At 42.5% G+C, this 57,671-nt stretch carries 51 protein-coding genes (1 of these 51 running past the window's edge); 30 read left to right on the top strand and 21 right to left on the bottom strand.

Annotated features, from left to right (window positions below):
* Window positions 1-77 precede the first annotated feature (77 nt).
* The 8 genes from rlmN (at window position 78) to hfq (ending at window position 7,982) form a co-directional block, all read left to right on the top strand.
* Complete coding sequence (gene rlmN / locus J3U75_RS03085; protein ID WP_267390448.1) at window positions 78-1,160, top strand: 23S rRNA (adenine(2503)-C(2))-methyltransferase RlmN; 1,083 nt, start codon at window positions 78-80, stop codon at window positions 1,158-1,160.
* 4 nt (window positions 1,161-1,164) lie between these two features.
* The gene (pilW, locus tag J3U75_RS03080; RefSeq protein ID WP_267390447.1) at window positions 1,165-1,932 is read left to right on the top strand and encodes a type IV pilus biogenesis/stability protein PilW; all 768 of its coding nucleotides are present in this window, start codon (window positions 1,165-1,167) and stop codon (window positions 1,930-1,932) included.
* Window positions 1,932-2,816 (top strand): RodZ domain-containing protein, encoded by an 885-nt coding sequence (locus J3U75_RS03075; protein WP_267390446.1) that lies wholly within the window; start codon window positions 1,932-1,934, stop codon window positions 2,814-2,816. Before pilW ends, J3U75_RS03075 begins: the two co-directional genes overlap by 1 nt.
* A gap of 1 nt (window position 2,817) precedes the next feature.
* On the top strand, window positions 2,818-4,089 hold the full coding sequence (ispG, locus tag J3U75_RS03070; RefSeq protein ID WP_267390445.1) for a flavodoxin-dependent (E)-4-hydroxy-3-methylbut-2-enyl-diphosphate synthase: 1,272 nt from the start codon (window positions 2,818-2,820) through the stop codon (window positions 4,087-4,089).
* Between the two features lie 57 nt (window positions 4,090-4,146).
* Complete coding sequence (hisS, locus tag J3U75_RS03065; protein WP_267390444.1) at window positions 4,147-5,439, top strand: histidine--tRNA ligase; 1,293 nt, start codon at window positions 4,147-4,149, stop codon at window positions 5,437-5,439.
* Entirely contained in the window at window positions 5,439-6,065 is a 627-nt protein-coding gene (locus J3U75_RS03060) for a YfgM family protein (protein ID WP_267390443.1), read from the top strand. Before hisS ends, J3U75_RS03060 begins: the two co-directional genes overlap by 1 nt.
* A gap of 132 nt (window positions 6,066-6,197) precedes the next feature.
* Window positions 6,198-7,649, top strand: coding sequence for a ribosome biogenesis GTPase Der (gene der / locus J3U75_RS03055; protein ID WP_267390442.1), 1,452 nt, complete (start codon window positions 6,198-6,200; stop codon window positions 7,647-7,649).
* An 84-nt stretch (window positions 7,650-7,733) separates the two neighbouring features.
* Window positions 7,734-7,982 carry an RNA chaperone Hfq gene (gene hfq / locus J3U75_RS03050; protein WP_100140945.1) on the top strand — a complete coding sequence of 83 codons (249 nt, stop codon included), beginning with the start codon at window positions 7,734-7,736 and terminating at the stop codon, window positions 7,980-7,982.
* Window positions 7,983-8,030: 48 nt separating this feature from the next.
* On the opposite strand, the gene J3U75_RS03045 is transcribed toward hfq, so the two are convergent.
* From J3U75_RS03045 to J3U75_RS03015, 7 genes are all read right to left on the bottom strand, one after another.
* Entirely contained in the window at window positions 8,031-8,363 is a 333-nt protein-coding gene (locus J3U75_RS03045; protein WP_267390441.1) for an SMR family transporter, read from the bottom strand.
* A 301-nt stretch (window positions 8,364-8,664) separates the two neighbouring features.
* Entirely contained in the window at window positions 8,665-9,342 is a 678-nt protein-coding gene (locus tag J3U75_RS03040; protein WP_267390440.1) for an epoxyqueuosine reductase QueH, read from the bottom strand.
* Between the two features lie 124 nt (window positions 9,343-9,466).
* On the bottom strand, window positions 9,467-9,964 hold the full coding sequence (tpx, locus tag J3U75_RS03035; protein WP_267390439.1) for a thiol peroxidase: 498 nt from the start codon (window positions 9,962-9,964) through the stop codon (window positions 9,467-9,469).
* A 335-nt stretch (window positions 9,965-10,299) separates the two neighbouring features.
* Window positions 10,300-10,809 carry a dihydrofolate reductase gene (locus tag J3U75_RS03030; RefSeq protein ID WP_267390438.1) on the bottom strand — a complete coding sequence of 170 codons (510 nt, stop codon included), beginning with the start codon at window positions 10,807-10,809 and terminating at the stop codon, window positions 10,300-10,302.
* Window positions 10,806-11,600 (bottom strand): thymidylate synthase, encoded by a 795-nt coding sequence (locus tag J3U75_RS03025; protein WP_267390437.1) that lies wholly within the window; start codon window positions 11,598-11,600, stop codon window positions 10,806-10,808. The genes J3U75_RS03030 and J3U75_RS03025 overlap by 4 nt, the downstream gene beginning before the upstream one ends.
* Window positions 11,601-11,635: 35 nt before the next feature.
* Entirely contained in the window at window positions 11,636-12,739 is a 1,104-nt protein-coding gene (dusA, locus tag J3U75_RS03020) for a tRNA dihydrouridine(20/20a) synthase DusA (RefSeq protein WP_267390436.1), read from the bottom strand.
* Between the two features lie 135 nt (window positions 12,740-12,874).
* Window positions 12,875-15,241 (bottom strand): DUF2971 domain-containing protein, encoded by a 2,367-nt coding sequence (locus J3U75_RS03015; protein ID WP_267390435.1) that lies wholly within the window; start codon window positions 15,239-15,241, stop codon window positions 12,875-12,877.
* Window positions 15,242-15,654: 413 nt separating this feature from the next.
* Between J3U75_RS03015 and J3U75_RS03010 the strand changes: the two genes are divergently transcribed.
* Both J3U75_RS03010 and J3U75_RS03005 read left to right on the top strand, forming a co-directional pair.
* The gene (locus J3U75_RS03010) at window positions 15,655-15,855 is read left to right on the top strand and encodes a CsbD family protein (RefSeq protein ID WP_218965425.1); all 201 of its coding nucleotides are present in this window, start codon (window positions 15,655-15,657) and stop codon (window positions 15,853-15,855) included.
* A 223-nt stretch (window positions 15,856-16,078) separates the two neighbouring features.
* A complete protein-coding gene (locus J3U75_RS03005; protein WP_267390491.1) occupies window positions 16,079-16,960 on the top strand; it encodes a LysR family transcriptional regulator in 882 nt (293 codons plus the stop codon).
* A 117-nt stretch (window positions 16,961-17,077) separates the two neighbouring features.
* Here J3U75_RS03005 and J3U75_RS03000 read toward each other — a convergent pair whose 3' ends face one another.
* The 10 genes from J3U75_RS03000 to J3U75_RS02955 form a co-directional block, all read right to left on the bottom strand.
* Window positions 17,078-18,046, bottom strand: a complete 969-nt coding sequence (locus J3U75_RS03000) for an alpha/beta hydrolase (protein ID WP_267390434.1) — start codon at window positions 18,044-18,046, stop codon at window positions 17,078-17,080.
* Window positions 18,047-18,170: 124 nt separating this feature from the next.
* The gene (locus J3U75_RS02995) at window positions 18,171-19,367 is read right to left on the bottom strand and encodes an MFS transporter (RefSeq protein ID WP_267390433.1); all 1,197 of its coding nucleotides are present in this window, start codon (window positions 19,365-19,367) and stop codon (window positions 18,171-18,173) included.
* 444 nt (window positions 19,368-19,811) lie between these two features.
* Window positions 19,812-21,377, bottom strand: coding sequence for a glutamine-hydrolyzing GMP synthase (guaA, locus tag J3U75_RS02990; protein WP_267390432.1), 1,566 nt, complete (start codon window positions 21,375-21,377; stop codon window positions 19,812-19,814).
* Window positions 21,378-21,565: 188 nt separating this feature from the next.
* Window positions 21,566-22,099, bottom strand: coding sequence for a hypothetical protein (locus tag J3U75_RS02985; RefSeq protein WP_267390431.1), 534 nt, complete (start codon window positions 22,097-22,099; stop codon window positions 21,566-21,568).
* A gap of 647 nt (window positions 22,100-22,746) precedes the next feature.
* Window positions 22,747-23,193, bottom strand: coding sequence for an SsrA-binding protein SmpB (gene smpB / locus J3U75_RS02980; protein ID WP_037405662.1), 447 nt, complete (start codon window positions 23,191-23,193; stop codon window positions 22,747-22,749).
* A gap of 131 nt (window positions 23,194-23,324) precedes the next feature.
* Window positions 23,325-24,665, bottom strand: a complete 1,341-nt coding sequence (locus J3U75_RS02975) for an MFS transporter (protein ID WP_267390429.1) — start codon at window positions 24,663-24,665, stop codon at window positions 23,325-23,327.
* Between the two features lie 93 nt (window positions 24,666-24,758).
* Window positions 24,759-25,775 carry a ketol-acid reductoisomerase gene (gene ilvC / locus J3U75_RS02970; RefSeq protein ID WP_267390428.1) on the bottom strand — a complete coding sequence of 339 codons (1,017 nt, stop codon included), beginning with the start codon at window positions 25,773-25,775 and terminating at the stop codon, window positions 24,759-24,761.
* Window positions 25,776-25,857: 82 nt separating this feature from the next.
* Window positions 25,858-26,349 carry an acetolactate synthase small subunit gene (ilvN, locus tag J3U75_RS02965; protein WP_100140561.1) on the bottom strand — a complete coding sequence of 164 codons (492 nt, stop codon included), beginning with the start codon at window positions 26,347-26,349 and terminating at the stop codon, window positions 25,858-25,860.
* Complete coding sequence (ilvB, locus tag J3U75_RS02960) at window positions 26,346-28,118, bottom strand: biosynthetic-type acetolactate synthase large subunit (RefSeq protein ID WP_267390426.1); 1,773 nt, start codon at window positions 28,116-28,118, stop codon at window positions 26,346-26,348. The genes ilvN and ilvB overlap by 4 nt, the downstream gene beginning before the upstream one ends.
* A 391-nt stretch (window positions 28,119-28,509) precedes the next feature.
* The gene (locus J3U75_RS02955) at window positions 28,510-29,367 is read right to left on the bottom strand and encodes a chorismate mutase (protein ID WP_267390425.1); all 858 of its coding nucleotides are present in this window, start codon (window positions 29,365-29,367) and stop codon (window positions 28,510-28,512) included.
* A gap of 254 nt (window positions 29,368-29,621) precedes the next feature.
* On the opposite strand from J3U75_RS02955, the gene J3U75_RS02950 reads away from it, so the two are divergent.
* The 8 genes from J3U75_RS02950 (at window position 29,622) to J3U75_RS02915 (ending at window position 42,897) form a co-directional block, all read left to right on the top strand.
* A complete protein-coding gene (locus tag J3U75_RS02950; protein ID WP_267390424.1) occupies window positions 29,622-30,620 on the top strand; it encodes an HlyD family secretion protein in 999 nt (332 codons plus the stop codon).
* 1 nt (window position 30,621) lies between these two features.
* Window positions 30,622-33,417, top strand: a complete 2,796-nt coding sequence (rbbA, locus tag J3U75_RS02945; RefSeq protein WP_267390422.1) for a ribosome-associated ATPase/putative transporter RbbA — start codon at window positions 30,622-30,624, stop codon at window positions 33,415-33,417.
* Entirely contained in the window at window positions 33,418-34,545 is a 1,128-nt protein-coding gene (locus J3U75_RS02940) for an ABC transporter permease (protein ID WP_100152656.1), read from the top strand.
* A 31-nt stretch (window positions 34,546-34,576) separates the two neighbouring features.
* Window positions 34,577-36,055 carry an efflux transporter outer membrane subunit gene (locus J3U75_RS02935; RefSeq protein WP_267390419.1) on the top strand — a complete coding sequence of 493 codons (1,479 nt, stop codon included), beginning with the start codon at window positions 34,577-34,579 and terminating at the stop codon, window positions 36,053-36,055.
* Between the two features lie 140 nt (window positions 36,056-36,195).
* Window positions 36,196-37,770: a patatin-like phospholipase family protein gene (locus J3U75_RS02930; RefSeq protein WP_267390418.1), complete on the top strand. Its 1,575-nt coding sequence runs from the start codon at window positions 36,196-36,198 to the stop codon at window positions 37,768-37,770.
* Between the two features lie 927 nt (window positions 37,771-38,697).
* The gene (gene aspT / locus J3U75_RS02925; RefSeq protein ID WP_267390417.1) at window positions 38,698-40,398 is read left to right on the top strand and encodes an aspartate-alanine antiporter; all 1,701 of its coding nucleotides are present in this window, start codon (window positions 38,698-38,700) and stop codon (window positions 40,396-40,398) included.
* A gap of 31 nt (window positions 40,399-40,429) precedes the next feature.
* Window positions 40,430-42,022 carry a bifunctional aspartate transaminase/aspartate 4-decarboxylase gene (locus J3U75_RS02920; RefSeq protein ID WP_100140570.1) on the top strand — a complete coding sequence of 531 codons (1,593 nt, stop codon included), beginning with the start codon at window positions 40,430-40,432 and terminating at the stop codon, window positions 42,020-42,022.
* Window positions 42,023-42,171: 149 nt separating this feature from the next.
* Window positions 42,172-42,897 (top strand): glutamine amidotransferase-related protein, encoded by a 726-nt coding sequence (locus tag J3U75_RS02915; protein ID WP_267390416.1) that lies wholly within the window; start codon window positions 42,172-42,174, stop codon window positions 42,895-42,897.
* Window positions 42,898-42,923: 26 nt separating this feature from the next.
* Here J3U75_RS02915 and J3U75_RS02910 read toward each other — a convergent pair whose 3' ends face one another.
* Both J3U75_RS02910 and J3U75_RS02905 read right to left on the bottom strand, forming a co-directional pair.
* Window positions 42,924-43,286 carry a YkvA family protein gene (locus J3U75_RS02910; protein ID WP_267390415.1) on the bottom strand — a complete coding sequence of 121 codons (363 nt, stop codon included), beginning with the start codon at window positions 43,284-43,286 and terminating at the stop codon, window positions 42,924-42,926.
* Window positions 43,287-43,312: 26 nt separating this feature from the next.
* The gene (locus J3U75_RS02905) at window positions 43,313-43,777 is read right to left on the bottom strand and encodes a SixA phosphatase family protein (protein ID WP_267390414.1); all 465 of its coding nucleotides are present in this window, start codon (window positions 43,775-43,777) and stop codon (window positions 43,313-43,315) included.
* A 252-nt stretch (window positions 43,778-44,029) separates the two neighbouring features.
* Between J3U75_RS02905 and ubiA the strand changes: the two genes are divergently transcribed.
* The 12 genes from ubiA (at window position 44,030) to J3U75_RS02845 (ending at window position 55,089) form a co-directional block, all read left to right on the top strand.
* Window positions 44,030-44,869: a 4-hydroxybenzoate octaprenyltransferase gene (ubiA, locus tag J3U75_RS02900; RefSeq protein ID WP_267390490.1), complete on the top strand. Its 840-nt coding sequence runs from the start codon at window positions 44,030-44,032 to the stop codon at window positions 44,867-44,869.
* A gap of 136 nt (window positions 44,870-45,005) precedes the next feature.
* On the top strand, window positions 45,006-45,461 hold the full coding sequence (ptsN, locus tag J3U75_RS02895) for a PTS IIA-like nitrogen regulatory protein PtsN (RefSeq protein ID WP_267390489.1): 456 nt from the start codon (window positions 45,006-45,008) through the stop codon (window positions 45,459-45,461).
* 12 nt (window positions 45,462-45,473) lie between these two features.
* Window positions 45,474-46,436: an HPr(Ser) kinase/phosphatase gene (gene hprK, locus J3U75_RS02890; protein ID WP_267390412.1), complete on the top strand. Its 963-nt coding sequence runs from the start codon at window positions 45,474-45,476 to the stop codon at window positions 46,434-46,436.
* Window positions 46,417-47,277, top strand: coding sequence for an RNase adapter RapZ (gene rapZ, locus J3U75_RS02885; protein ID WP_267390411.1), 861 nt, complete (start codon window positions 46,417-46,419; stop codon window positions 47,275-47,277). Before hprK ends, rapZ begins: the two co-directional genes overlap by 20 nt.
* A gap of 85 nt (window positions 47,278-47,362) precedes the next feature.
* On the top strand, window positions 47,363-48,286 hold the full coding sequence (gene ylqF / locus J3U75_RS02880) for a ribosome biogenesis GTPase YlqF (protein WP_267390410.1): 924 nt from the start codon (window positions 47,363-47,365) through the stop codon (window positions 48,284-48,286).
* 53 nt (window positions 48,287-48,339) lie between these two features.
* A complete protein-coding gene (gene scpB / locus J3U75_RS02875; RefSeq protein WP_267390409.1) occupies window positions 48,340-48,939 on the top strand; it encodes an SMC-Scp complex subunit ScpB in 600 nt (199 codons plus the stop codon).
* A gap of 2 nt (window positions 48,940-48,941) precedes the next feature.
* Window positions 48,942-49,982: a pseudouridine synthase gene (locus J3U75_RS02870; RefSeq protein WP_267390408.1), complete on the top strand. Its 1,041-nt coding sequence runs from the start codon at window positions 48,942-48,944 to the stop codon at window positions 49,980-49,982.
* A 239-nt stretch (window positions 49,983-50,221) separates the two neighbouring features.
* Window positions 50,222-50,713, top strand: coding sequence for a PAS domain-containing protein (locus J3U75_RS02865; RefSeq protein WP_257378004.1), 492 nt, complete (start codon window positions 50,222-50,224; stop codon window positions 50,711-50,713).
* The gene (locus J3U75_RS02860) at window positions 50,710-51,459 is read left to right on the top strand and encodes a PhnD/SsuA/transferrin family substrate-binding protein (RefSeq protein ID WP_267390407.1); all 750 of its coding nucleotides are present in this window, start codon (window positions 50,710-50,712) and stop codon (window positions 51,457-51,459) included. Before J3U75_RS02865 ends, J3U75_RS02860 begins: the two co-directional genes overlap by 4 nt.
* A gap of 79 nt (window positions 51,460-51,538) precedes the next feature.
* Entirely contained in the window at window positions 51,539-52,561 is a 1,023-nt protein-coding gene (locus J3U75_RS02855; RefSeq protein WP_267390406.1) for a tRNA dihydrouridine synthase, read from the top strand.
* Window positions 52,558-53,361, top strand: coding sequence for a TrmH family RNA methyltransferase (locus J3U75_RS02850; RefSeq protein ID WP_267390405.1), 804 nt, complete (start codon window positions 52,558-52,560; stop codon window positions 53,359-53,361). Before J3U75_RS02855 ends, J3U75_RS02850 begins: the two co-directional genes overlap by 4 nt.
* 144 nt (window positions 53,362-53,505) lie before the next feature.
* Window positions 53,506-55,089, top strand: a complete 1,584-nt coding sequence (locus J3U75_RS02845) for a YdgA family protein (protein WP_100140581.1) — start codon at window positions 53,506-53,508, stop codon at window positions 55,087-55,089.
* 118 nt (window positions 55,090-55,207) lie between these two features.
* On the opposite strand, the gene mutL is transcribed toward J3U75_RS02845, so the two are convergent.
* The gene (gene mutL, locus J3U75_RS02840; protein WP_267390404.1) at window positions 55,208-57,139 is read right to left on the bottom strand and encodes a DNA mismatch repair endonuclease MutL; all 1,932 of its coding nucleotides are present in this window, start codon (window positions 57,137-57,139) and stop codon (window positions 55,208-55,210) included.
* Between the two features lie 39 nt (window positions 57,140-57,178).
* Window positions 57,179-57,671: the 3' portion of a DedA family protein gene (locus J3U75_RS02835; protein ID WP_100157092.1), read on the bottom strand. It continues 152 nt past the right edge of the window; 493 of the gene's 645 nt are visible here — the last part of the coding sequence; its start codon lies off the right edge, out of view; the stop codon is at window positions 57,179-57,181.

Below are 57,671 nucleotides of genomic sequence, written 5' to 3'. Positions count from 1 at the left end.
AATTTGTATTATCAGCATAATGTTTTAGATTAGTTTGTTTTGTAGCATTTGTTACGTAATTTTTGTGTATATTCCAGATGAAAACCAATTTGCTAAATTTTGACTTACCCGGCTTAACTGCCCACTTTGCTCAGATGGGGGAGAAGCCATTTCGTGCCAAGCAGGTTATGCGCTGGATGCACCCAGGGGGTGTAGCAGATTTTACAGATATGACTGATCTGGCCAAATCATTACGCCATAAATTATTGGATAAGGCTGAAATTAAAGTGCCTGATCTTTTGGCAGAGCAAAAATCTGCAGATGGTACTTGTAAATGGTTGTTAGACGTAGGTACAGGCAATGGTGTGGAAACAGTTTTTATTCCTGAAGATAGTAGGGGAACTTTATGTATTTCTTCACAGGTTGGTTGTGCTTTAGAATGCTTATTTTGCTCAACAGGCCGACAGGGTTTTAATCGTAACCTCACTACTGCAGAAATTATCGGTCAGCTTTGGTGGGCAAATAAAGCGCTTGGTGTGACACCTAAGGATGAAAGAGTGATTTCCAATGTGGTAATGATGGGGATGGGCGAACCTTTAGCAAACTTTGAAAATGTAGTTACAGCGCTGAGTATAATGCTTGATGACCATGGGTATGGTTTGTCCCGTCGCCGCGTGACAGTGTCTACTTCGGGCATGGTGCCACAAATGGATCGATTGAAGGATGTGATGCCTGTAGCTCTTGCTATTTCATTGCATGCTTCAAATGATGAGGTTCGGGATCACTTGATACCATTGAATAAAAAATATCCGCTTAGCCAATTAATGGCTGCATGTCAGCGTTATTTGGCTAAAGCTCCACGTGATTTTATTACTTTTGAATATATCATGTTAAAGGGTGTCAATGATGAACCTCAACACGCACGCGAACTGATTGAGCTGGTTAAAGATGTACCTTGTAAATTCAATCTGATTCCGTTTAATCCATTCATTAATTCTGGTTTTGAACGATCCACTAACGAGCGCATCCGTGTATTTAGAGAAATATTACTGGAAGCAGGTTTTGTTGTTACAGTCAGAAAAACTCGTGGTGATGATATTGATGCAGCATGTGGTCAGCTTGCTGGCAAAGTAAAAGATAAAACTCGGCGTCAACAAAAATGGCAGCTTGTACAGGGGTAATTTGATGAAAAAAAAACTTGGATCAATTTTACTGATGACTGTAATTTTATCAGCTTGTGCTACTCAAACTCTGGATAAAAAGCCAACTGCTGCTCAGCGAGCACGCGAGGTAGCTCAAATTAAAACCCAGCTGGCAGTAGAATATCTAAGAAATAAAAATTATAGACAGGCTGTAGAATCTATTGATGAAGCTATAAAAAATAATAGTAGCTCACTTGATGCTTGGTTAATTCGTGCGCAAATCTGGCAGTATTTGAAAGAACCGGCTAAGGCAGAAGAAAGTTTTCAGCGAGCGCTTTCTTTGGCTCCAGACAGTGCTGAAGTTAATAATAATTTCGGCTGGTTTGTTTGTGATGTTCTTAAGAAGCCAAATGCATCCATTTCATATTTTGATAAGGCTTTATCAGATCCGACTTATCCTACACCGGAAGTTGCTCAGTTTAATAAAGGAATCTGTAGTAGTCGGATGGGACAGTATCAGCTGGCAAACAGTTATTTTGAGCGAGCTTTGGCAGCTAATCCTAATTTTATTGCTGCTAAGAAAGAAATGGCTCGTAATGATTTGCAATCAGGTAGTGTTTCAGAAGCCAATTATCTGTTTAAACAATATCAAAGTCAGGTAAATAGTTTATCTGCTGATGATTTGTTACTTGGATGGAGAATTGAAAAATCTCTTGGTAATATGCAAGCGGCTTATGAATATGAAGCACAATTGCGTAATAATTTCCCTTATTCTGCTGAATTAGAGCAGGTTTCTACAGGAAAATTCTAATGAATGAGCAAACCAAAAATCTCGATTCCAGCCCGAATGCCGCTGTCACTTTGGGAGCATTATTATCTCAGGCAAGAAAGCAAAAAGGCTTATCTGTTGGTGAGGTTGCAGAGCGTTTAAAATTACCAGCCAGACAGATTGAGGCAATGGAAAGTGGCAGTTATAAAGGTTTGCCGGAAGCGGTATTCATTAAAGGTTTTTTGAGTTCCTATGCACGCTTGCTGGAGCTGGATGAGTCAGAATTTAAGCAATATCTGCAGCAGATTTTTCCATCCGGACAACGCTATTCCACATCAGACAGTAGCAAAGTGTTATCTTCAGAATTAGATTTTCAGGATAAACCACAACGTCGCCATTTTCCACGTTGGCTTATTGCATTGCTGGTGCTGATTATCATTGGTGCGGTGGTATATGCTTGGCAAAGTAAATCAACATCTGAAAATGCCAAACAGGCTGCTACAGCCAGTCAGGAAGTTTCTGCGCAAACTGCGTCCATTAGTGATATTGCAGCTAGTAATATTCGTGTGGTACCGATGCCTGCAAGTGAACAAGTCAGCAGTACTGCATCGACTACAGTGATCAGCGCCAGTCAGCCCCAGGAAGCTAATACCAATACTAATGCATCACAGCCTGTTGCTGCTGATTCAGAGGCGTTGCTGATCAAGCTTGAAAATAAATCATGGTTACAAGTGAGTGACAAAAATGGCAAAGTATTAATCAGCCAGGTTGTCGATGCCGGAAGCACTCAACAATTTAGCGGCAGTGCACCATATAAAGTTATCATTGGTTATACACCCGGGGCCAGCATTAAGTTTGCGGGCAAAGATGTTATTATTCCTCAAAATAAGAAAAGAACTGCTGTAGTTATGGTAGGTGGTAATTGAAATGACGTTGTCCGGAGTACGCAGGAAAACTTATCAGGTAAAAATTGAACAAGTTGTAATTGGTTCTGACGCACCGGTGAGAGTGCAGTCTATGACCAATACTGATACGGCTGATGCTGAACTGACGGCTAATCAGGTGAAAGCGCTGGCTGATACTGGTTCTGAGCTGGTTAGAATTACGGTAAATACCCCCCAAGCTGCTGCTAAAGTGGCTGAAATTCGTCAGCGACTAAATGATATGGGCTGTAATGTACCGTTAGTAGGGGATTTTCATTTTAATGGTGATCGCTTACTCAAAGATTATCCAGATTGTGCTCGGGCACTAGCAAAATACCGCATTAACCCGGGAAATGTAGGCAAAGGGGTTAAAGGCGATGAAAAATTTGCCTTTATGATTCACACTGCAGCTGAAAATGATAAGGCGGTTCGTATCGGAGTGAACTGGGGGTCATTAGATCAGGCTTTGGCCAAACGGATGATGGATGCCAATTTGGCTTTACCTGCTCCTCAGCCTGCTGAAGCTGTAATGAAAGAAGCTTTAATTGTTTCAGCTCTTGATTCAGCACAAAAGGCTGAAAGTCTGGGATTGCCTTCAGACCGAATTATTTTATCTTGTAAAGTATCAAATGTGCAGGATTTGATTGAGGTTTATCATAATCTAGCTGCCCGCTGTCTATATCCATTACATTTGGGTCTTACTGAAGCGGGAATGGGCAGTAAAGGTATCGTTGCTTCCACTGCTGCATTATCTATTCTTTTGCAACAGGGCATTGGTGATACGATTCGAGTTTCATTAACGCCCGAACCTGGAAGTGCTAGGACGCAGGAAGTCGTTGTGGCTCAGGAAATTTTACAGACTATGGGTATCCGTTCGTTTACACCATTGGTAACAGCTTGCCCAGGTTGTGGAAGAACCACTAGTACTGTTTTTCAGGAGCTGGCACGTGATATTCAGCAATATTTGCGTGAAAAAATGCCGGTGTGGCGTTTGCAATATCCTGGTGTAGAAAACTTGAATGTGGCAGTAATGGGATGTGTTGTGAATGGACCAGGTGAAAGTAAGCTGGCTGATATCGGTATTTCATTACCCGGTACTGGTGAAACGCCTGTGGCTCCTGTATATATAGACGGTGAACGGAAAACCACTCTAAAAGGTGAGCATATGGCTGAAGAGTTTCTGGCATTAGTCGAAGAATACATCCATACTAATTATGGCAGTCAGGGTAAAAAAAGAGAGCCAGCTAAAGTTATTCCGATTGCCGCTTTACAATGAACAGACCTTCAAGCTGTGACAGGCTGTATTGTTTCATAGGGATAAAAATAAAATATTATGGGTAAGAAAATCCAGGCCGTTAAAGGCATGAATGATTTGTTACCAGTGGTGCAGAAAGATTTCAAGCTAACAGCAGCACTCTGGCAGGCATTTGAAGATGTAGTGGCATTATGGACACGCAGTTTTGGCTATAGCCAGATTCGGACGCCGATGGTGGAACAAACCGGTTTATTTGTGCGTTCTATCGGTGAAGAGACTGATGTAGTTGGCAAGGAAATGTACACTTTTGCCGATTCAAACGATAAATTAAGTTTGAGCCTGAGGCCTGAAGGTACAGCCTCCTGTTTACGCGCCGTAGTAGAGCACAATTTACTTTATAATAACCCGCAAAAGTTATGGTATATGGGACCGATGTTTAGACGTGAACGGCCGCAGAAAGGGCGTTATCGTCAGTTTCATCAGGTTGGAGTTGAAGCACTTGGATTTGACGGACCTGATGTGGATGCTGAGCTAATCGCTATGAGTGCCAATTTGTGGGAACGCCTGGGCATTCGAGAGCATCTGACTTTAGAGCTCAATACTTTGGGTAATCAGCAGGAGCGGGCGGCACATCGCACAGCTTTAATTGCATATCTGCAACAGCATGAAGCTATTCTAGATGAAGATAGCCGGCGGCGAATGCATACTAATCCCCTACGGGTACTGGATACTAAAAATCCTGACTTACAGGCAATGGCCAATGCCGCCCCACGCTTGACTGATTACTTGGGCGATGAGTCATTGGCACATTATAATACTCTGAAAAGTATGTTAGATGGTCTGGGTATCCATTATGTTGAAAACCCACGTCTGGTGAGGGGGTTGGATTACTATAATCTGACAGTGTTTGAATGGACAACGGATAAGCTCGGATCACAGGCTACGGTGTGTGGTGGTGGCCGATATAATGGCCTTATTGAAGAGCTAGGAGGTAAACCGGCACCGGCAATTGGTTTTGCACTGGGAATTGAGCGTTTATTATTACTTGTGCAGGAATTCGGAAAATTGAAGGTTAATGCTGCTCCTGATATATATGTTATGCATCAGGGTGAAGGTAGTAGTTTGACAGCAATGCAGAATGCAACAATATTACGCGCGGCTGGATTGAGTGTTTACCTGCATTGTGGTGATCAAAGTTTAAAAGCGCAGCTGAAAAAAGCCGATGCCAGTGGGGCAGCTTTTGCTGTAATTGTGGCGCAGGAAGAAATGGTAAACAATACGCTGACAGTAAAAAATCTGCGTACTCATGAACAACAGACTGTTGCTGCAAATGCAGTTTTACAGTTAATCCAACAATGGAAGAATGCATAATGGTTGTACATATTCAGGATGAACAGGAAGTTGCGAATTTTAAGTACTTTTGGCAGCGTTGGGGTCGATGGATTTTTGCAGTTTTGATTTTGCTTGCACTGGCCTATCTGGGTTATGTGCTTTATCAGGGGCATATTCGCAATAATAATGAAAAAGCAGCTGCTGTATTTGAAACTTTTGTGACTCAGGCCAATGCAAATAATATGGCTGAAAGTAAAAAAGCTCTGATGCAGCTACAGGAAAAATATCCGGATACCATGAATGCCACTCAGGCCACACTGATGATGGCCGGATCTGCTTTTGATGAACATAAATATGATGAAGCAATCCGTCATTTGCAATGGGTGAAGGACAGACAGAAAGATGACTTATTGCAGACAATCGTTGCTCAGAGGCTGGCTACCGTTTATTTGCAGCAGGGTAAATATAACGAAGCATTACAGGCTCTGGATGTAAAAGTAGTGGCTCAGTTTAAGCCTATTCTTTTGGAAACTAAGGGCGATGTGCTGCAGGCACAAAAGAAAAATACCGAAGCTATGGCAGCTTATCAGCAGGCATTGAATCTTCTGGACAAGGATTCAGTACAGCGTGACGTGCTTCAAATGAAAATCAGCAGTCTGAGCTAATTGATATATTTCAACCTGAGATTACGAGCAAGTAATCATGCCTTAATCTCAGGATTGTAGTTTTTTAAAAAGCTTGCCTATGGCAGGCTGTTGCTGTTTTACAGCGAAGTAAAATTATTAGAAAGAATTTATATGAAACCAACAATCGTTTTGGTTGGTCGACCGAATGTAGGCAAATCAACTCTGTTTAATCGCCTGACCCGAACCAAAGATGCGCTGGTTGCTGATTTACCGGGTCTGACTCGAGATCGTCACTATGGCCATGGACGGGTGGGGAGCAAACCTTATCTGGTGGTAGATACTGGCGGTTTTGAGCCAGTTGTAGATAGTGGCATTCTCTATGAGATGGCACGGCATACTTTACAGGCTATTGATGAAGCAGATGCAGTTATCTTTTTGGTGGACGGGCGGACGGGTTTAACGCCGCAAGATCAAATTATCGCCAATCGCCTACGTCAAAGTACCCGTCCGGTGTATCTGGCAGTGAATAAAGGTGAGGGTGGTAATCGGCCGGTTTTAGCGGCTGAATTTTATGAGCTCAGTCTTGGTGAACCTGTAGTCATTTCTGGTGCACATGGTGATGGTGTTTATGAGTTGATTGAAACTGTGCTGGAATCGTTTCCTGAAGGGCAAGAAGAAACTGAAAGCAAGCATCCGGTTTTTGCAGTCATCGGTCGTCCTAATGTAGGCAAATCAACGCTAGTAAATGCCATTCTCGGCGAAGAACGAGTCATTGCTTTTGATATGGCCGGAACAACGCGTGATTCGATACATATTGATTTTGAACGGGGTGATAAGCCGTTTACGATTATTGATACAGCAGGGGTGCGCCGGCGTGGAAAAGTAGATGATGCAATTGAAAAATTTTCTGTAATCAAGGCGATGCAAGCTATTGATGAAGCAAATGTAGCTGTGCTGGTATTGGATGCACAGCAGGATATAGCTGATCAGGATGCTACAATTGCAGGTTTTGCTCTTGAAGCCGGACGCGCTCTGGTGGTGGCTGTCAATAAATGGGACGGACTGAGCGAAGAACGCAAACAGCAAGTAAAACGTGATATTGCCCGTAAACTATATTTTCTGGATTTTGCAAAATTTCATTTTATTTCTGCATTAAAAGAAAAGGGCATAGACGGGCTGTTTAGCTCAATTCAAGAAGCATATGATGCAGCAATGATTAAGTTGCCTACACCAAAAATTACTCGCGTACTACAAAGTGCGCTTGAGCGACAGCAGCCACCACGTGCCGGACTAATTCGTCCTAAATTGCGCTATGCCCATCAGGGGGGCATGAATCCGCCAGTCATAGTGATTCATGGGAATGCTTTGCAACATATTAGTGATGCTTATACCAGATATCTGACACAAACGTTTCGCAAAGCCTTTCATTTACAGGGCACACCTTTACGTATTCAATATAATGTTAACTACAATCCATATGAAGAAAAAGACAGCAAGCCTGCACAGCCATTGCGTCGAGTTAAAATGAGTAACCGGATTGCCAAACGTGAGCAGATTAAACAATCGAAAAAGCAGGTAAAACGTAAAAATAAAGTCAGTACAAAGAAAACAAATGCCCATTAATGTGGTAGCATTGACTACGCTTTTCTAATCGCTGTACGCGGGTGCAGCTTAGCGACAACATAATCAAAAAAACGGAGTATCCAAATGAGCGCCAAAGGACAAATGTTACAAGATCCTTTCTTGAATGCACTGCGAAAAGAGTATGTACCGGTTTCCATTTATTTGGTCAACGGTATTAAACTGCAAGGTCAGGTAGAGTCATTTGACCAGTATGTTGTGTTATTGCGTAATACCTCTGTAACACAAATGGTATATAAGCATGCGATTTCTACCATTGTTCCTGCACGGGCTGTAAGCCTGCAGCATGAACCAAAATCATCATCTCCAGAATAATCATTTATTCTGTTTGATAAAAACCGTGGGTTAGCCACGGTTTTTTTGTTAGTGAGTCATTGACTTGGAAAAAAGATTAATGACTACAACTCCTACCAGTATCAGACCTATACCGATAATTGCCGGCATATCCAGCTTCTGACCAAATTTTATCCATGCAATTAGTGATACGCAAACAATGCCAACTCCAGACCACACAGCATAAGCGATACCTACCGGCATGGTTTTAAGTGTCTGCGCCAGACAATAAAAGGAAATGATGTAGCCTATAATGGAGCAGAAGCTAGGTATGAGTCTGGTAAATCCATTACTTACTTTGAGCATACTGGTTGCAAAAATTTCTGCTAGTATGGCGATGGATAGAAAAATCCATTGATTCATATTTATCCTTTAATAAGCTTTGTTTCTGTTTGCAAGGATGGCAGAAAATGGCCAGAAAAGCTACATATGAGTCATTTGAAAGAAGTGTAAATTGCATCTTTTATCGTTATTTTTAGATGCCAGACATTTACAAATGGTATTTGAGATAAATAAAAAAGTAAGTTTACTAGCCTGCTGGTCCAAACCCTAGCGAAATATTAATGAAACAGCGGATATACTTGATGAATCCGCTGTTTCATTACTTTAAGCTAATTTAGATTGGTTGCTATGATTGATTTCTTATTGCACTGGATCTTGTGATTTAAGCTTTATCTTCAGTACCATAGTATTTAGTGCCGATTTTAATGCTTTCTCGGCCATGTTCGCGACGCCATGCATTGCTGTCACGCAAAGAGTAAGCGCAGCCGCAATATTCCTGCTGATAAAACTGCTCTCGTTTGCTGATTTCTATCATACGCTGACTGCCACCGCCTTTGCGCCAGTTGTAATCCCAATATGTGAGACCAGGATATTTTTCTGCCGCACGTTTGCCGCAATCATTGATCTGCTGCATATTTTTCCAGCGAGAAATGCCTAGAGAGCTGGTGATGACAGGAAAACCGTTTTCATAGGCATATAAAGCTGTACGTTCGAAACGCATATCAAAACACATGGTACACCGAATACCACGCTCTGGTTCAAACTCCATACCTTTGGCGCGGGCAAACCAATTATCCATATCATAATCGGCGTCGATAAACGGAATATTGAATTTTTCTGCAAAGGCTTTGTTTTCATCTTTGCGAATTTCATATTCTTTTTTCGGATGAATATTCGGATTATAAAAATAGATGGTGTAATCAATGCCTGCGGCCAGCATGGCTTCCATTACTTCACCGGAGCAAGGTGCACAGCATGAATGCAACAATACTTTGCCGGCACCCTTGGGCGGAATTAGTTTAGGGCGTTGTACATCTGTAACGATTACTTGTGAGTTCATTGATATGGTTTCCTGCTATTTTAATTTTCTTCTGATGAGATTTTAACAAAGCTGCCTTTGCAACGACATAGTGCAAAAGCAAAAAAGCGTTCAGATTTCTGAACGCTTATCTGGACATTATATTTTACAATACTGCTAATGCTTCTTCATAGCTTGGTTCGGTAGTGATTTCAGCTACCAGCTGGCTGTGTAAAACCTGATTGTTTTCATCTAAAACAATCACAGCGCGGGCACACAGCCCAGCTAAAGGGCCTGTGCTCAGTTTTACACCATATTCTTCTCGAAATTCGGGATGGCGGAATGTAGATAAGGTAATTACCTGATCGAGTCCTTCAGCTCCACAGAAGCGAGCTTGTGCGAAAGGTAAATCGGCTGAAATACATAAAACAACTGTATTGCTCAATTTAGATGCATCAGCATTGAAATGGCGTACTGAAGCCGCACAAACGCCAGTATCTACACTTGGAAATATATTTAGAACTTTGCGTTTGCCAGCAAAGCTAGCCAATGAAACTTCATTTAAATTCGCGTCGGTAAGGGTGAATTCAGGGGCTGTAGCGCCTTTTTGGGGGAAATGGCCATTTACTTCAACAGGTGAACCTTTTAGGGTAACAGTACTCATAACTATATCCTTTGATGTTTAATCTCGTTAATGACGTGTAGGCTTATTGTGGGCGAAGGATGGATAACTGTCAAAGTATATCTATGCTGATTACACTTAAGCTTATTTTACGCATAAATAGAGAAAATTTATTTCTAAATGAATCTATTTTTATTAGGTCTGAACATAGCAGAGGATAGAAGATTGGCTACGACATTAAATTTCAGACATCATAGTTATCATGCAGGCAAAGCAACAATTAAATTCAATATTTCAAAAAAGCCTGCTCATTTAACCTCATCCTCTATTGCTAAATTCACTTTAAATGCGAATTAACTACTGGATAATTATTGGAATTAATCGGCAGTGGGCAAGCGCACAAAATGCTGTAAGTCATAAACAATATTATCTTGTTTACTCGTATGATTACTGCTTTCTGCTAATTGCCATTCACGGGGGCTAATTTCTGGAAAAAATGTATCTCCGGCAACATCTAAATGAATTCTGGTGATGCGTAGATCAGTAGCTAAGGGCATCGCTTGAGCATAGATTTGTGCGCCGCCCATAATAATGACTTCATCAGTGTCTGCTAACTGGAAAAGAGCCTCTTCGATATTCCGGCAGGATGTAGCACTGCAAAACTCTTGCTCCGGATTTCGACTGATTACGTAATTTGGCCGTCCCGGTAAGGGTTTTTTGGGCAGCGAATCCCATGTTTTGCGCCCCATTATCACAGGTTTGCCCATGGTGTAATGTTTAAAAAATTGAAAATCTTCGGGTACATACCATGGAATCTGATTTTTTTTGCCAATACAATTATTATCAGAAAGCGCTGCAATTAAGGTGATTTTACGGAATTTGTTCATACGGCTACTGGGGCTTTGATATGAGCATCCGGATGATAATCCGTTAGAGTGAAATCTTCAAACTGAAATGCAAATAGGTCTTTTACATCTGGGTTTAAATGCATTTGTGGCAGCTTTTTCGGTGTACGGGATAATTGCAATTTTGCCTGCTCGAAGTGATTGCTGTATAGGTGAGCATCACCTAAGGTATGAACAAATTCACCTAATTGTAAATCACAAACTTGAGCAATCATCATGGTCAACAGGGCATAGCTGGCGATGTTGAACGGTACACCAAGAAATATATCGGCACTGCGCTGATAAAGCTGGCAGGACAATTTACCGTTTGCCACATAAAACTGAAACAAAGCATGGCAAGGGGGTAAGGCCATTTCATCTACCAATGCCGGATTCCATGCAGAAACAATCAGGCGCCGACTGTCTGGATTGTTTTTAATCTGCTGCAGCAAATTGCTGATTTGGTCGATATGGCGGCCATCCGGTGCTGGCCAGCTGCGCCATTGATAGCCGTAAACCGGCCCTAGATTGCCATCGGCATCTGCCCATTCATCCCAAATGGTAACATTGTGTTCATGCAGATAGTGGATATTGGTATCGCCGCGTAAAAACCACAGCAATTCATAAATAATGGAACGCAAATGCAGTTTTTTAGTGGTGAGCACAGGAAAGCCATCGGCGAGATTAAAGCGCATTTGATAACCGAAAACAGAACGAGTACCGGTACCGGTACGGTCTGATTTGTCCACGCCATGATCAAGTACGTGTTGCATTAAGTCTAGATACTGTTGCATACAGATTATCCAATACAAAATAGGGTAATTGTAGCTTAAATTGATGCAGGCTGGCTGACGCTGCTATTTTTCACTGCCTGCCATGCAGCAGCAATTAAACTGGCATTGTTATTTTTTAACAAAGAAGCATCGGATAGCATACGCCGCCACTGGCGTGCTCCTTGCAGACCATGCATCAGCCCTAGGTAGTGACGTGCCATATGGCGCAAAGAATTATCGGGTTTTGCCAACTGCTGCTGTGTATATTCAATCAATTGCTCGACTAAGGCTTCATATTCCACTGCAGGAAGTGTACTGCCATAAAATTCAGCATCCCAACTACGCATCAGCATCGGATTATGATAAGCCTCACGCCCGACCATTACGCCATCGACATATTGTAGATGCTGGCTAATTTGCTCATTGCTGGTCACGCCACCGTTGAGAATGATTTGTAAATCAGGGAATTCCTGTTTAAGGCGATAAACATAGTCATAGCGTAGTGGTGGAATATCACGGTTATCTTTTGGTGATAGACCCTCGAGCCATGCATTACGCGCATGTACAATAAAAATGCGGCAGGCGGTACGTTCACGCAATGTGCCAACAAAATCAGCTAATGGCTCATAAGCAGTTTCTTTGTCCAAACCGATGCGATGCTTAATGGTAACCGGAATATCTACGGCTTCCTGTATAGCATTCAGACAGTGGGCTACCAGCGCAACCTCACGCATTAAGCAAGCACCAAAAGCACCATGCTGTACGCGCGGGCTAGGACAACCACAGTTTAAGTTGATTTCGTTGTAACCATAGCTGGCAGCAATTTTTGCTGCCTGCGCCAATACATCGGGTTCGCTGCCCCCAAGCTGCAAAGCAACGGGCTGCTCTTGCGGATGATATGCCAGTAATTTATCTCGATTGCCATGAATAATGGCATTAGCGTTAATCATTTCCGTATACAGCCATGTATTTTGGCTAATTAGTCTGGCCATATAGCGGTAGTGCCGGTCTGTCCAGTCTAACATTGGCGCCACAGACAAGGTTCTTGGCGGCAGAGGTTGATTAACCTGCTGATTTGTATTGGCCGTTGCAGTACCATTGATAGCGCTTAAACGTTTGTATTCCTGCATTGTTTGCACTTCTAAAAACCGTTGATTCAAGGCCGTACCACTGTGTGAGTACAGTGAAGCACCTAGTTAAATTCTACATAAATGCAGATTATACATGGGTTAAATATATTGCATGGTAGGCTAAATGCAAAAATACACTTTTGCTATCATTATTCAGTATAAAAATTAACGCAAAGGCATTTCGGATTTAATCAATCTGATTTCTTTTCCATTGTGTTTTTTCTTGAAATGATTATCTAGCCATAATTTATGCTGCATTTTACATTGCGGACCCAGATAAATTTTGTCTATATAATCTTCAACTTCTTTATATTCAATGTACAAATTATTAGCGGCTTGATAATCTGTTGGTTCAACAATATTTTTATCTGCGATGTGAGTAATATAAATCATGCGGCATTCGTCCTCATCTTCGAAAGCAGCGTGTTTTATCAGGCAGGATATAGGTAAGACAGCTAAGCTAAGTAATTGTTGCAAATTGGGTATTTTTTGTAACTCACGGTTTTTTAAAAGTTTACTCATTAGAACATTTATTTTTTTTAAATGTATGCGAATATCTTGTATTTTTTTCTGTTCGTTTAATGTATCTATATAATTTTTCCACTCGCTTTCAATATTCTGAGTTTCTTTTTCGTTACTCATTTCCAGATAGAAAGATTGTTTGTTACGCTTAGCCAAAGAAACATATTCAGTTTTAGGGTCAAAGTACAGGCAACGATATATAGGTAAAGGATAAAGATTTGTATTTGGTTTATCTTCGGTTTTATTAAGACTTAAAATTTGGTTTTCATTTTCAGAAGTTGAAGTAGAAAATTGTTTTGTTATATTAAAATTTTCCATATTTATACTTCGTTCAGCATTCTGGCCGAAAAAATTGTGATTAAAAGCTATGCTAACACCTGAACCAAATATATTGTCCTCATTTCCATATAATCGAAATTGATTTAAAGAGTTATGATTAAAGGAAAAGCTAGCTAAGAATGTTTTAATTTCATTATCTGGATTAGTTGTAATATTCAGCCATTGTGTTAATACCTGATTCTCACTGGGATCATTCATGAAATCGACGATATTCAATCTGAATTTACTTGGATTTTTGCCTTTAAGTAAATTGAATAAAACACCCGGTCTAGTGTAATGCGCTACACGCCGTTCAGGATTTTTGGTTACTATTTCTTCGTTAGATGATAAATTTTTTTCGAATGAAACCATTAATAAATCTTTTATTTCTTTAACTAATTGACAAATTTTCTCAATACTATTAATTATTATTTTTTTCCATTTAATATTACCAATATTATTCGATTTTAAATCAATTAATCCTAATATTAATTGAGCAGATATAAAATTACACGCTGATAAATTGCGATATTTGATTTGCTTATAAAACTTAAGGGATTCTTCGGGTAGTTGTTTTTTAAACAAGTAAATATTACCTAACTCAAACTGTGCAAGATAATAATATTCTGAGTCATGCTCATGACTGATATTTGAAAAAAATTTTATAGCCTCATTGTCATCATTTTTTTTCTTTTTATAGATAAGAGCTAAATTATATTGAGCAACCGCATAAAATTTAGGGTCATCCTCTCTGGTTATATTAGAGTAAAAAAGTTCAACCTTATCATAATCCTGTTTTATCTTTTCATAGATAAGAGCTAATTTGTATTGAGCAACCGCATAAGTTTTAGGGTCATCCTCTCTGGTTATATTAGAGTAAAAGAGTTCAGCCTTATTATAATCCTGTTTTTTTTCTTGATAAATAATAGCTAAATTAAATTGAGCTTTAGCATAAATATAAGGGTCATCCTCTCTGGTTATACTAGAGAAAAAAAGTTCAGCCTTATCATAATCCTGTTTTTTCTTTTTATAGATAATAGCTAAATTAAATTGAGCTTTAGCATAAATATAAGGGTCATCCTCTCTGGTTATACTAGAGAAAAAGAGTTCAGCCTTATCATAATCCTGTTTTTTCTCTTGATAAATAATAGCTGAATTAAATTGAGCAATCGCATAAATTTTAGGTTCATCCTCTTTGGTTATATTAGAGAAAAAGAGTTCAGCCTTATCATAATCCTGTTTTTTCTCTTGATAAATAATAGCTAAATTAAATTGAGCAATCGCATAAATTTTAGGTTCATCCTCTTTGGTTATATTAGAGTAAAATCGAATGGCTTGTTCATAATCATGTTTTATCTCATCATAAATACAACCTAAATAAAATTGAGCAATAGCATAGACTTCAGGCGGATCTTCTTCGGCGACATTAGAGTAAAATCGAATAGATCTTTCATAATCCTGTTTTATTTCATAATAAATACAACCTAAATTCAATTGAGCTCTAGCATAAAATTTAGTTGCGTCTTCTCTGAAAATATTTAAGTAATGCTCTTCAGCCTTATCATAATCATGTTTTTTATCTTGATAAATAAGACCTAATTCAAACTGAGCTTTTGCATATTCTTCTTTTCCATCATCACGGCTTATTTTGCTTAATTCTTCAATTTGTTTGTTAACTTTGTCATCTGCCATTTTGATCTCTACTTTCTAAATTTTTTAAAACATTCAGAATAGCTTTTAGCTGACTTTGCTATGTAATTTGTATTGTTAGATAACCAATTTAAGTCATTGTGTTTATAATAATTTTAACAAAATACAATAAAAAAAAACAAAGTTAAAATTTGCATGGCAATTCTTGAATTGGATTAATTATTTTAATGAGTTTCTGAAACGGATTTTTAAATTCGGCTGTTACTGTATTTATTGTTTGTATTTAAGTTAACTATTTCTAGGTTTTACTAGTTTTTTTGTGATGTTTGTAATTAGCTGCAAATTCTGACTATAGCTATTGCGGGCTTTTGGTTGTCTCTCTAAGATAAATTACTGAAGGATAAGTGTTTTATATAAAAAATTTTAAGCAATGATTAAACAGAACGGAGATGGTTATGAATATGAACGATAATGGATTTGTAGATAAAGCCAAAGGTGAAGTAAAAGAAAATGTGGGTAAGGTAGTTGGAGATACTAAGACTCAGTCTGAAGGTATTGTTGATAAAGCCGTTGGCAGTGTAAAAGATGCTGTGCATGATGCAGCTAATGCTATCGATAATGCTGTGGATTCTATTAAGAAAAAATTTCAGGATTAATTCTGAATCATGTTTTTCAGGCCGCTTTTTAGCGGCCTTTTGTTTTTCACTTAAATATATATTAATTTGATTTATATATTGAATAAGATTTAATTCAATGGCTATGATATTTAATTGTTTTCTTGTAAATAAAATAGTAATCTGGTTTTAGGATGATAATAAAATTTTTGCTTAGTTAGAAGATGCTAGTCTGTGCACTGGAAGGATAAAGGAGAGTTGCTTGGTGGATCTTAAAGTATTGCGTTATTTTCTGGCATTGACTAGAGAAGAAAGTATAACAGCCGCAGCTGATTACCTGCATCTTACTCAGCCTACGCTGTCGCGCCAGCTTATTGAGCTGGAAGAAGAATTAGGATGTACTTTGTTTATACGTGGCCGCCGACGAATTACGCTGACGGAAGAAGGCATACACTTGCGTCAACGTGCTGAGCAGATACTGGAGCTGGTACACAAAACGGAGTCTGAGTTTCATCATTTAGATAAAAGTCTGCACGGAGATATTTATATTGGCTGTGGTGAAACGGATGCGTTAAGACCGGTTGTAGGGGTAATCAAGATGATGCAGAAAGATTATCCTCGTATTCGCTTTCATATTTTCAGTGGTAATGCCAATGATGTAACTGAGCGGTTAGATAAAGGGTTACTTGATTTTGGTGTATTAATTGATCCAGCGCGTGTGGATAAATATGATTCGATCTGTTTGCCGCAGAAAGACAGATGGGGTGTGCTGATGCGTAAAAATAATGCATTAGCTGAACGCGATTTTATTCAACCGCAAGATTTATGGGGACTGCCTCTAATTATGTCGCGCCAAAAGTATATGAGTAACAGTATAGCTAGTTGGATAAAAAAAGATTATGACCAGCTTAATGTGGTTGCAACTTATAACTTGATTTTTAATGCGGCGCTGTTGGTTGAGCAGAATGTGGGCTATGCTTTGTGTTTGGATAAATTGATTAATACTAGTGGAGACAGTGTTTTCTGTTTTCGGCCGCTGCATCCGCTATTGGAAGTGGATGTCAACATAGTTTGGAAAAGATTTCAATTGTTTTCAAAAGTTTCTATGCTGTTTTTACAGCGTTTGAAGGAAGTTTTTTCTATTTAAGCTCTGTTATATGGCTTTTATTGTCAGTCTTTGCCTACATCTGTAGTTTAAATAAAAGATGCAGGCAAAATAAATATATTCAAACTATTTTGTATTAGCTGTTTTTACTTTGCCTGATTAAAGGTTGGTTTTGAAAAATGAGGTTAGTTTGGCGAAGGGGATAAGGTTAACACGGTCGTATAAATCTACATGGCCGGCATTTTTTACGTAATACAGCTCTTTGGGTTCGGCTGCGCGGCGGTATGCATCTTCGCTGAATTCTTTAGAATGGGCTTTATCTCCTGTAATGAACAATAATGGACGTGGTGAGATGGTTTCTATGTCATTAAAGGGGTAAAAATTCATGAATTTGGGGTTGCTGCTTAGGGTGGGGTGGGTAGTTAAATCTGGTTGTGAACCGGATGGTGTAAACTCACCACGAGCAGTACGGTAAAAATCATAAAATTCATGAGCTATTGGGCTGTCAGAAGCAGTGATTTTTCCTTTATTAATGGTGCCTCCGGTATACTCGATTTTTCCGCCAGTAAATTCAATGTAGCGTTGTTCTGCAGCTTGCTGGATGATTTGTTTTCGTTTTTGCAGGGTAAGTGTATGGTGCAAACCGTTGCGGGTTGCTGCACCCATGTCGTACATGCTGACAGTGGCAATGGCTTTGAGGCGAGGATCAATTTTAGCGGCGCTGATGGCAAAGCTACCGCTGCCACATATGCCGATGACGCCTATTTTATTGCGATCTACAAATGGCTGAGTGCCTAAGAAATCTACTGCGGCACTGAAATCTTCGCTGTACATATCAGGTAATACGGCATTGCGAGGATGTCCATCACTTTCACCCCAGAATGATAAATCGATAGAAAGCGTAATAAAGCCTTGTTCGGCCATTTTAGTGGCATATAAATTAGCACTTTGTTCTTTGACTGCACCCATTGGGTGACCGACAATTATTGCGGGGTATTTTTGATTGGTAATAATACTTTTGGGAATAAACAGATTTCCGGCAACTTTCATTTGGTACTGATTAAGAAAATTTACTGGTTGCCTTGTTACAAGATTACTTTGATAGAAATTATCTGTCTGATTGTACATATCAGCTCCATTAGATAGTGAAGATAATATTGAGAAAAATATTAGATTCAGTAAAGGTAGAAAATTTTTTCTAAAATATAAATAAACGTTTCTCATGAGTGTATATCTTTGCAGGTGAATAGAATTAGGGTAGTTGTTTTGTGGTGGTATGCGTTAATAATGTCAAACTGGTCTGAATAAGAAACAATGCCACGATGAATATCGATGCCGATATCAAAAATATGCCATTGATACCATGATGGTCATAAATACTTCCACCGATTGCGGCGGCTAAACCGATGGCAAACTGAATAGCTGCAACTGAGAGGCCGCCCATCATTTCGGATTTATTGGCCAGTGTGATGGCTATCCAGGTGGACCAGCCAACAGGTAGAAAACCAAACATAAATCCCCAAGCAACGACTAATGCTGAATCGGTTGCCGGATTATTGCTGCTGGTAAATAAACTGATGGCCAGGATAAAAAATATTATGTGGCTGATTATCATGGCCGATTTAAAATAGTTATGCATTATCCAGCCTGCAATCATTGTCCCAATAAAGTTTCCTATAGCAAATAGTAGTAATAACATTGATAAGGTATTGGCAGGCAGAGAAAGAGTATGCTGTAGAAAAGGTCTTAGATATGTAAAGAAAATGTGATATCCACCATAACTAAATATGGTGGCTAGCATGCCGGTGGTTACCCATGGCTGTTTCAGCAGCAATATCATATTTTTAAAGTTGCTATCAGTTTGGGGAGCTAACTGTGGCAATGAGAAGAACTGCCAAATAAATGCAATCGCAGCTAAAAGTGCTGAATACAGAAAAATACTTCTCCAACCGATTAGATTGCCCAGATAACTGGCCAATGGCAGGGAAATGATGGTTGCTACAGATACACCGGCATAAACGACGCTAAGAGCACGTGAAACATTCTGTTTAGGAACCAGCTGCATGGTTACAGCGGAAGATAGAGACCAGAAACTGCCAACACATAGTCCTAGTATGCTACGTCCAATTAATAATAGGATGTAGTTTGGTGCAAAGGCAATCAATATATTGGCTATGATTAGCATTAGAGAAAGCATTAGTAATACTTTGCGTCTATTTATATTTCCGGTAATGCTAGATAGAAACAAACTGGACAATACGGCAAAAATACCTACTGCGGTGACGGTTTGTCCGGCCATGCCTTCAGTAATATGTAGGGATTTTGCTATAGGGGTGAGTAGGCTTATGGGAATGAATTCTTCACTTATAAGACTGGTGACGCCTAGAAATAGAGAAAATACGGCAGACCATTGGGCTTTTAATGGTGATAAATTGATTGGTGACTGCATTATTTTAATTCTCCTTTTCGTTGCTAATTGTTGTAGATAGGTATGTATTTCATTTGCATAATTAATATCTATAGCAGTTTTAAACTTATTGGTATAACTTTGTTTTAAAAATTTTTTTTATCAATCATTGGTTTTTTATGATTTGAGAAAGTATAGGTATCTTAAATTTATATGTAAAATACTTATACTTTATGGTGATTCATGCTTTTTAGGCATAGATAATGGTATTTTTGAATGGAGTGAGCTTAACTGTGTTTGGTAAGTGATTTATATAGAAAAGCTAGCTACAGTAGTGAAATCTATAAAATAATATTTTATTCTGTAGTTTGTGTATTTAGATTAGTTTTTTATTATAGGTTTTGTTTTATTCCAGTTTACTATTTTAATTAAAAATAAAAGCCTTGTAGAACAAGGCTTTTGAGTTAAATTAATTGTAATTTGTGATTATTCCCATTCGATAGTAGCAGGTGGTTTACCGCTCACATCATAAACTACGCGGTTGATGCCGCGCACTTCGTTGATGATGCGATTGGATACGCGACCCAGTAAATCGTAGGGCAAATGTGCCCAGTGGGCGGTCATAAAATCGCTGGTAATCACAGCTCGTAGTGCAACTACGTATTCATAGGTGCGGCCATCGCCCATGACGCCTACGGATTTTACTGGCAGGAATACGGCAAAGGCTTGGCTGGTTTTGTCGTACCATGATACGCCGTCTTCATCACAGGTGTTGCGTAATTCTTCGATGAAGATATGGTCGGCACGGCGCAGTAAATCGGCATATTCACGTTTTACTTCTCCCAATATTCGCACGCCTAAGCCAGGACCAGGGAAGGGATGACGGTATACCATGTCGCGTGGTAAACCTAAAGCTACGCCCAATTCACGTACTTCGTCTTTGAAAAGGTCTCGCAGTGGCTCGAGTAGTTGCAGGTTGAGGGTTTCAGGTAGTCCACCCACGTTGTGATGGCTTTTAATGGCATGTGCTTTTTTTGTTTTGGCTCCGGCACTTTCAATTACATCTGGATAAATCGTGCCTTGAGCCAGCCATTTGGCATTCTGACGTTTGCCGGCTTCGCGCTGGAAGACTTCGACAAATTCGGCACCGATGATTTTACGTTTGCGTTCTGGGTCGGTTTCACCTGATAATTTGGATAGAAAATCGGCAGAAGCGTCTACGTGAATAACGTTTACGCCAAGATTTTTTCCAAACATATCCATGACCATCTGAGCTTCTTTATAGCGCAGTAAGCCATGATCTACAAATACGCAGGTTAGCTGGTCTCCGATGGCGCGGTGAATCAGTGCTGCGGCTACAGATGAATCAACCCCACCAGAAAGCCCCAGAATGACTTCATCGGTACTTACTTGTTCACGAATCTTGCTGACTGCTTCTTCAATGTAGTTTGGCATTGTCCAGCTTGGTTTGGCCTGACAAATATCCAGTACAAAGCGATTGATTAATTCACGCCCTTGTTTGGTGTGGGTTACTTCTGGGTGAAACTGTACGCCGTAAAAGTGTTTTTGCGGGTTTTCAATAATGGCATAGGGGCAGCTCGGGGTGTGGCCAATGCTTTTAAAGCCTACCGGCAGTTTGCTGACTTTGTCACCATGGCTCATCCACACATCCAGTGTGTTGGGCTGGTTGTCAAAAATGCCATTGGTGAATTGGCTGTCTTCTGTGTGCACCTGAGCATAGCCGAATTCGCGCTGGTCGCCACCGCTCACTTCTCCGCCCATGGTATGCGCCAGCCATTGCATGCCGTAGCAAATGCCGAGAATGGGAATGCCGAGATTCAGAATTTCCGGATTGGCCTGATAGTCTGATTCGTAGACTGAATTGGGGCCACCGGACAGGATAATGCCTTTAGGGGCAAATGCCTTGATATCGGCAATGGGCATATCAAATGAATGTAATTCACAATAAACATGAGCTTCACGTACGCGCCGGGCGATGAGCTGGGTTACTTGTGAACCAAAATCGAGAATTAAGATTTTATCCTGATTCATGCTAGGCTCTTGACGGGTGTTTGGGTATAAAGCGCGTTATTTTAACACTTTTCGGTTTTTATTTCTGCTTCTGCCTGACATGGGGAGGAGGCATGTTTTGAAAATATGCAATATTTCCTGATAAGATTGATTAATATGTTTATTTTAATGCTGATGCGTTTTGGGTAGGGATGTTTTGCTGTTTGAATCTAATTTTGATGTTTTTTCAATTGTTCTCGTCTGTCTTTTGCAAGTACCTTCAGTACATTGATGAATCGTCTCTGGTAGTCGTATTTCTCGCTGGTACCAAATAATATTTTTCCGAATTCCATATAAAAATGTACGTTATCTTTAACTAGCGTATTGGGAAAAAATGTCATGCTGAATTCGATAGAGATGATTGAGTTATCGCTGTTTTTAAGTGTTCTGATGTATTCAACAGATTTAAGGTAGCTGATATCTAATTTTAGTTTTTCTATGTAAACTGCCTTAGTGGTGAAGCGAACTTGTTTAATGTTGTGCCGTTTGTTTTTATATCGTCTGAAGAGAAAAAAGGTACATATGAGTGCTGATGTAAAAAACAATAAACTGCCCGTTTCATTGTGTCTGGTTAATACATCCAGCCCGCACACCAGTGATATAAATGCACATACGCAGCAGGCAAACAGATAAATTTTGGCATAAGCTTTGGAATTGCAGCGCCATTCCTTCATTACTTTTAAAATTGCTTGATGATCATTCATGCTTGTACCTGAAGTTGTTTATGCGGTGAAAGGTATTGTTAATCGATAAAAAAATCCAGAATTTTTTTCAAGGATGTTTATCATTTCAGTGACACGTGCACTTTTTTTAGTTTTAAGCTCGTTATGAAAAGAGCGTTGTAAATATGTACTGCTGTTTCAAGAGAAGAGGTATGTGAAGTTTTCAACGTTATTTTAACTCGCGAGATTATTCAGAAGTGATCAGCATTGGTGATTGCCTACGTTGTTTTATTTGATTTTCTGAGGACTGCTTTTTATTATCTGAAAACGGCTGATAGATGGCCACAGTTGATATTCTGATAAAGGAGATTATTTATGTGTGGATTGATGTATTAGCTTTACTTTACCAATAACATTTTCATAATTTCTCGCTTCATCGCTTAAAATATATATTAAATAGATTGGATTGAGGTATTTTGATTTTTCAATATATTTTTTATTTTAACATGGATTAACAGTATTTTATAAGAGGGATATTTTATAAATTAGGTTATGTTAGACCGCTGAGAATTATTACGAAATTCAAATCAATTAAAGAAATTTATTTGGCTTTTTTATGCGGAAATTTATGAAAAAGGGAAATTGTGTTGATTCAATTTCCCTTGTAAAGATTTTATTTTATACATAAATCAGCGAGCCTGTTTCATGAGCCGCTGTTTTTCGCGGTTCCAGTCTTTTTCTTTGCTACTCTGGCGTTTGTCGTGCTGTTTTTTACCTTTGGCTAAACCCATATCGATTTTGACATAGCCATGGCTGTAATGCATGTTTACGGGAACAAGGGTATAGCCGCTGCGTTCTACTTTACCAATCAATTTGTTGATTTCTGATTGTTTCAGCAGTAGTTTACGCTGCCGTACTGGATCAGGTTTAACGTGATTGGACGCTGTGGGTAATGCGGTGATGTGGCTGCCGACCAGATAGAATGCACCTTTTTTCCATTGAATATAGCTTTCTTTGATTTGCACGCGGCCGGCACGGATGGCTTTGACTTCCCAGCCTTCGAGGACGATACCGGCTTCTATTTGCTCTTCGATAAAGTAATCGTGAAAGGCTTTTTTGTTATTGATTATGCTCATGATGATTTCTGCTATGCTGTGTTTTCGTGGGTATTTTAGCAGAAAGTGATGCTTTTGAAGACTGACTGACGCTGGGGCAGTGTGAATGTGGCATTAAAAAACCGATTGAATCAATCGGTTTTTTATTTGTATCAGTTTTCTATTTCTTGCCTATGGGTTTCAGGCAGTAATAGTACGGCAATGATGCTGAGTAGGCAGGCGGCTATGAGAAACCAGCCAATGTAGACGCTACCTTGTAAACCGTATTCTTTGACAAGTGATGCGGCGAGAAAAGGAGTGAGTGACCCACCCAGTATGCCGCCGAAGCTAAAGGAGATGGCCGCTCCGGTATAACGTACGTTGGTTGGAAAAATTTCTGGCAGAAACGCGGCCAGAGGTGTCCATAATATTCCCATGATAAAGAGGGAAAAAGACAAGAATACAGCTGCTACTATGGTGCTGTTGTTGTTGATTAAATCGCCATAGAAGAGGCCGATTATGATGGTGATGATGCCTCCTATCAGAAATACAGGACGACGGCCGATTCTGTCTGACAGCCATGCAGAGATGGGTGACCCTATGGCCATGAATACGATTGCCCCCATGAGGATGGATAGGTATTCGATTTTGTTAAATAAAGACGTACTTTGCCATGGGTGTGTGGTGGTGGCGTATTGCAGTGAAAATACGGTGGTCAGGAAGAATAGGGTGAAGCACGACATAGCAGACAAGGAGCCAAGAATGAGCTGTTTGTAATGTTTGCGAACGGTATCATTCAGTGGCACTTTGACGTGATTTTGCCTAGCAACCATGTTGCGGAATGCTTGGCTTTCAATAATAGACATGCGGACATACATGCCGAGGCCAACCAATACGATGCTTAGTAGAAACGGAATGCGCCAGCCCCATGCCATCATTTGATCGTTGGTTAGATGCTTGGACAGTAGTATGAATATCAGGCTGGCTGTAATGAAGCCGATAGGAGGTCCTATTTGCGGGAACATGGCAAATAAGGCGCGTTTGCCTTTAGGTGCATTTTCTGTAGCCAATAAGGCGGCACCGCCCCATTCACCGCCAAGTCCGATGCCCTGACAGAAGCGCAGGACGCATAAGCATAATGGGGCGATAAAGCCAGCTTGCTGGTATGTGGGCAGAATACCAATTAGGGTGGTACTGATACCCATGATAAGTAAGGATGCGATAAGGGTGGTTTTACGTCCGACTTTGTCGCCAAAATGGCCGAATAATGCGGCACCAATCGGGCGGGCGATAAAGGCGATACCGAAAGTCAGAAAGGACGCCATAGTTGTGAGGGCTTTGTCTTGAATTGGAAAAAACAGGTCACCCAGTACCAAGGCGGCGGCCAGACCGTAGATATAGAAGTCGTAAAACTCAACGGCGGTGCCTACAAGGCTGGCGATAGCGACTTTGGTAGGCGAGTTTTGTGTTTTTGCGGTTGCAGTAGCTGACTGCGGTGCGGGGGTATTGGTCATATTTATTTTTGGTTGAAAGGGTTAAAAAAAGCTTGTATATGGAAAATGCATACACAAGCTTTTGCTTTAAATCAAGCAGACTGCTGCGGCTGATTAGTTTTTGTCCTGATCAACCAGTTTGTTTTTGGCAATCCATGGCATCATGCTGCGTAATTGGGTACCAATAATTTCAATCGGGTGCTCGGCATTTTGGCGGCGGCGGGCTGTCATGGAAGGATAGTTGGTAGCACCTTCGACGATGAATGATTTAGCATAGTCGCCATTCTGAATGCGTTTTAATGCTTCACGCATGGCTTGGCGGGAGTGCTGATTAACTACTTGTGGGCCGGTAAAGTATTCGCCGTATTCTGCGTTATTGGAAATGGAATAATTCATATTGGCAATTCCGCCTTCGTAGATAAGGTCTACAATCAGTTTCATTTCATGCAGACATTCGAAGTAGGCCATTTCTGGAGCGTAGCCGGCTTCTACCAGCGTTTCAAAACCGGTTTTGATTAATTCAACCAAACCGCCGCACAATACAGCTTGTTCGCCAAAAAGGTCGGTTTCGGTTTCTTCTTTAAATGTGGTTTGAATCACACCACCTTTAGTACCACCGTTAGCAGCAGCATAGGACAAAGCAATGTCACGGGCACGGCCAGTTGCATCCTGATGTACGGCAATCAAGCTAGGTACGCCGCCGCCTTTTAGAAATTCGCTGCGTACGGTATGGCCTGGGCCTTTAGGAGCAATCATCACCACATCCAAATTTTTGGCTGGAATGATTTGGTTGTAATGAATATTGAAACCGTGGGCAAAGGCTACGGTAGCATTGTCTTTGAGGTTGGGGGCAATTTCGTTGATGTATACGGCAGGCTGAAATTCATCAGGGGTAAGTATCATTACTACATCAGCGGCTTTGGTGGCTTCGGCTACTTCGCGTACATCATGGCCGGCATTAACTGCTTTGTGCCAAGAGTTGCCGTTTTTGCGTAAGCCGACAATTACATTAACGCCTGAATCTTTTAGGTTCGCTGCGTGTGCATGTCCTTGTGAGCCATAGCCGATAATGGCTACGGTTTTGCCTTTGATTAATGAAAGATCGGCGTCTTTATCGTAATAAACTTGCATTGTTATTCCTTTTGTTAAAACTTTGTGTCTTGGTTATGTTCATGTTTCGGCCTGATGCGGCCGAAGGTGTTTGGGTTTGTGCTTAAATGCGTAGCATGCGTTCACCGCGGCCAATGCCGGCAGCTCCGGTACGGACGGTTTCTAGAATCAGTGTTTTGCCTACAGTGTCTAGAAAGGCATCGAGCTTGTTGCTGGTACCGGTGATTTCTACTGTATAGGTTTTGTCCGTCACGTCGATGATGTGGCCGCGGAAAATATCAGCTAGGCGCAGGATTTCATCGCGGTCTTTGCCGGTGGCACGTAGTTTGACCAGCATGAGTTCACGTTCTACATATTGGCTGTCGTTTAAATCGATTACTTTGATAACCTCAATCAGTTTGTTGAGCTGTTTGGTTATTTGCTCCATGACGTTGTCGCTGCCACTGGTAACAATGGTCATGCGTGATAAGGTTCTATCTTCTGTGGGGGAAACAGATAAGGAATCGATGTTGTAGGCACGGGCTGAAAATAGGCCGACTATACGGCTCATCGCACCAGATTGATTTTCCATCAGAATAGATAAGATGTGTCTCATGATGCGCTCCGGCTATTCTGCTCGCGCTCGTTGGCAGCTGTAGCTTTGATTTTATCCATATGTGGTGGCAGCACCATCTCATCCAGACCTTTGCCGTTACCCACCATTGGGTAGACATTTTGGGTGCGGTCAGTAATGAAGTCCATAAATACTAGACGGTCTTTCAGAGCAATAGCTTCTTTCAGTGCACCTTCTATATCCGCAGGTTTTTCAACCCGAATTCCGACGTGTCCGTACGCTTCCGCCAGTTTGACAAAATCTGGCAGTGAATCCATGTAGGTTTCGGAGTAACGGTTTTCGTAGTAGAGCTCCTGCCACTGGCGCACCATGCCGAGAAAGCCATTGTTGAGGTTGATGACCTTAATGGGCAGACGGTATTGGTAGCAGGTGGAAAGTTCTTGAATATTCATTTGTATGGAACCTTCACCAGTGATGCAGAATACATCTTCTTCCGGCCGCGCCAGTTTGGCACCCATGGCATAAGGCAGTCCTACACCCATGGTACCTAGTCCGCCTGAATTGAGCCATTGACGGGGACGTTGAAACGGATAGTACTGTGCAGTAAACATCTGATGCTGGCCAACGTCGGAGGTGATGAGGGCGTTGTTACCTGTGATTTTGGCTAGTGTCTGGATGACTTGTTGTGGTTTGATGTATTCATCTGCGTTTTCAAACCACAGGCTGTTGTGACTGCGCCAGTTTTCAATGGATTTCCACCATTTTTCCAGAGCGTTATTGCTGAATGCCAGATTTTGTTTTTGCCACAGGGCAAGCAAATCTGCTAATACGTTTTTAACATCGCCAACAATCGGTACATCTACTTTTACGCGTTTGGCGATACTGGAGGGGTCGATATCGATGTGGATAATTTTTTTGCCATCATCGGTGAATTTGTCCGGTACGGAGATAACGCGGTCGTCAAAGCGTGCCCCAACGGCTAGTACAACATCGGCGTTTTGTAATGCTAAATTGCCTTCATAGCTGCCATGCATACCTACCATACCGAGAAACTGGCGGTTGGTACTGGGAAATGCACCCAGCCCCATCAAGGTGGCAACACAGGGGGTACCGGTAGACTGAATGAAATCAGTGAGTACGTTGCTGGCATTGCCTAATACCACGCCGCCGCCGAACAGTACTATTGGGCGTTTGGCTGCGGCCAGTACTTGTGCAGCTTTTTTAATCTGGCCGGTGTGCCCATGGGTTACAGGCTGATAGGAGCGGATGTTGATGTCTTCTTGAGGATAGCTGAATTTGGCCATTGCCTGTGTTACATCTTTGGGCACATCAATCACGACTACGCCTGGGCGGCCTGTGCGGGCAATCTGAAAGGCTTTTTTAATGGTTTCAGCTAATTCGCCAATATGGGTAACTAAAAAGTTATGTTTGACACAGGGGCGGGAGATACCGATGGTGTCTACTTCCTGAAAAGCATCGGAACCAATGGCGGGTGTGCCTACCTGACCGGAAATGACCACGAGTGGGACAGAGTCGGAATTGGCGGTGGCGATACCGGTGATGGCATTGGTGGCACCAGGGCCGGAAGTAACCAGTGCGACGCCTATTTTTTCACCGTTGCTGGCACGTGAGTAGGCATCAGCTGCATGTACGGCAGCCTGTTCGTGTCTGACAAGGATATGGCGAAATTTTTTTAATTGAAAGATGGCGTCGTATATTTCGAGAACTGCTCCGCCGGGATATCCGAAAACATATTCTACATTCTCGGCTTTGAGACTCTGCACGAGTATTTGTGCACCTGAAAGTTGCATATCAACCTCTTATGTTCTGGCTGTCCGACTGACACGTAACCAATGCATCTGCAATCCGGTAAGATTTAATAAATGCGAACAGCGATTTGGGGTACGCGAACGCACTTATTGTGATGAACTGTTGGTTCTGCGTCCGGTAGTCGGATGAGCAGGTTTGGGTTAGCTAAATGAGTGTTTACGATAAAGCAGGTGTTGATGTTAAGCAAGTGCTATTTTTGTGAAGTTTACTCCTATTTTGAGGTTAAAATTTTATTTTATGCTTTAATTTTTTAGTTTTGTGCATTTTTATGCTTTATTTGGACAAATTTTATGCATTTTATGTATTAATTTGTCCAAATTTAAATAAATTATTTGTTTTTGTAAAATTTTTAATTTTAGACTTATTGTCCAGTTAATAAATGATAATGTGGGCTCCTGCCGCCTGTGCTATCTGCATGAGTGTGGTGGAGTCCATGTAGGCATGGGCAAGATGTGAAATGTTGGCAACGATGGGTAGATGGGTAATTTTTCTGGCTTTAACAATGGCTTCTACGTCAAGGCGGTAAGGGGCATTGCGCTCAAGGCTGAGGGTGCCTGCTTCTCCAAGCATAAGGTGGTGGTTACCTTTTAAAGCGATGTGTTCAGCAGCTATAAGCCAGTCATCGACTTGATGATGTTTGTCTTTACACAATACGACAGGGATATTTAGGCAGCCTACTTCGTTGAGTAGGGTACGGTTAGACATAAGTTCGCCGCCAAGGTAAATGATGTCGGCCTCTGCTTGTAAGGCTGGTTCGAGCTGGCGCACGTCTCTGATGCGTAGCCATACTGATTTACCCGCTTTATGAGCAATGGCTATCTGTTGCTGCATATTGGTTCGCGGTTGCGATGGTGGGGTGTAGGGTGAGGCCGCTTGAAAAAAGGGATCGATGAATATGTTGATGTTTTCTGGCAATTGTGAGTTGGTTACGCTGGCTACCAATTGATGATGGTTGCCGCCAAGCTGCTGTCCGCGTACGGTAATGACGGTGTCTTCGGCTTTGGTCTCGCGGCTGATGATGCGCCAATCCTGAAGTACGCGCATGGCTTTTTCTACTCCGGCTAGTGCTTCCAGTTCGCGTGGTTCAAACACTCTTTCGTCGCCAACTGCGCCAATAATAGTGCGCTCTTCTCCGCGCGAAATATGCTCGTGCAATCCGCGCTCACGGATGTAGCTGATGACGCTGTTAATCTGTGTTTCGGTAGCCTGACGCTGCATTACTATAATCATGTTGGTTGTCCTTATGAAGGGTGCTTTGATTGTCAGTAAAAAAAAGCAGGCTGGCAAGTAGCTGGCTGGTGCGAACACTGTCTATGTGGACGAATCTGTGCCAGAAACAGGTTATGGTAACACTACAACAGTGATAGTAAACTATTGTTATTAATGAAAAGTGTGTATATTTTATATGTTAACTTGCGTGATGAAATTCTGGTGGGTTTCATGATGTGAGGCCAATAAAAAACAGTTCATTCAGGGACAGATAAATGAAAACAAGAAGGCTGTTGTTTGTGTTGGTGGTATTGGTTCTGGTGGGTGTGGCGGTTTGGATAAATATACGCAGTCATGTGTCTTTACCGGATGGTTTTGCAGGCGGAAACGGACGCATGGAGCTAAAACGGCTGGATGTGGCAACACTTTATTCTGGGCGAGTAATTGAAATGAAGGTGGATGAGGGGGATGTGGTAGCCAAAAATCAGGTTTTGGCTGAACTGTCATCTGATCAGACCAGTAGTAAGCTGGCGGCCGCACGCGCAGATAAGCAACGTGCGCTGGAAAATGTATCTAAGGCTGATGCGGAAATTGCTGCACAGCAACAAGCTCATAAAGTAGCGCAGATGGATCTGGACAATGCGCGCCAGCTTAAATCAGATGAATTGGTGTCTGCACCTGAATTACGCCGACGTCTGGCGGAACGGGATGTGGCAATTGCCAAGGTAAAATCGGCGCAGGCAGCACGTGCTGAGGCTCTTGCGGCGGTGAAACAGGCACAGGCGCAGATTGATGCGACATTTTCTGCTAATAACGATATGCTGATTCGGGCACCCAAAGCAGGTCGAGTGGAGTACCGGATTGCTGAAGCGGGCAATGTGCTGGGTGAGGGGAATAAGGTTGTTTCTTTGCTTGACCCGACTGATGTAACTTTGTCGGTATATTTGCCTACGGATACGATTGGTAAGCTGAAACTCGGTGATGAGGCAAGGATTGTGCTGGATGGAATGGATGCAGTATGGCCAGCTAAAGTGGATTTTATTGATTCTAATGCGCAGTTTACGCCGAAATTTGTGGAAACGATGAATGAGCGGCAGAAGCTGATGTATAAGGTAAAACTGAAAATTCCGGCACAGGTGGCGTTGCAGTATAGTGGTTTGCTCAAGGGCGGATTAACGGGTAATGGCTATATCCGCTTTGATAACAATAGAGCTTGGCCGCAGCAGTGGCAGGTTAAATTACCTAACTTGAAACCAGCAGCCAAGGGTGCCTGAAATGGAGAAAACTGCCAGAGAGCAGGCTGATACAGAGGAAGATTGGGCAGTTGATTTACGCCATGTGTCACATCAGTATCGGCAGACGGTGGCTTTGCGCGATGTATCTTTGCAAATCCGCCGCTGCGCAACGGTGGGGCTGATTGGACCAGACGGGGTTGGTAAATCTACTTTGCTGTCTTTGATTGCTGGTGTGAAGATTATCCAGCAAGGTGATGTGCTGGTTTTTGGTGAAAGTATGGCGTTGAAACACAGCCGCCAATTGCTAAGTCACCGGATTGCCTTCATGCCACAGGGGCTCGGACAAAATCTGTATCCAACCTTATCAGTGAATGAAAATGTGGATTTTCATGCGCGGCTATTTGGTTTGCGTGGTGAGGAGCGTAAGCAGCGGATTGCTCGTTTGTTGCAGGCAACCAGATTGGCTCCGTTTGCCGAACGACCAGCTGGTAAGCTTTCCGGTGGGATGAAGCAAAAGCTGAGTCTGTGTTGTGCGTTGGTACATAATCCGGAACTGCTGATTCTGGATGAGCCGACTACTGGTGTGGATCCATTGTCGCGGCGGCAGTTTTGGCAACTAATTGATGAATTACGGGTGGAAAACCCGGATATGACTGTAATTGTCGCTACCGCCTATTTTGACGAGGCCAAACGCTTTGAATATCTGCTGGCTATGGACGATGGTCGTCTGATTGTTAATGCTCCTACGCAGCAGGTGCTGGAGGATACGCATACGGATACGCTGGAACAGGCGTATGTGAAAATGTTGCCTGAGGCAAAGCAAAATAAAGGTGGCAGTTTAGAGCTGACGCCGTTTGTACCAGACAAAAATTCACCTCCGGCAATTGAGGCTAAGGAATTAACTAAGCGATTTGGCGATTTTGTAGCAGTTAATAATGTAAGTTTTACTATTGAACGGGGCGAAATTTTCGGTTTTTTGGGCTCTAATGGATGCGGCAAATCAACTACAATGAAAATGCTTACCGGCTTGCTGGATGCCAGTTCTGGTAGTGCTAAGCTGCTGGGTAAAACTGTTGATGCTAATGATATGACGACGCGCATGAAGATTGGTTATATGTCGCAGTCGTTTTCTTTGTATGAAGAATTGACGGTGCGGCAAAATCTGGTGCTCTCTGCCAAGCTGTATGAAATGGATACAAATCAAATTGAAACGGCGATACTGGAATCGTTGCAGCAGTTTGATTTACAGGAATTTGCTGATACGCAACCGAGTGAATTGCCTTTAGGTATTCGTCAACGTTTGCAACTGGCTGCTGCCTGTTTGCATCATCCACAAGTTCTGATACTGGATGAGCCTACCTCTGGTGTGGATCCTGTGGCCAGAGATATGTTCTGGCATCATCTGCTGGATTTATCACGCCAGAATCGCACCACAATTTTTGTATCTACCCACTTTATGAATGAAGCGCAACGCTGTGACCGCATATCGTTTATGCATCAGGGGCGGGTGCTGGCAATTGGTACGCCACAGGAGTTGTGTGCCAATAAACAAACAGATGATCTGGAAACTGCTTTTATTGATTATTTACAGGAAGCGGTAGACAAAACAGAGAATAGCGTTCCGCAGGTAGATGCAGAACAGAAGGAACAGCAGCAAACTGCAATGGCGCCAGCTGTGGCTGGGAAGGCAATGAATGCGGACAGTGTTTCTTACTGGTTTCGGACGGTATGGACGTTTGCAGTACGTGAAGGCAAAGAGCTGATGCGAGACAAAATTCGCCTATTTTTTGCCTTGTTTGGACCGGTGGTGCTGATGATGATGGCGGCGTGGTCTGTATCCTTTGATGTGGAACATGTGAAATTTGCGGTAATGGACCGTGACCAGACGGTGGAAAGCCGTGCTTTAGTCGAATATTTCCGTGGTTCGCGCTATTTTACTTTTACCGGCACGCTGCACAGTGCAAATGAAATTGATGAAACGTTGAAGGTATCTAAGGCACGTCTGGTTATTGATATACCGCCACATTTTGGCCGTGACTTACTGCGCGGAGATAAGCCGGAAGTTGGTTTTTATGTTGATGGCACGATGCCTTTTATGGCAGAAAACATTAAAAGCTTTATTCTCATGATACTGGAACGCTATGCAGCGGCGGAATGGGCACAGACGGGTTTACCTATTTCGCTTAAACCGGCAGCACAGGTTGCGCCTCGTTATGTTTATAATCAGGATTTTAAAAGCATTTTTGCAATTACACCCGGTATGATTATGATGGCGATGATGCTAATACCGGTGATGATGACGGCGCTGGGTGTGGTGCGGGAGCGAGAAATTGGTTCGATTACCAATTTATACACTTCGCCGGCTTCGGTACGGCAGTTTCTGATTGGCAAGCAGATTCCCTATGTAGTGGTTTCTTTTATTAGCTATTTGATTCTAGTGTGGCTGGCGGTGGTGGTGCTTGGTGTACCAGTACGTGGCAGTTTTTTAGCCATGAGTGTGGGAGCGCTGGCACTGATTTGTGCAGCCACAGCTTTTGGTTTGCTTATTTCTAGCTTTGTGAAGTCTCAGGTGGCGGCAATTTTTGGTTCGGCCATTCTGTCGCTGATTCCGGCGCTTAATTTCTCTGGCTTGCTCTATCCATTGTCTACGCTCACCGGTATTAATTACTGGCTGGGCTGGAGTTTCCCCACGGCATGGTATCAGCTAATTAGTCTTGGTGGTTTTACTAAAGGATTGGGTTTTCTGGATTTCATTAACTACTATCTGGTTTTGCTGGCATTTTGTCTGGCGTATGTGTTTTTAGCCGGCTGCTTGTTGAAAAAGCAGGAGGTGTAGATGCTGCAATGGTTTAAAAATGTCTGGGTGCTGAGTGTCAAGGAGCTGAAAAGTCTGCTAAGCGACGTGGTGCTGATTGCGCTGATGGTGGTGGTGCTGTCCGTGGCTATTTATACAGTTGCTACCAGTATTTCTACTGAGGTGCGCCATGCTTCTGTAGCGGTGATGGATGCAGATCACAGTGTGTTATCGTACCGGATTCGGGATGCGCTGCTGGAACCTTATTTTAAGCCGCCGGTAGAAGTAAGACGCGAAGATATTGATGCGGCAATGGATAAAGGCGATTATGTTTTTGTTCTCGATATTCCGGCTAATTTTGAGCGGGATGTGGTGGCTGGCAGATCGCCTACTATTCAGGTTCTGGCTGATGCAACGTCGGTAACTCAGGCTGGTATTGGCTTTAATTATTTAAGTCAGATTATTGATGCGCAAACGCGTTCTTTTTTACGGCAACAGTCGGCCGCTACTTTTTCACCGGTCACGCCAGTGATGAATGTCCAATTTAATCCCAATGGCGAATCGGCGTGGTTTATTGCAACAATGAATGTGGTATCGAACTTAACTTTGTTGGCAATTATTCTGGTAGGGGCAGCGGTTATTCGTGAGCGCGAACACGGCACGATTGAACAGTTATTGGTGATGCCGGTACGTCCCAGTGAAATTGTGATGGCGAAGATTTTTGCTAATGGTGCTGTGATTTCGGTGGCTTCGCTGTTGTCGCTGTGGCTGGTGATTGAGGGATGGCTGCATATTCCGATTAACGGCTCGGTGTCGTTGTTTAGTCTGGGTATGTTTATTTATTTATTTTCGGTGGCTTCGCTGGGTATTTGGTTTGCCACGCTGGCGCCGACGATGCCGCAATTTGGCTTGCTGTGTTTGCCGATATATGTGGTGATGCGGTTGCTTTCTGGTTCGGAATCACCTTTGGAAAGTATGCCGGCTTTTTTTCAGTATATAACGTGGTTGTCGCCTGAAACACAATTTACTCAGTTTAGTCAGGATGTGTTGTTTCGCAATGCTGGGCTGATGACCGTATGGCCGAAAATTATGATGATGTCCATTATGGGCGTGCTGTTTCTGGCCTTGGCACTGTCACGTTTTCGCGGCATGCTGGCGCAGCATTCTTAATGTAGATGTCGTAGATTCAGGACAAATGGAAATGAATAAAACGTGGTTGGCAGTAGTACTCGCTTTGGGTTTACTGGCAGGCTGTAGCCGTACCGATATAAAGGTGAGGTCTACAGTGGGTATTCCTCAACAGTTTGAGCAGAATGCTGCAGCACGGGGAACAGCAGATATCAGCCGCTGGTGGCAGAGCTGGCCTGATCCGTTATTAAACGACCTGATTGAAATCGGTTTGAAAAACAATCGTAATCTGGCTGGCATGAAAGACAATATGCTTGCAGCGCGAGCCAGTGCAGCCATGGCTGAAGCAGATTTGCGCCCACAAGCTGGAGTGGAAAGTAGTGGCGGCCTGCATCGATATAATGGTGACAATACTCTGAAAGATCTGAATTTGCCTTTGATTGGCAATACTCGTGATTATTTGCAGGCAGCAGGCTCTCCTCTGGGTGCCAATCGCACTCGTTTGCATGGCAATACTGTGCAGGCAGGTTTTACCGCCAGTTGGGAACCTGATGTGTTTGGACAGAAACGCAGTGACGCTGATGAAATGCGATATCTAAGCCTAAGTGCGACTGAGCGTTGGCATGGTGCACAGATGATGCTTAGCAGTGAGATTGCAGAGAATTATCTGAAAATGCGAGCCATGCAGCAGCGGGCAAAAATAGGCGAACACAGTGTGGCGACGCTGAAACAGTTGCAGCGCTATACACAAGGTCGTTTCCGTGCTGGGCAGGCGACGGCTTATGATGTGAGAGAAGTGGCCGCCAAGTTGTCTTCGATGCAGGCGCAGATTGCTACTTATCAGGCTCAGGCTGAAGTGTATCAGCGCAATATAGCGGTTTTAACTGGTCAGGAACCGCAAGGTTTTGTCATTGCAGCTGCACCAGTGGATATTTTGCAGCAACTTCCCGCTGCACCGGCCGGACAACTGCCTCTGGACGTGATTACGCGTCGACCAGATATTCGCACTCAGGAAAATATGGTGAAAGCAATGAGTGCTGGTCTGGCCAGTGCTAAAGCTGATAGATTGCCACGCTTCAGCCTGAATTTTTTATGGCAGACAGGACAAATACATTTAAATAGTAATACTTCATATTTAAAAAATACAGGCGGATTACTAGACGCCAGTATGACGATTCCGGTATTTACTGCCGGACGGATTAAACACAATATCGAAAGAGCAGACGCTCAGCTACAGGCTGCAATTGCTGAATATGATCATTTAATTCTTCAAGCTTTAGCTGAAGTGGATAATGCCTATCAGATGCAGTTTAGTCTGTATCAGCAGACGAAGCTGATACATCAGGCACAAACTCAGGCAACCAGTCAGGCTGGTGCTGCTGAAAAGTTGTTTCGCTTTGGCGATATGACGCTTGATCGCAGTTTGCGTGCACGCCTGAATGCCGAGGATATTGCTGACAAGCAAGTGCAGGTAAGGCTGGAAGAGGCACGCAATCTAGTGAATTTATATAAGGCACTGGGAGGAGGCTGGCAAAGCAGTGAGGAGGAATGAGCATTGTGCTGAAATGCAAATGCTGTATATTCAAAATTAAGTGTTGAAGATGTCGCACTATTAGTTTACTCGCTAATGCGACGTATGATTTCTGTAAGAATCTTGTTTAATATCTATTTTTTCTGCTTCGGGAGCCATGCATGCAGCTATGTTTTAATCGATCAATGATGCGACAAGTGCTGATGTTGATGGCATTGTTCGGGCTGGCAGCTTGTTCTACACTGCGTTATCAGCCTGTAGCTGTAATAGATGATGTTAGTAAGAATCCAGACGGCTATCGTTTGCAGCGTGCTCTACTCAATAATAAAGCGGATAAGAAAGATGATGTAATCGGAATTGTCATGCTGTCCGGTGGGGGGACTCGTGCGGCTGCTTTCGGCTATGGCGTGCTTGAATCGCTGAAAAAACAACAGGTCAAAATAGATGGCCGGCCTAAAAGCCTATTGGATACGGTAGATGTGGTGTATGGGATTTCCGGTGGTTCTATCCTGGCTACTTATTTCGGGCTGCATGGATCGGAAACCATTCCAAAATTTGAGCAGAATTTTCTCAATTTGAATTTACAGAAAATGCTTATCGGGCAGTTATTCTCGATGGCAAACTGGTCAAGGCTGGGTTCACCAGAATTTGGTCGTGGAGATTTATTGCAGGAGCAGCTGGATTTGCACTTATATCACGGGGCAACTTATGCTGATTTAAATAATAAGCGGCAAGGGCCGTTTGTAGTGATTAGTGCTACTGATATGAGTCTGGGCAGCCGTCTGGATTTTACCCAAGAATATTTTGATTTACTTTGTTTGGACCTGACCGATTTGCCGATTGCGCGCGCGGTGGCTGCATCCAGTGCAGTACCGCTCGTCTTTGCTCCGGTAACTTTAAATAATAATGGTGGCAACTGCCACTATCATTTACCGGATAACTTAGTTGATAGTAATAATGTTGATGCTACTGGGACGACTTCATTCCGAGCGCAGACTAGAGCCGTATACCGTGCCAATTTGAAGCAGTACCAAGATAGCCAGAAGCGGCCATATATTCACTTGTTGGATGGTGGGCTGACCGATAATCTGGGTTTGCGCAGTCTGCTGGATGCCACGGAGCTCTATAGTAATAAAACTTTATATGACCGGCTAGAGTCAGCGAAGATTCATAAAATCATTATTATTAATGTCAATGCACAAACTCAGCGCAAAAATTCCATAGACAGTAGTGCCAGTGTTCCAGGTACAGCTGAAGTTGTGCGAGCACTAACCAGTATTCCGATTGAGAAATATTCGGAAGATACGCAGCATCAGTTTCAAAAATATGTGGATTGGTGGAACGAGAGCCGCAGTGAGGGTACACCACAGGTATATTATGTGAGTGTGAATCTGTTGGATATGCCGCCATCACCGCTGAGGGATAAAGTCATTCATATTCCGACAACGTTTTATCTAGCACATAGTGAAGTTAATAATTTGCGTAAGGCGGCCAAACTATTACTGGCTCAATCTTCAGAATATCAGCGTCTGATTAAGGATATTGGGGTAGAACCTGATACCTCGACACCTGAACCATTTACTTTATATGGAGATGATGTTGCTGCTACTCAGGCAGACACAGATGAAGAGTCTGCTACAGATGCAACCGGTACCGATGCAGTTGATAATGTGCAGAATCACGTAAGCGGTGTGGTCAATTTTATTAATACTGAAGCTGTACCTATATTGCGCTAACAAGGTATTTGCTTAGAAAGATAAGGTTCGGCAGATGTAATAAATGCTGGATTTGATTTTTATTGATTAAAGCCTGAGATTTTTCTCAGGCTTTTGTTTTATCTTGCCACCATACACCAAAAATAAATGCACTTGCTGATGTGCAACCACTGAAAAAGAAGAATGAATGATCTGGCTAATGATCTGGCTTTATAAAAATAATGTTATTTCTTAATTGTTTATTTGTATTTTATGCATTGATTAAAGCAGATTTTGATAAGAAAAATCGGCAAAACGAAGGTATGAAAAACGAATAAGGGGTTTTGGTTAAATTTATGAATATAATTGAAATGAATTTCTATTCATTAAGCCAAATTTTTTTAATATGCAATTTTTGTTAATTTTAATGGCATTTTTTTTAGTTTAAAATCTTTTTTTGTGGTGAATTGGCTACAGAATCAATCAAAAATAAAGGAGTTGTTAATTAAGATTCCTATTATCATTTCAATATGTTAGAGATTATCAATTGTATTTGAGATGACATTTATATATCTTAATAAATTATTATGCTTTTTAGCTAAATATATTTAGTAAGAAATGAAATATTTTAATGCGAGTAGTAATACATATTTATTGAATATTTCTAATTTAAAACTCAATAAGCATAATTAAAATATAATAATATTTATTTATGAATGAATTTATCTGAACAATCTCTTAACTTTTTGCTTATAAATCAGTGGTTGTGCACTTTTAATTTCGCTTTTTGGAAAGTGTGAAATTGCTATTACATAGTAGTTAAATGTGATTATTTGATTTAATTTTATGCAATAAAAATTAACAAAATACTAAAGTTATCAATTATTTTCATACCTATTGAAATTAAGACAAAAATTAAAAGCACACAAGCGCACACTAGCCTTCGTTCTTTCAGGAGAAGGTAGACATATGTTGAATTGGGTTTTGACTAATATTCAGGAATCGCCGGTTATTCTGCTGTTTCTGTCATTAAGTCTGGGCTACTTACTGGGCAGTATTCGTTTCGGTAAGTTCCAGCTTGGCGGAGTCGCTGGCTCTCTGTTGGTGGCAGTGCTTTTAAGCTTGCTCAATGTACACATTGATTCTGGTCTTAAGGCATTGCTGTTTACTTTATTTATTTATGCTGTGGGTTATGAAAGTGGTCCTCAGTTTTTCCGTTCACTAGGTGTAAAAACCCTGCGTGAAATCTTTTTGGCTTTGTTCATTGCCATTACTGGTTTTATCACGGTGATGATTATGGCACGCCTGTTCCACCTGGATAAAGGTCTGGCTGCAGGACTTGCTGCCGGTGGTTTAACCCAGTCAGCGATTTTGGGTACTGCTGCCGATGCCTTGACACATATGGGACTGCCTGCTGACCAGTTGCAGCAATTACAGGCTAATGTGGCCATTGGTTATGCGGTGACTTATATCTTTGGTTCATTAGGCGCGATCATTATCTGTATGAACTTGCTGCCGAAAATCATGGGTCGTGATATTCGCGATGATGCGGTAGCTGCTGAAGCTGAACAGCTGAAAGGTGCAATGGCACTGGAAGGTAATCAGGGTATGGCGATTACGCAGATGGTAGGTCGTATCTATGTAGTGGAAAATGACATTCAGAAATCCATTAAAGATATTGAGCTGGACAATCTGGGTATTACCATTGAGCGCATCAAACGTCACGGTAACTTAATTGATTGCACACCGTCTACAGTGCTGAAAAAAGACGACATTATTCTGATCGTAGGCCGCCGTGAAGCAGTGGCTGCTGTTAGCACGTTGTTTGGACGTGAGCTGGATTCTGAACAGGGTCTGGAAGTGATTGTGGATACCAAAGACGTGGTCTTCCGCAACCCTGATTATGCCAACAAAACCATGGCTGAAATCCGTTCCAAAGTGCATTCCAGTGACCACGATTTTGAAATTCAGCATGGTATATATCTGATTGCCCTACATCGCAACGGTGAAAAATTGGATGTAACACCGGATACCGAATTCAAACTCGGTGATGTGATGACCATCTATGGTTCTACCAGTGATATTAATCGTGTTGTTCATATTATTGGTGCGCCAATTACAGTGAACAGTAAAACCGACTGGGCTTATCACGGTCTGGGTGTGGTACTTGGCCTGATTATTGGTTGGGTAGTTGTCCGTGTAGGCAATATCCCGATTACGCTTGGTGCAGGTGGCGGTGCGCTGTTGTCTGGTCTGTTTTTCGGCTGGTTACGTGCTCGCAAGCAGACGTTTGGCAATATGCCGGTAGCTGCTTCCCAGTTCATGAAAGATTTCGGTCTGGCTGGATTTGTGTCTGTAGTAGGTTTGCAGTCTGGTTTACAGGCAATTACCACAATTAAAGAACATGGCCTGACCCTGTTTTTGATTGGTGTTGTGGTAACACTAGTTCCGATGATTCTTGCAATTTTCTTTGGTCGCTATGTGCTGCGTTATGACAACGCTGCAATCTTTGCCGGTGCGCTGGCTGGTTCACGTAGTGCCAATCCTGCATTTGGTGAAGTATTGGATAAAGCAGGTAATGCCATTCCGACTACTCCATTTGCCGTTACATATGCATTAGCCAATGTGTTCCTGACACTGTTAGGTCCATTGATTGTGGCTCTTGTTTGATATGTGCTTTTAACTTCTTGAGGAAAATGTTATGACTTCAAAACATGATTTTGAAAAATATGCTAATTTAAGCCCATTTGAATTGAAAAATCATTTGATTGATTTGGCACAGAGCCGCAACGACCGCATGATGCTGAATGCTGGCCGTGGTAACCCCAACTTTCTGGCTACTTTGCCTCGTAATGCATTTTTTGAATTAGGTCTGTTTGCTACTGAAGAGTCTGAAATCTCTTTCTCTTTCTTAGACCAGAATATCGGCGGAATGCCATTTAAAGATGATTTGATGGCTCGCTTCGACGATTTTATTCGTCGCAACCGCCACAAACCTGGTGTGGACTTCCTGAGTAAAGCCATGTCTTACGTGCGTGACCAGCTTGGCTACAATCAGCATCAGTTCTTGCTGGAAATGACTGAAGGCATTCTGGGCTGCAACTATCCCGTACCAGACCGCATGCTGCGTTTGTCTGAAGAAATCGTTAAAACCTACGTTCTTGAAGAAATGGGTGCCAAAACACTGGCTAACGATGATATCGACTTATTTGCCACTGAAGGTGGTACCGCCGCTATGGCCTATATTTTCAGCTCGCTGAAACAGAATGGTCTGATTCGTAAAGGTGACAAAATTGCTCTGGGTGCCCCAATTTTCACGCCATATCTGGAAATTCCAGAACTGAATGATTACGAACTGGAAGAAGTATTAATCAATGCTGATCCGAAACTGGACTGGCAGTATCCTGAAAGCGAACTGCGTAAACTAGAAGATCCTTCCATCAAAGCATTCTATCTGGTTAATCCGTCCAACCCACCTTCAGTGAAAATGGACGACCGCAGTCTCCAGATTATCGCGGACATCGTGAAAAAACGTCCTGATTTGATTATCTTGACTGATGACGTTTACGGTACTTTTGCTGAGAACTTTGAGTCTCTGTTTACCATGTGTCCGTACAACACCATTCTGGTTTACTCTTTCTCCAAATACTTTGGTGCAACCGGTTGGCGTCTGGGCGTAATTGCCATGGCCAAAGAAAATGTACTAGATAAGAAAATTGCAGAACTGCCGGAAGAAGAACGCAAAATTCTGCATGAACGTTACTTGTCTATCACTCCGGAACCAGAAAAACTGAAACTGATTGACCGTATGGTAGCTGATAGCCGTGCTGTAGCGCTGAACCACACTGCTGGTCTGTCTACTCCGCAGCAGGTACAGATGGTACTGTTCTCTTTGGCCGAAATGATGGATACCAAGAAACAGTATAAAGACGCATTGATGGCTCTGATTCGCAATCGCAGCGCCGCTATGTACAAACAGCTGGGTATCAAACACGAGTTCAACGAAAACAGCGTAGATTACTATACTCTGGTGGATATGGAAGATACTGCCCGTCAGTTGTATGGTAACGAGTTTGCTGAATGGGTAGTTAAAACCAAAAACCCAAATGAACTGCTGTTCAGAATTGCAGATGAATCCGGCGTAGTATTGTTACCTGGTAAAGGCTTTGCGGTACGTCACCCATCTGGTCGTGTATCTCTGGCCAACCTGAACGAATACCAGTACAAAGCCATCGGTGCTTCACTGCATAAACTGGCTTGCGAGTATTACGAAGAATTTAAAGCCAGCAAATAATTAATTTTGTTTGAGCTTTAAATCAGCGCCGTACTTTAGAAAGTACGGCGCTATTATGTTTGCCTTTATCATGCACAGCTTTTGTTTTAACTAGGATATTAGTATAGTTTAGTATAATTATTTAGCTGATTTATATGGAGGAGAACAGAATGCGAGTACATATTATTGTGCACGAAAATTTTGAGCAACCGGCAGTATGCCTCGAATGGGCGCAAAATAGGGGGCATACAATTTCGTTATCTGCTATTTATCAGGGAGATAAAGTGCCAACATCTGCCGATGGTTTTGATATGCTCATTATTATGGGTGGGCCTCAGTCACCACTAACTACAATACAGGATTGTGCCTATTTTGACAGTGCCGCTGAGCAGCACCTTATCCGCCAAGCCATTGATAATGGTAAAGCAGTACTGGGAATTTGTTTGGGAGCACAATTAATCGGACAAGCGCTGGGCGGTATGGTAGAAAGCAGCCCTAATAAGGAAATCGGTAACTTTCCGATTCAGCTTACAGCGGCAGGTTTAGCCGATGAGATGATAGAACATTTTGGTCAGGAATTGACTGTGGGTCACTGGCATGGAGATATGCCTGGACTACCCCCACAGGCACAGATTCTAGCTTATAGTACTGGTTGTCCACGCCAGATTATCCGGTTTGCGCCAATAGCATATGGATTTCAGTGTCATCTTGAATTCAACCGCGCAGCAATTGAATCATTAATTCCCCACTCAAAGGCTGATTTGCAGCATGCCGGACAGTATCCGTATATACAGTCTGCTTCTGAAATTTTGGAATATGATTACGTACCCATGAATCAGAAACTGTATGTTTTTCTGGATAAATTATTGCATAGATATCAGACACTGAAGCATTAATACACAGCAAAATGCTTAAACCAGCTCTAAGCCTTGTTGGTAAAAAAACGGTTGATTGCGTTTTGAGCCTGTTTTTTCAAAGCTGGTGTGAGAGCAGTTTGTAGTTGTTTGCATACCATAGCAATAACGGCAATATCGTCGGTGAAACCAAGCGGCCCTAGAAAGTCTGGTATGAGGTCTATTGGGCTAAGAAAGTAAAGCAAGGCACCTAGAATCAACATTTTACTGCGTAAAGGCGTATGTGGAGATTTAAGTAGCAGAAATAAAGAGTACAGCTGTATAACCACCGGTTTGCCCAAACGCAAAGCATTTCTGGACAGTTTGGCAAAAAAGCTCTGCTCATTAACCCATCCATGCAGATTGACCACACTTTTGGAAAAAAACTTCATGGCATTGTGTTTTCTTAATAATGGATTTATTTTAAATTTGACGGTGATAAAACCACTTTTACTCGTGCTTGATGGCGTTGCTGGTAAAAACGGACATCAAACCACCAAAAAGCCGATTTTTTTACTGACCAGAATTGTTGTGGCAGCCAGACACCATTAAGAAGATAAGCACAAAACTGGCCAATCCATGGCTGATGTCCTACCCATATCTGAGTGGATGCAGGGGGCTGCTGTTGCAGAAATGTGGCTAGATCAAGCGGGTGGCAGTCCGGATTGAATAATTTGTTTACAGTAAACGGCTGCTTCAGATAACGAGCAGTTTGCTGAGACCTGACAGCTTCTGAACAGTAAATTTGACGATTATCCGGCAAATGCTGACGCAGCCACTGCGCGCTCAGCTTTGCTTGCAGTTGGCCTTTAGTGGTGAGTTTGCGTGCCATATCCTCCCAGTTATCCTCGGCTTCGGCATGGCGCCATAAAATTAAGTCCATATCTTACTCCTTTGGATTATGGTGTCTGAGTGCAGTGTACTGTTATGCTTATGTTACAATTGTTTGGTTTCCATTCTCAGTTTGATAGTAGAGCTAACCAGATGGTCTGGCAATGTCACTCGGGCTATCTTTGTATTTTTTAATCAAGCATTAACATTGGAAGACTAAACTGGCGTGAATCGATTTTCTGTAGAAGAAGGTAAACTGCGGCAGAATCAATGCTTGCGGCTGGCTGACCGTCTGCAAGTTTATATGCAGTTAATGCGTATAGACCGTCCTATCGGCACATTATTGCTGCTCTGGCCCACGTGGTGGGCACTGTGGATTGCAGGTAATGGCCATCCAGACTGGCTAACGGTATTGGTATTTACTATTGGTACTTTTTTAATGCGCAGTGCAGGCTGTGTGATCAACGATTATGCCGACCGCGACTTTGACGGTGCGGTCGACCGTACCAATCAACGCCCGTTTGCTTTGAAAAAAGTGAGCAAAAAAGAAGCGCTTTTGCTTACGCTGGTGCTGTGTGTTTTGGCTGCACTGTGTCTGTTGCCACTTAATCGGCTTACTTGGTTGATGAGTATACCGGCTTTGTTTTTGGCTATGACTTATCCCTTTACCAAGCGCTTTTTTCCGCTGCCGCAACTATATCTTGGCCTTGCATTTTCTTTCGGTATTCCGATGGCTTTTGCAGCAGTGAGCAATCAGGTACCCATGATTGCATGGGTATTACTCGCAGCCAATACATTATGGACTCTGGCCTACGATACCATTTACGCGATGGCAGATAAGGAGGACGACCTGAAAATTGGCATCCGTACTTCTGCTATCACTTTCGGGCAGCATGATATCACTGCAGTGATGTTGTGCCATCTTGGCTTTGATATATTCATGATTATTGCTGGCGGGATGATTCAGGCCAGTATATGGTACTGGCTTGCTTTGCCGCTGGTGCTGGTTTTACAGTATATACAGTGGCGGAATATTCGCACACGAGACCGTAAAATATGCTTTGCTATGTTTTTACGTAACAACCGTATCGGACTTATCTGGTTTGTAGGGCTATTGCTGCATTATTGGCTAGGCCATCCTTAATACATAACCGTCTATGCGATTAGAAGATAATATAATTGGGTAATTGATTAATAGTAATGGAAGAAATTGCACATCCTGTAGCTCAAGTGTTTAAGACCCGCTGCAATGAGCAATTTGATAGGAATAGAAAATGAGCATGAGTTTAATTGGGGATATATTACCGGTTTCACACGTGGTTCTCGATTTAAATGTTAGCAGTAAAAAAAGATTGTTTGAGGAAGCCGGAAAACTATTATCCGAGCAGGCCGGTCTGTCGCAAGAAGATGTATTTAACTGCCTGTTTGCACGTGAAAAACTGGGTTCTACAGCTTTAGGCAAAGGCGTTGCTATTCCCCATGGTCGAACTGGTACCGTAAAAGATACTGTAGGCGCGTTTTTCCGGCTGCAAACTCCCATAGCCTTTGATGCACCGGATGAGCAACCTGTAAACATGGTGTTTGTGCTATTAGTGCCGGAAAATGCTTCCACTAAACATCTGAATGTATTATCAGAGCTGGCAGGAAAATTTTCCCAGAAATCAGTTCGCAATGCACTTTTGTCTGCTACCAGTGCTGAAAGTGTGCGCGATATACTTGTTGCCGAAGAGCTATAAGGACAGACTTTTATGCCCAGCATATCGGTACGGCGTTTGTATCATGATAACCAGACTAAGCTTAAATTGGCGTGGTCTGCCGGCACTGCTGGCGCTGATAACCGCATCAGTATCGATGCTGATAAACCGGTATTGGCTCTTGTCGGCCATTTGAACTTTATCCATCCCAATCAGATACAGGTAATCGGTATTGCCGAAGTTGAGTATTTGAATAAGATTGAGGCCGGAGAAATCAAAACTACCCTCAATGAATTATTCGACCTTACCATGTCTTTGATCATTGTGGCTAATGATTTACCCGTGCCTTATATGTTGCGTGATTATTGTCATACGCATAATGTGCCACTGTTAACATCGAAAACAGAAAGTCCCTTCCTGATGGATGTGCTGCGCATCTATCTGCAACGGGTACTGGCTGCCTCAACTGTTAAATACGGTGTTTTTTTAGATGTATTTGAAATCGGCGTACTTATTACCGGCCAGTCTGGACTAGGAAAAAGCGAGCTGGCACTGGAGTTAATATCCCGTGGCCATGGTCTGGTCGCAGATGATGCCGTAGAACTGTACCGCATTGGGCCGGAAACGCTGGAAGGGCGTTGTCCTGCCATGCTGAAAGATTTTTTGGAAGTGCGTGGGCTAGGCGTGCTCAACATCCGTGCCATTTTCGGTGAAACCGCCGTGCGCCCGAAAAAACAGCTACAGCTCATCATCAATCTGGCACTTGCTGATGATAGCCACATGCAACGAATGGATCGTCTGAGTATCAAAAGTGAAACTGAAAGTATTCTGAATGTCTCTATCCGTAGTGTGACCCTACCGGTGGCCGTAGGGCGCAATCTGGCCGTTTTGGTGGAAGCTGCAGTAAGTAATTTTATTTTACAAATGAGAGGTAAAGACAGTACCAAGGAATTTTTGGATCGTCATAATTCAATGCTGAAAGAGGATGCGGTGAATCATGAGGATAATATTGATTAGCGGATTATCCGGTTCTGGAAAATCTATTGCTTTGCGTTTGCTGGAAGATGTTGGCTTTGTCTGTGTGGATAATCTACCGGTTAAGCTATTACCCGGTCTGATTGAGCATTATGCCGCTAGCCAAACAGCTCAATTGGGTGTAAGCGTAGATATTCGCTCACGCTTTAATCCAGCAGAAGTGTTAGAGCTAGTAAAAAGATTGCGGCAGCTAGGGCATCAGGTAGATCTGCTGTTTTTAACTTCATCGGTACCTGTTTTGCTGCGTCGTTTTTCAGAAACGCGCCGCAGCCATCCTCTGGCGAAAGAGCACCAGACACTGAATGAAAGTGTCGCTGCCGAACAGCAATATATGTCTACATTACAAAGTTTCGCTTATGTAATTGATACTTCTTTGCTCAACGTACCTCAGCTGCGCCGTCAAATACAGCAATGGCTGAATCTGCCGGTGGCTCCCCTGCGAGTGGTACTTGAATCTTTTGGCTATAAATATGGAGTACCAGCAGGACTGGACTTTGTCTTTGATGTTCGGTTTCTTCCCAATCCTTATTACGATTTTGATTTGCGTCCTTTCACCGGACTGGATGAACCAGTAAAGGATTTTTTTGCTCGCCAGCCGGTCATGGCAGAAATGATTGCAGATTTATCTGGTTTTTTATGCCGCTGGCTGCCCGAAATGGAAAAGGAAAGCCGCAGCTATGTTAATATCGGCATTGGTTGTACCGGTGGGCAGCATCGCTCTGTATATATTGTTCAGGCACTCGCACAGCAGCTTAATGCATATTCGGTAATCGTTCGGCATCGGCAGCTGGAATTGAGAAAAAATTCTCAAAAAACGGTATAATAAGTACAGTGAATTATTCAGGCAGCCTGAAATCAGGCTGCCTGTGTGTTTTCTGTGTTGGATTTTTAGCAGACAAGGACAGTTTATGGCGATTCAATGGTATCCCGGGCACATGAATAAAGCCAAAAAAGCCATTGCCGAGCGTATTAAAAGTGTGGATATGGTCATTGAGGTACTGGATGCACGTTTACCGGCTTCAAGTGCCAATCCATTGCTGGCCAAGCTAGCTGCCGATAAACCCAAACTGAAAATACTTAATAAACAAGATTTAGCCGATCCAGAGCGTACTGAGCTATGGCTGACCGACTATCGCGCCCAGCCTCATACCAATGTACTGGCACTGGATGCATCAGAAAAACAGGCAGCAAGTAAAATCATTGCAGCGTGCCGATCGCTGGTACCCAATCGCCATGGGTTAGACCGTCCGTTAAGAGTGCTTATTTGTGGTATTCCTAACGTAGGCAAATCCACATTGATTAATGGCATGCTGGGTAAGCGCAGTGCCAAAACCGGCAATGAACCAGGTATCACCAAGGCAGAGCAGCGGCTAATATTGGCAGATGATTTCTGGTTGTATGATACCCCCGGTATGCTGTGGCCTAAAATCATTGTCGAAGAAGCCGGTTATAATTTGGCCGCTAGTGGAGCAGTGGGACGCAACGCACTAGATGAGGAAACAGTGGCACTTGAATTACTGGATTATCTGCGCCGCCATTACCTTTCTTTACTGCAACTGAGATATCAGGCAGATTTGAGTGAAAGCCCGCACTGGCGTGATGATAATTGGCTAGAATGGATTGGTAAAAAACGCGGTGCCTTATTAAGCGGTGGCCGCATTGATTACCAGAAAGCAGCTGAGCGTGTGCTCACCGATTTTCGCGATGGACTGATAGGCCGAATTACATTGGAAACCCCAAACCAATGGGTAGTGTGGCTGAAAAAAGGACAAATGCAGGAAGCTCAGCTAAAAGCCGAGCGTGCAGCCAAAAAAGCTGCACGGAAAAGTTGATTTCTTTTCTAGATCTTATCATGCCTGCACTGACAGCGTAGGAACTCATGGCTATGAATCATACAGTCTCTATCGAAGCTTTGATTGAAGCTGCTTTACTCACCCAAAGTGAGGCACTGAGCGAGAAGCAATTGTGCTCACTCAGGGAGCCGCCATTATCTGCAGATGAACTGACTAGTGTATTGTCTCATTTGCAGGAGTGTTGGCATGAACGCGCATTGAATTTGGTGCATTGTGCCGAAGGTTGGCGGTTTCAGGTCACACCGGTAGCATATCCGTTGCTGGCCAGTCTGGATGTGCAACGCACACCGCGCTATTCACGTGCAGTATTGGAAACACTAGCAATAATTGCCTATCAGCAGCCGGTTACACGTGGTGATATAGAAGCAATACGTGGCGTGGCTGTTTCCAGCAATGTGTTACAAACATTGCAGGATCGTGGCTGGATAGAGATTATCGGACAACGCGACAGTGTAGGGCGACCCAACTTATGGGCCACTACCGCTACATTTTTAAGTGATTTACAGCTGGAAGATTTAAATCAGCTGCCACCTTTAACCGAATTGGGTGAACTGGTTTTACCTGAATTAAGTGAACCTGCGGAAGTTTCAACAACCGCAGAAGAACCGTCGGATGACGGATCGGGAGTTTAAACATGAGTCAAGCCAACAAAAAATTAACCAAGCGCCAGATACGCGATGGTGTGGCCTCAAAGAGTAATAAAGTCAGCAGTAAAGGCCGGCAAAATAATGAGATTAAAAAGGCTGCATCAGAACATAAAAATGCAACCACCAGAAAAAACACCGCTTTTGAACAGAAAGTGGATAACAAAGCACGTATCCAGCGCGCCAGAAAGCTGGTGCAGCGCACACCCAGTCAAGATATATTGCAACGTTCCCGTATACTGAAAGAACAGCGTGTTAACCTGGAAAAAATGGAACCAGTGCGCTTGCAAAAAGCCCTGGCTGCTTCTGGAGTCGGTTCACGGCGTGAAATGGAGCAGTGGATCAGTCAAGGACAGGTGCGAGTAAATGGCAAAGTAGCGCAGTTAGGTGACAGAATCACGCCAGAAGATGAAGTCAGCGTAAGAGGTTCTGCGATTAATATTAAATGGCCAGATCGCCTGCCGCGCATCATGGTGTATTACAAGCAGGAAGGCGAGATTGTCAGCCGTGACGACCCGCAGGGGCGAATTAGTATTTTTGATCGCCTGCCGCAAGCGGCCAGCAGCCGCTGGGTGGCAATTGGTCGTCTGGATATCAACACCTGCGGCTTACTGATACTGACAACTTCCGGTGAATTAGTGAATCGTTTTGCTCATCCGAGTTTTGAAGTTGAGCGTGAATATGCAGTACGCGTATTGGGTGAGCTCAGTGACGAGCAAAAACAAAACCTGCTGAATGGTGTAGAACTTGAAGATGGTATAGCAAAGGCTCAACATCTGTGGGAACAGGGTGGCGAAGGAGCCAATCGATGGTATAACATCATCATCAAAGAAGGGCGTAACCGTGAAGTACGGCGCTTGTTTGAAAGTCAGGGATTAACGGTAAGTCGATTAGTACGCGTACGCTTTGGCCCAATCTCCTTACCTAAACGTTTAAAACGCGGGCAGTATTATGAATTTAATGAATTTGAAGTTGCCGGTATCATGAAATGGGCAGGATTGTATCAATCTGATTATGCAAGAAAAAAATAGATTCTTGGCATAAATTCTGAGCTTATAAGCACCCTATTTTATGTTATATCTGATTTACCCATGCAGGAAATTATTTACATAATTTCCTGCATTGTTTGATTTTTATCAAGAAATTGTGTGATTTTTTATACAAATTAATCAAATGCTTTGTATTATTTTGCTAATCGGCGCAATATATAAGGTATATAAGCTTTTGCATTATTCGTCTGGTTGTCCACATTCAAGAAAATGGAGTCAGAATGATTTCACCGATGCAGGTGCCTGAAATTGAGCACCGTACATTTGAATTGACACATTACGATGGGGTAACACGCACCGTATATTGTACTGATGTAGAAACAGAATTTCCTGATGGGTGTCTGATTACTTCTACTACAGATTTAAAGGGAATAATTACACATGCCAATGAAGTATTCGTGCATATGAGCGGCTGGTCGCGCGAAGAGCTGATGGGTGCTGAACATTATATCCTTCGTCATCCCGACATGCCGAAAGTGGCTTATAAAGATTTATGGGATACCGTGCAAGAGGGTAAGAAATGGCACGGCTATGTTAAAAATCTGCGTAAAGATGGTGGATTTTACTGGGTATATGCAACAATTGTGCCTAATATAAGGGATGGTGTGATTCAGGGATATACCTCAGTGCGGCGAAAACCATCTCGCAGCAAGGTGCTGGAAATGCAAAGTCTGTATGAAGGACTAATGAAAGAAGAACGGGGTAATTCATGACCATTAATTTTCTGATTGCACCAGATTTTCCCCCTGAATTCTATGCTGGCTGGCATTTTCTTAATACCCGTCTGCAACGCCTAATTGATGCTCCAGTGCACCTGTTTATGGCCAGCAATGCTGAAGAAGAGCAGCAGGAAATTGACAAAGACAATGTTGATATTATCTATGCAAATCCATTTAATGCTTCTAAGCTGATTAGAGAGCTGGGTTATTTGCCGGTCGTTCGTCCTGTTAATCGTTTCGATGAAATGGTGATTGCCAGTGCGGCTGACAGTGAAATAAAATCACTTCAGGATGTCAAACCAAGTATGAAGATTTTATGTACCGAAAATTATGATGTCAAATTGATTGCTTTACGTCTACTAGAAGCAGTAGATATTGAAGAAAAAGACCTTACTTGGGTAAAAAGTGAATCATTTTCAGCAGTGGCTCGCGGTTTGATTCAGCACGAAGGTGATATAGGCTTATTTATGTCTTCTGCCTATCACAAGCTGACTTCAATTACACTCAGCCGCCTAAATTTATTGATTGAAAGTAAAATCAATGATTTATATCATATGATTTTGCTACATCCGCGGCATGCAGAGATGCTGGATACTTTACAGAATGCATTTACATCCATGCATGAAACACCGGCAGGAGAAATGCTGCTGGAAGATCTGGGTCTGAATGATGGGTTTGCTGTTTTGAAGACAGAAGAAGTAGAATTATTGATCGACCTAATTGAAACATTACGCGATTAAACCTGCTACAACCATTTTTATTTTATAATTAAATACGCAACTTGTCAGACAACAGGTTGCGTTGTTTTTTGTAAGAGCAATGGTTATACGCGTGAGCAGTCCTGATATACAGACGAAAATATCTTTTCCCAGAATATTACTTGCCCCTATGCAGGGACTCATAGATGCCCCTATGCGCGATTTATTAACTCGTATAGGTGGCTTTGATATTTGTGTCACTGAATTTGTACGGATTACCCATACCATACACGGTAAGTCTATGTGGCTGAAATACATGCCAGAGTTGGTACAGAATAATCAGACTCAAGCCGGCACAGCTGTGGCTGTTCAGTTACTGGGTAGCCATGCGGAAAATATGGCTTTAAATGCATTGAAGGTAGTAAAATTAGGTGCCAACCATATAGATTTGAATTTTGGTTGTCCGGCTCCTACCGTCAATCAACATCAGGGTGGAGCCGTACTTTTGCAGTATCCAGAAAAAATCGAACAAATTGTTGCTACCGTACGTCAAAGTTTACCAGCAGAAATCAAACTGAGTGCAAAAATGCGACTGGGCTATGAACATAAAAATCTGGCACTAGAATGCGCTTACGCAATCGAACAGGGTGGTGCTGGTGAAGTCACCGTGCATGCACGTACAAAAACAGAAGGCTATCGACCACCCGCACACTGGGAATGGATAGGACGCATTCGCAAAGCTTTAAGCATTCCAGTTATTGCCAATGGCGATGTGTTTACTTTAGCCGATTATCATCAGATTCGCGAAATCAGTGGTTGTACCGATGTCATGCTCGGACGCGGTGCTGTTCAATGTCCGGACTTAGCCAGACAGATTGCCGCCACCAATCGGGGGATCAATCTTCCTGCTTTAACATGGACCGAAATTTTGCCATGGATTGAGGATTTTTTTAATGGCTGTTGTCAGCTACGAAATAGCCATGCCAATTATCCGGTGGCGCGTTTAAAACAATGGCTTGGCATACTCAGACTGCACTATGCAGAAGCCGGAGAGTTATTCATACAACTACGTAAAATAACGGCCATTGCCGACATTCAAAAAGAATTAAATCTACACACAGCAGAAAATGGAATTTCGGTATGAACTACAAAATTATCCAGTCAGCCAGTAATACCGAACTCAAGCATCTGTCGCGGTTAATTGCACAATCACATTATCGACGTCAGCACCGGCTTGCTGTAGTGGAGGGAATACACCTGATTCAGACATTTATGCAGGCAGGTCACCCCATCCACACAATGTTTGTACCGCAAGTTCGTGCAAATGATTTTGAAATAGTTGCCTTAATGAGAGAGCTGCCGGCACGGCAAATTGTACTAGTTGCCGACCATTTGTTAGAGAAAATCAGCGATTTAGCTCACTCAAAAGAACCAATTGCCATCTTATCCCTGCCTACGCAGATTAAAGCACCTATAGATAACGATGTAGTTGTGTTAGAACGGGTACAAGATCCAGGTAATGTTGGTACAATTTTACGCAGCGCTCTTGCGGCCGGTGTTAAGCATATTGTGCTCAGTAAAGACAGTACTGACGTTTGGTCTCCAAAAGTCTTACGGGCCGCCATGGGTGCACATGCTTATCTTTCTATACAGACGGTTGCTGATTTGGATATTTGGCGTGCAGAATACGCTCATCCCTTATACGCTACCGCATTAAGCACTGCAGCCAGAAACTTGTACACACTGAATCTGACTCATCCTGTTGGCTGGCTATTTGGTAATGAAGGCAGTGGCTTAAGTGCAAAAATGCTACACAGCGCTACCGAGCATGTAATAATACCAATGATCGGACAAACAGAATCACTTAATGTTGCCATGGCTGCAACTGTCTGTTTATTTGAACAACAGCGTCAGCGACTGACGGCTGGCGGTACACTAAATTAACCAAATTATGTGTCGGGTACATGCAAATCAAAATTGTTCACATTTGAATAAGTCTGTTTACACCGATAAACACCGCGGACAAACAGCCAGTTTGATGTTATCCTGCAACTCTTCCAGAACGTGGATATATAAGACATTTCGAGCATGAATAAACGGATTTTAACCATTATTGCCGCCATCGTGGCTGTCATATTGCTTGTCGTACTCGCTTTACCTTGCTATTTAGGGGTAAAAACGCAGCAAAGCATGGATGAACAACGCGATTTACTGGCTAAAAGCTCTTTTTTAATTATCGATAAACAAAGCTATCAGCGTGGATGGTTTACCTCTACTGAAACCATGCAGATTCGCTTTAAACCAAGTTTTTTTGCTGGTATTCAGCAACAGCTTCCTGATAATGTGCGTACCGTATTACAACAGCCTATTACCGTGGTTAATCATGTACGGCATGGTTTATTTGCCGGCAGCATCCGGCCGGTACGAGCACATGTGGAAACAGAATTGCGCTTTACCCCGCAGGCACAGCAGATTCTGGCTCGTTTTTTCGGGCAGGAAGCTCCGGTTAAACTTGAAAACACCATCAATTTGAGCGGCAGCGGGCAGATGCATGTAGTGATACCTAAATTTAATTATGAAGAATTATCTGGTATTAAAATAAATTGGCAGGGCTTGGATTCTACTATTGATTACGCTGAAGATTTCAATAGTTATGACAGCCATACAGTCAGCCCTGGTCTGGACATGATTCTGTCGACCAAAGGCCGTGCTTCTTATCAGGATTTGCAGTTTACCAGTCATACTGAGCATGGAAAGACATCCTTGGCTCTTGGAAACAGTGACCTTAGCATAAAAGATATTACTTTTATTTGGAATGATACCGCTGACAACAACATCCGTCTGGATCAGCTGGTTAATCTGGTTACTAATCTGCAAATAGGTGCCTTTATCAGTCCGGCCGGCAATAATATGCCCACCAAAATCAATATTCAGAATTTGAAACTTTCTACATCCACCAAAGAGCAGGATCAATGGATTAATAGTCAGGGTAAATTCGGCTTTGAAAGAATGCAGTACGGCAATGATGTCTATGGCCCTCTGGATATTGATGCAGCCGCAGAACATTTGGATGCAGCCAGTCTGGTAGCCATCAATAACAAAATTACTCAGCTATCTACCCAGAACCTGAATAATGATCAGCTACGCGCAGCCATTGTTTCTGCCGTACGAAACGAAGGATTGGGTTTGTTTACGCATGATCCTTTAATCAAACTCAATACCTTTAAACTGCAAATGCCACAGGGATTGATTGATATTCATGGTAATCTTGGTTTTAAAAATCTGCTTGCATCTGATATGCAGCAACTGAGCACCATGCTGAATAAAACTGAATCCGAAATGGATTTCGCCATACCGCAGGCAATAATGGAAAATTTTGCCATAAGTCAGGCTAGAGCTTTGTTTACTGTTGATGCCAGTGCTGGCGGTGCAGAAGCGCTAGAGGATATTGACCAGACCATACGTCTAATGATTGATAGTGCAATTAAATCCATGCAGGCAAAAGGCTACATTCAGGTGAGCAACGGTATTGTGAAAACCCATCTGAAATTAATCAATGGCAAAGTTTACCTAAACGGCAAAATGTGGAATATAGAGCCGGAGCCAGAAACCGAACCTGATTATGCTGAACTGCCAGCTGCATCTGCAGTAGCCGCTAGTACAAGCCATTAGACTGTTACTTTAGTCATAATCAACAAACCCTCTTTATCTTTTTAGATAAAGAGGGTTTTGAATTAAGATTATTTATAAAAGTACTGATATTTGTAATGCTTCTGAATATTGCACTGTTTTACTGTCCACGTAAAAATAAAGCATCTAAATCTTGCAAGCGCAATTTTACCCATGTCGGACGGCCATGATTGCACTGATTAGCACGTTCAGTCTTTTCCATATCCCGCAGTAATGCATTCATTTCTGGTAAAGTTAATCTACGTCCAGCACGAACTGAACCATGGCAAGCAAGAGTAGAAAGAATTCGATTTTCACGTTCTTTTACTACATCACTGCTGCCAATAGTTATCATATCAGCCAATACTTGCTGAACTAGTTGCTGAATATCACTTTTTATCAACATGGCCGGAACGGAATGCACCACCAGCTGCTGGTTATTCTCAATCTGAATGTCTAAACCATATTCCCGCAGCGAAATAGAATAGTCCTCTGCTGTAGCCACTTCTTCATTGCTCGCTTGAAAGCGTACTGGAATGAGTAATGTCTGACTACTTACTTTACCTGTAGCATCGCGTTGTTGTTTCATCTTTTCATAATTCACTCGCTCAGCAGTAGCATGCATATCTACCAAAATGAGTGCCTCTTCAGCTTGAGCCAAAATATAAATATCCAGTAATTGAGCAATGGCATAGCCCAATGGCGGAATTTCCGTATCATTTACCGTTGTCTGCTGCGTTGTTGAAGCAGTTGCTACACCTCGAGCCTGTTCCCACATTACGAGTTCACTATCTGCTTCCGACTCAAAATTGGCCGCTATAGAATTGTCTGTCGTAGACGGTTCCTGTTTATATAGCTGCGCATAAGTGTTCAGAGCAGCTTGCGATTCTCTTAGACTCAAGTTACGGTGCAGTGGCGTATGGCTACGCTGATAAGGAGCCGGAGTCTTCTGTAAATTGCTTTTATTTTCAGAATTTGCAAATAGCTGCTGTACATCAGCCGGTTGCTTTTGCATGATGTCAGCCAGTATGGTGGCTGGTTGCGAAACTGATTCGGTTTGAGCGGCATTTGTTGCCGCCAGACATTTATTCAGAGCATGGAAAATAAGCTGATGTACGGCCTGACTCTGCCGGAAGCGTACTTCCGATTTAGTAGGGTGCACATTGGCATCTACCTCTGTTGGAGGCAGAGTTAAAAAAAGCACGAATGCCGGTGTGAGCGCCTGATGCAAAACATCGTTATAAGCTTGTTTTACAGCATGTAAGATGATTTTGTCACGTACAAAGCGCTGATTAACAAATATATATTGCTGACTGGATTTTCCCTGCATAAAGGTCGGTTTGCCAATCAGCCCATACACACGCATGGTATTCATGCTTTCGTCCACATTTAGACTGGCAGCCGCAAAATCTGTACCCATAATAGCGGTACAGCGCTCAAACAGCGATTGAGCTGGCAGATTAATAACATCTTTGCCATTATGCTGCAAATCAAAAGCTACATCAGGATGTGCCATCGCCAGACGCTCAACCATAGTGCGGCAATGGGCAAATTCGGTACCTGCAGATTTGAGAAATTGTCGTCTGGCCGGAGTATTGAAAAAGAGCTCCACTGCTTCTACTGTAGTACCAGCCGCATGAGCAGCAGCTTTGATAGGGCTGAGCCGGCCATCTTCTGCGTATATCTGCGTGGCATGGTTGGCATCAGCAGTGCGACTGGTTAAGGTCAGACGGCTTACAGAAGCGATGCTGGCCAGACCTTCACCGCGAAAACCCATGCTCATAACTTTTTCCAAATCTTCCAAACTGCCGATTTTACTCGTGGCATGGCGATGCAGAGCAAGCGGTATATCGGATTCACTCATGCCTTGTCCATCATCTGTCACACACAAACGTTTGATACCACCAGCTTCCAGTTTTATATCAATATGGCTAGCACCAGCATCGAGACTGTTTTCAATAATCTCTTTTAGCGCATTGGCCGGACGTTCAATTACCTCACCGGCAGCTATCTGGTTGATTAAATGATCTGATAACAGATGTATCTGGCTCATATTTTTCCTGTAAATAGTTATTCAGCAGCAGATGAAGAATTATTTGTTTGTGCCTTTGCCCAGCTTATGGCGCATGATTTCAATAATTGCCGGTAGCAGTGAGATAGCAATAATGATTATCAGGGCCAAAGATAGATTCTCTTTGATGAACGGCAGATTGCCAAAAAAATAGCCTGCATATGAAAAGAGCACCACCCAGAGAATAGCACCAATACAGTTATAGCGAAAAAAATGACCGTAATGCATGTGCCCCATACCGGCGACAAAGGGGGCAAAAGTGCGCACAATCGGGACAAAACGAGCAATAATTATGGTCTTTCCACCATGTTTTGCATAAAACTCCTGAGTTTTGTGCAAATAAATCTGCTTAAATATCCGCGACTGTGGATTGGCAAACAGATGTGCACCGAATTTCTGACCCACATAAAAATTAACTGCGTCGCCAATAATAGCTGCCAGCAGTAATAACACTACCATACAATGAATATTCATTTCCCCGACGGCAGCAATACCACCAGCAGCAAACAACAAT

It is taken from the genome of Snodgrassella sp. B3088 (assembly GCF_026535815.1).
In the GTDB taxonomy this organism is placed as follows: Bacteria; Pseudomonadota; Gammaproteobacteria; order Burkholderiales; family Neisseriaceae; genus Snodgrassella; species Snodgrassella alvi_E.
This window is presented reverse-complemented; position numbering and strand designations above follow the sequence as displayed.

Coding starts and splice junctions, on each gene's coding strand:
- rlmN (WP_267390448.1), top strand. CDS start 78: ATGAAAACCAATTTGCTAAATTTTGACTTACCCGGCTTAACTGCCCAC.
- pilW (WP_267390447.1), top strand. CDS start 1,165: ATGAAAAAAAAACTTGGATCAATTTTACTGATGACTGTAATTTTATCA.
- J3U75_RS03075 (WP_267390446.1), top strand. CDS start 1,932: ATGAATGAGCAAACCAAAAATCTCGATTCCAGCCCGAATGCCGCTGTC.
- ispG (WP_267390445.1), top strand. CDS start 2,818: ATGACGTTGTCCGGAGTACGCAGGAAAACTTATCAGGTAAAAATTGAA.
- hisS (WP_267390444.1), top strand. CDS start 4,147: ATGGGTAAGAAAATCCAGGCCGTTAAAGGCATGAATGATTTGTTACCA.
- J3U75_RS03060 (WP_267390443.1), top strand. CDS start 5,439: ATGGTTGTACATATTCAGGATGAACAGGAAGTTGCGAATTTTAAGTAC.
- der (WP_267390442.1), top strand. CDS start 6,198: ATGAAACCAACAATCGTTTTGGTTGGTCGACCGAATGTAGGCAAATCA.
- hfq (WP_100140945.1), top strand. CDS start 7,734: ATGAGCGCCAAAGGACAAATGTTACAAGATCCTTTCTTGAATGCACTG.
- J3U75_RS03045 (WP_267390441.1), bottom strand. CDS start 8,363: ATGAATCAATGGATTTTTCTATCCATCGCCATACTAGCAGAAATTTTT.
- J3U75_RS03040 (WP_267390440.1), bottom strand. CDS start 9,342: ATGAACTCACAAGTAATCGTTACAGATGTACAACGCCCTAAACTAATT.
- tpx (WP_267390439.1), bottom strand. CDS start 9,964: ATGAGTACTGTTACCCTAAAAGGTTCACCTGTTGAAGTAAATGGCCAT.
- J3U75_RS03030 (WP_267390438.1), bottom strand. CDS start 10,809: ATGAACAAATTCCGTAAAATCACCTTAATTGCAGCGCTTTCTGATAAT.
- J3U75_RS03025 (WP_267390437.1), bottom strand. CDS start 11,600: ATGCAACAGTATCTAGACTTAATGCAACACGTACTTGATCATGGCGTG.
- J3U75_RS03015 (WP_267390435.1), bottom strand. CDS start 15,241: ATGGCAGATGACAAAGTTAACAAACAAATTGAAGAATTAAGCAAAATA.
- J3U75_RS03010 (WP_218965425.1), top strand. CDS start 15,655: ATGAATATGAACGATAATGGATTTGTAGATAAAGCCAAAGGTGAAGTA.
- J3U75_RS03000 (WP_267390434.1), bottom strand. CDS start 18,046: ATGTACAATCAGACAGATAATTTCTATCAAAGTAATCTTGTAACAAGG.
- J3U75_RS02995 (WP_267390433.1), bottom strand. CDS start 19,367: ATGCAGTCACCAATCAATTTATCACCATTAAAAGCCCAATGGTCTGCC.
- guaA (WP_267390432.1), bottom strand. CDS start 21,377: ATGAATCAGGATAAAATCTTAATTCTCGATTTTGGTTCACAAGTAACC.
- J3U75_RS02985 (WP_267390431.1), bottom strand. CDS start 22,099: ATGAATGATCATCAAGCAATTTTAAAAGTAATGAAGGAATGGCGCTGC.
- smpB (WP_037405662.1), bottom strand. CDS start 23,193: ATGAGCATAATCAATAACAAAAAAGCCTTTCACGATTACTTTATCGAA.
- J3U75_RS02975 (WP_267390429.1), bottom strand. CDS start 24,665: ATGACCAATACCCCCGCACCGCAGTCAGCTACTGCAACCGCAAAAACA.
- ilvC (WP_267390428.1), bottom strand. CDS start 25,775: ATGCAAGTTTATTACGATAAAGACGCCGATCTTTCATTAATCAAAGGC.
- ilvN (WP_100140561.1), bottom strand. CDS start 26,349: ATGAGACACATCTTATCTATTCTGATGGAAAATCAATCTGGTGCGATG.
- ilvB (WP_267390426.1), bottom strand. CDS start 28,118: ATGCAACTTTCAGGTGCACAAATACTCGTGCAGAGTCTCAAAGCCGAG.
- J3U75_RS02955 (WP_267390425.1), bottom strand. CDS start 29,367: ATGATTATAGTAATGCAGCGTCAGGCTACCGAAACACAGATTAACAGC.
- J3U75_RS02950 (WP_267390424.1), top strand. CDS start 29,622: ATGAAAACAAGAAGGCTGTTGTTTGTGTTGGTGGTATTGGTTCTGGTG.
- rbbA (WP_267390422.1), top strand. CDS start 30,622: ATGGAGAAAACTGCCAGAGAGCAGGCTGATACAGAGGAAGATTGGGCA.
- J3U75_RS02940 (WP_100152656.1), top strand. CDS start 33,418: ATGCTGCAATGGTTTAAAAATGTCTGGGTGCTGAGTGTCAAGGAGCTG.
- J3U75_RS02935 (WP_267390419.1), top strand. CDS start 34,577: ATGAATAAAACGTGGTTGGCAGTAGTACTCGCTTTGGGTTTACTGGCA.
- J3U75_RS02930 (WP_267390418.1), top strand. CDS start 36,196: ATGCAGCTATGTTTTAATCGATCAATGATGCGACAAGTGCTGATGTTG.
- aspT (WP_267390417.1), top strand. CDS start 38,698: ATGTTGAATTGGGTTTTGACTAATATTCAGGAATCGCCGGTTATTCTG.
- J3U75_RS02920 (WP_100140570.1), top strand. CDS start 40,430: ATGACTTCAAAACATGATTTTGAAAAATATGCTAATTTAAGCCCATTT.
- J3U75_RS02915 (WP_267390416.1), top strand. CDS start 42,172: ATGCGAGTACATATTATTGTGCACGAAAATTTTGAGCAACCGGCAGTA.
- J3U75_RS02910 (WP_267390415.1), bottom strand. CDS start 43,286: ATGAAGTTTTTTTCCAAAAGTGTGGTCAATCTGCATGGATGGGTTAAT.
- J3U75_RS02905 (WP_267390414.1), bottom strand. CDS start 43,777: ATGGACTTAATTTTATGGCGCCATGCCGAAGCCGAGGATAACTGGGAG.
- ubiA (WP_267390490.1), top strand. CDS start 44,030: ATGCAGTTAATGCGTATAGACCGTCCTATCGGCACATTATTGCTGCTC.
- ptsN (WP_267390489.1), top strand. CDS start 45,006: ATGAGTTTAATTGGGGATATATTACCGGTTTCACACGTGGTTCTCGAT.
- hprK (WP_267390412.1), top strand. CDS start 45,474: ATGCCCAGCATATCGGTACGGCGTTTGTATCATGATAACCAGACTAAG.
- rapZ (WP_267390411.1), top strand. CDS start 46,417: ATGAGGATAATATTGATTAGCGGATTATCCGGTTCTGGAAAATCTATT.
- ylqF (WP_267390410.1), top strand. CDS start 47,363: ATGGCGATTCAATGGTATCCCGGGCACATGAATAAAGCCAAAAAAGCC.
- scpB (WP_267390409.1), top strand. CDS start 48,340: ATGAATCATACAGTCTCTATCGAAGCTTTGATTGAAGCTGCTTTACTC.
- J3U75_RS02870 (WP_267390408.1), top strand. CDS start 48,942: ATGAGTCAAGCCAACAAAAAATTAACCAAGCGCCAGATACGCGATGGT.
- J3U75_RS02865 (WP_257378004.1), top strand. CDS start 50,222: ATGATTTCACCGATGCAGGTGCCTGAAATTGAGCACCGTACATTTGAA.
- J3U75_RS02860 (WP_267390407.1), top strand. CDS start 50,710: ATGACCATTAATTTTCTGATTGCACCAGATTTTCCCCCTGAATTCTAT.
- J3U75_RS02855 (WP_267390406.1), top strand. CDS start 51,539: ATGGTTATACGCGTGAGCAGTCCTGATATACAGACGAAAATATCTTTT.
- J3U75_RS02850 (WP_267390405.1), top strand. CDS start 52,558: ATGAACTACAAAATTATCCAGTCAGCCAGTAATACCGAACTCAAGCAT.
- J3U75_RS02845 (WP_100140581.1), top strand. CDS start 53,506: ATGAATAAACGGATTTTAACCATTATTGCCGCCATCGTGGCTGTCATA.
- mutL (WP_267390404.1), bottom strand. CDS start 57,139: ATGAGCCAGATACATCTGTTATCAGATCATTTAATCAACCAGATAGCT.